Raw genomic sequence first — 57,671 nt, forward strand, 5'->3', positions numbered from 1 at the left:
TGCTGCTGTTCAACGGCATCGGCACGCTGCTGTACCTGTTTATCTGTAAAGGTAAAATCCCGGCTTATCTGGGCTCCAGCTTTGCCTTTATCTCCCCGGTACTGCTGCTGTTACCGCTGGGTTATGAAGTGGCGCTGGGCGGTTTCATTATGTGTGGTGTGCTGTTCTGCCTGGTGGCGCTGATCGTCAAAAAAGCCGGTACAGGCTGGCTGGACGTGATGTTCCCGCCAGCGGCGATGGGCGCGATTGTGGCGGTGATTGGTCTGGAACTGGCGGGCGTGGCGGCGAATATGTCCGGTTTGTTACCAGCCGATGGCAGCATGGCTGACAGCAAAACCATTATTATCTCGATGGTCACGCTGGGCGTAACGGTCTTTGGCTCCGTGCTGTTCCGTGGTTTTCTGGCAATTATCCCGATTCTGATCGGTGTTCTGGTGGGCTACGCACTGTCCTATGGCATGGGCATTGTCGACTGGACGCCGGTGGCGAAAGCCCACTGGTTTGCCCTGCCAACCTTCTACACCCCGCGTTTTGAGTGGTATGCCATTTTCACCATTCTGCCTGCGGCACTGGTGGTGATTGCCGAACATATCGGCCACCTGGTGGTAACGGCGAATATTGTGAAGAAAGACCTGCTGAAAGACCCGGGTCTGCATCGTTCAATGTTTGCCAATGGCATCTCGACCATTTTCTCCGGCTTCTTTGGCTCAACGCCCAATACCACTTATGGCGAAAACATCGGCGTGATGGCGATTACCCGCGTGTACAGCACCTGGGTAATTGGCGGCGCAGCGATTCTGGCCATCATGCTCTCCTGCGTGGGTAAGCTGGCTGCGGCAATCCAGGCCGTGCCAGTCCCGGTGATGGGCGGCGTATCGCTGTTGCTGTACGGTGTGATTGCGGCATCGGGTATTCGCGTACTGATTGAATCGAAAGTGGATTACAACAAAGCGCAGAATCTGATCCTGACCTCCGTGATCCTGATCATCGGCGTCAGTGGGGCGAAAGTACACATTGGTGCCGCTGAGCTGAAAGGCATGGCACTTGCCACCGTGGTGGGTGTGACGCTCAGCCTGATTTTCAAAGCGATCAGTCTGTTGAGTAAGGAAGAAGAGGTGATTGAGGTGCAGGACGAACGTCGCGACGCACAGTAAATCTAAGGGGCAGCTCTGGCTGCCCCTGCCTCATTGCATCTCCCGACCTTAGCGTTTCATGATCCTGAACGACTTGTGGTAGAATTTTCCCGTTTTCTGCCTGCTCAAACCCTGAGGTGAATCTGAACACGCCGGCACAGCTCTCACTGCCACTTTACCTGCCCGACGATGAAACCTTTGCCAGCTTCTGGCCGGGGGAAAATCCGTCGCTGCTGGCTGCGCTTCAGGGCGCACTGCATCAGCAACACGGGAGTTACTTCTACTTCTGGTCCCGCGAGGGCGGAGGACGCAGCCACCTGTTGCATGCCGCCTGTGCCGAACTGTCGGCCAAAGGTGAGGCGGTGGGCTATGTTCCTCTCGATAAACGCACCTGGTTTGTGCCTGAAGTGCTCGATGGCATGGAGCAGCTCGCGCTGATCTGCATCGACAATATCGAGTGCATTGCCGGGGATGAACCCTGGGAAATGGCGATCTTCGATCTGTATAATCGCATTCTGGAAACCGGTAAAACACGACTGCTGATCACGGGCGATCGTCCACCGCGTCAGCTCAACCTGAAGCTGGCGGATCTGGCCTCGCGTCTCGACTGGGGGCAGATCTATAAGCTGCAACCGCTTTCCGATGAAGATAAATTGCAGGCCTTACAGCTACGTGCAAAATTACGCGGTTTTGAACTACCGGAAGATGTGGGCCGCTTCCTGCTGAAACGGCTCGATCGTGAAATGCGTACGCTTTTTGTGACGCTGGATCAGCTCGATCAGGCCTCTATCAGCGCCCAGCGTAAACTGACCATTCCCTTCGTTAAAGAGACACTGGCGCTGTAGTTGCTCTGCGCCAGGCTTTCTTCCTTAAAGAATCTCCAGCACCTGCTCCGGCGGTCTGCCGATGCGCGCTTTGCCTCCATTGGTAACAATCGGGCGTTCAATCAGCTTCGGCTCAGCGACCAGCGCGGCCAGTAACTGCGCTTCCGTTAACGTTAAATCGTCCAGACCCGCCGCTTTATACTGCGCTTCTTTAGTCCGCATCAACTGACGCGCGCTGGTGAATCCCAGCTGCTGCAACAGCGTTTTCAGCGTGGCGACATCGGGTGGGGTCTCCAGATAAAGGATGACCTCAGGCGTTATTCCCTGGCGGGTCAGCAGCGCGAGCGTTTCGCGGCTCTTGGAGCAGCGCGGGTTATGGTAAATCTGTACCTCTGACATAGCTATCCTCAGGATTCGTTATGATTTCTGGTACTGACGGAAACGCTCCTGCAAATGGCGCAGCTGGTCGATGCGTGCGTCATAACGTGCCTGCTTCAGGCTGCCCAGTTTTACGGCTGCACTGGCGCTGCTCAGGCTGCGGATGGCCTGATCGAGCTGGCCGCTTAACGCCAGACCTTCAGCTCGCGCCGCCTGTTCTTCATCTGTCAGCCTCTGATCCGCCGAGGCCTGAGCCAGCAAGTCCCAGCCGTTGGGGTCATCTTTGTTCGCCCATGTGTAGCGGTAGAGCACTTTGCTGGCATTGGCCGGTTGTTTGGCCTCCACATAGGCGTTGGCGAGGTTAATCTGCAATACCGGATTGTTGTTTACCCCTTTAACGGCCAGCAGACGGTTTATCGCCTGTTGAGGCTGCTTCAGCCCGATATCGATGTCGGTCATGATATCGAGATACCACAGATTATCCGGTTGCTTTGCCAGCAGTGGCGCAATAATAGTACGCGCCTCCGTAAACTTACTTTCCCCCAGCAGCAACACTGCTTTCCCGTATAGCGCGGCGGACTGTTCACGGCTGTTACCGTGCGCCAGGGTCGTCAGCAGATCGGTGCCCAACTGGTTCTGTCCGGTTGAGAACATCCCCAGCGCCCTGACTTTGGCCATGTAGTAATCCTGCGAGGACTGCACCACCACTGGCTTCATCTGATTGGCGCGGTTCCGCGCATCGGCCAGACGACTGTCAGGCAGTGGGTGCGTCAGCAGCATTTCCGGTGGTTTTGACGCAAAACGGGAGGCGTCCGCCAGCTTCTGCAAGAAGTTGGGCATCGCTTCCGGGTCAAAACCGGCGCGCTGCAGCACCTGAATGCCGATGCGGTCCGCTTCCTGTTCATTTTGCTGGGTAAAACTGATGATGCCCTGTTGAGCCCCTGCCAGCGTGCCGCTCAATGCCGCCATCCCCGCCTGCGGGCTGGCCATTGCAAGAAGAATGGATCCCAGCGCGCCGACCCAGGTCAGTGGCGCATTACGTTGCTGCTCTTCCATCGCGCGCGCCAGGTGACGCTGGGTCACGTGGGAGATTTCATGCGCCATAACGGAGGCCAGCTGGCTTTCATTATCGCTGTAGCGGAACAGGGCGGAATGCAGGACAACGTTGCCGCCAAAGAAAGCAAAGGCGTTAATTTCATCGTTACGGATCAGGTAAAAATGGAACGGGGTTTTTACCGACCAGGCGTGGGTCACCAGGCGCTGCCCTAACTGATTGATATATTGATTCAGCAGCGGGTCGTTGATGATAGGGGCACTGGCACGCAACTGGCGCACATAAAAATCGCCCATCGCCAGTTCCTGATTAATCGACAGTGTGCCGCCTGCGGTGGTACCGATATCCGGCAGATTATCGCTGATATCGGCATGTGCCGGAAGCAAGCTACCCGTCAGCAGTGTCACCACCAGCGAAGCCAGCAGGCTTTTCTTTAATCGGATGAACATACGTAAACCCTAACAAGGAAGTCCAGTTTTTTGACCGGCAACGTGCCGAAATGTTCTGCATGTACGTAGAAAAAGACGCACTAATTCCACATCTTAAACCACAGCCCGGGGCGAATGAAATGGCTAAAATAGTGACGTCTGCCGGTACTCGTCAATTACGCACACGATGTTGCGGTAAAAAACTGAACAGGGCGGTGTGGGGGCGCTCCCCGACAGAGCAGGTGAATGTCGCTCTCATCGGCGCAATGGTTCGGCTTAAATTTAAAAGTTAGGTAAATTTAATCAGTTTTATTGATAGTGGCATGCTAATTGACCAGGTTTTTTCTTAAAAACGTCCCTGTCGTAGGAGAGGGCAGTGTAAGACGACATAAGCAAAATTATCATTGGCTGGGGGGCGGGTGAACAATGGCGAACCATTAAAAAGTATAAAGATATCCAGTCAGTTACGGTAATAACAATGATCTGACGGCGAGAGGGACCCGCGACTGTAGTTTGGTATGGACCTGCCTGATGACGGCTGTCTACGGGCATTGTTAGCTGATGCTACACAGTGACGTTCCGGCACTGTTTTAGAGGGGGACTATCCAGCCTGTATGATGAAAAACGCCGGTAAGCGTTTGTGATGAGGCTGTGTAATATCGCAGTCACAACGGTGTTTTGCGGAGAGTTCCTTATGCGTTCTGTGGTGTCTTATGTTCTGATTGCGGCTGTCGCGGGTTTTGTCGGGGCCAGTTTTACCAAAGCGCCTGAGCTTATCGACAAGATCAGCAATCGTGTTGCACCGGTCAGCGATCCTGAAGGGTTTTGGTCAACGCCCGCCATTGAAGGTTATGGGAAAATGCACTATGAGTCAGATGTTGCTTACAAACCCAACATCAATGACAGCAATAAAATTGTTTTCCAGATTACCCGCGCCGAAAACGCACCCCAGGACCCGAACCTGGGGCTGGAACGTGTGGCGCGTGTGGTGAATCTGTATGTGGCGTCCGGTGTTCCGACAGAAAAACTGAAGTTTGTGGTGTCAGTAACGGGGGAGGGTACGCCCGCCATGCTGAACAATGAGCAGTATCACCGGATTTATGGCATCGATAATCCTAACCTGAAACTGATTGGCGCCCTGCGTGCCAAAGGGGTGGATGTGTCCGTGTGCGATCAGTCTGTGGCCTTCCATCATTTCCAAAGCAACTGGATTGATCGGTCGGTTACCCATGCACTCTCTAGCCCAACAACCGTATCGACCCTTGAAAATCAAGGATATGCTTTCCTGTCGATGTAGACGGCTGTTCCGTGCGGGCCCTCGGCCCGCCTGGCCTCGATTTTCCTCTCCTTCGCTGCATTGCTGCGCCGCATGATTATCTCGCTTTAACCAAAATATTTATTGGCCCTGCGCGATTCAGAATATTCCCAAATCGGCTGAGAGGTGTACAATTGGCACGTGCTTTACCAGGGCATAACTCGCACTCAAAGACATACTCCGCATTTTTCACACCTGCCGTGTGAAGCCGATGGGGTATTAACGCGCATAATAAAATATAAGGCGCAGATGATGATGTTTCTCACGAAGGTGAGTCCATGTTGAGGCTATCGCGGCCAAAAACGGACTTGCGCACCCTTATTACGCTGCTGGCTGTCGCCAGTATCGTGATCACACTCGCTAATTCTCTGTACGCCAGCTGGCGTGTGCAGCGCGATGTGCTGATCGGTAACACACTGGAATCAAACCGGGTTTATGCCACCAAGCTGGCCTCCACTACCGAAGTGTTTTTCCAGTTGGCTGAGTCACAGCTCTCTTACAGCGCTAAAGTGCTGGGTAATGGCCTGGGTAACGATGCCACTCTGCAGGATGAAGTCGATCGCCTGCGCGAACAAACCAACAGTTTTAACTCCGTGGTGATTGTTGATGCCAACGGCTGGGTGCGCGCGATCTCGCCGGAGTCGTTGATGCTGAAAGGCATGCATCTCAGCTCCAGCGCGGCAAAACAGGCGCTCACAGAACGCAAGCCACTGGTCAGCCCGCCAACGATGTCTGCTGCCAATAATCTGCTGGTGTTTATCTCCTGGCCGATCTGGTCGAAAACCGGCAGCTACCTCGGCTATGTCGGCGGCTCTATTTACCTGAAGAAAAAAAGCATCCTTAACATTCTGCTGGGCGAGCAGTTCTATCGCGACGGTTCGTCATTGTATGTGATCGATGAAAAGAACCAGGTGTTATATCACCAGGATCGTCAGCTGATCGGGAAAACCATCGATCCGTTAATCGGTAACGAACAGCGTAAAAAATCCAGTAATGGCCATCAGCAGGTGACCGCCGAAAACGGTGATGCGATGCTGGCGGGCTATGCCAATGTACCGACGGCAGGCTGGACCATCGTGGCGCTTAAACCCACGGAGGCCACGCTGGCGCCGCTGAACAGCCTGTTGCTGAAAGTGCTGAAGCATTCGGTGCCGTTTGCTCTGCTGACGCTGATTATTGCGCTGATCCTTGCACAACGCATTGCACTGCCGCTATGGCAGCTGGCGCGCAAGGCCAGCCAGATGGATACGCAAAATGTCTCGAAAGAGATCAACAGCATCCGCTCCTGGTATTATGAGGCGTCACAGATCAAACGTGCGTTGCTGGTCGGGATTTCACTGATGCAGGATAAAATTGGCCGCCTGAAAAGTGAAGTACAGACTGACCCGATGACCAGCCTGCTCAACCGCCGTGGCCTGAATGCGGTACTGGACTATTTTCTGGCCACCACCCAGCCTTTTGCCGTGCTGGCACTGGATATCGACTACTTTAAACGGGTGAATGATACGTTCGGCCATGATGCAGGTGACACGGTGATCAAAACCGTGGCGCGTCAGCTGGAGCAAAGTGCCAGGCAGACCGATGTGATCTGCCGTAATGGCGGTGAAGAATTCCTGATGATCCTGCCGGGCGCCGATCGCGATGTGGCCATGATGATTGCTGAACGTGTGCGTAAGCGCATTGAAGCGCTGTCGCTGGATCCTGTCGGCCATATTACAATTTCAGTGGGTGTGGCTTTCTGGTCACCGGAAAGTGGCAATACCATGGATCAGACCTTCAAGCTGGCGGATGATGCGCTATATCAGGCAAAAAATGCCGGACGCAACCGGGTGATTGTCGCGAAAAATATCACTGAACCGCCTGCCGTTGTGCAGGTGCTGCCGCAGTAGTTTTTACGCCCGCTCTTGTTTTCACAAGGGCGGGCCGTATCAGGTACACTCTTCTTTATTCTTTTTCAGGCAAGGACTCCCATGCTGGAACTTCTTACGCAATGGTATCGTCGCCGTTTCAGCGATCCCCAGGCGATTGCGTTGCTGGTGATTTTAATCGCTGCATTTTGCATTTTGTTTTTCTTTAATGGCCTGCTGGCCCCGCTGTTAGTGGCGCTGGTACTGGCTTATCTGCTGGAGTGGCCAACGGTGCGGCTGGAGCGGCTTGGCTGCTCGCGCACCTGGGCGGTAACGCTGGTGCTGATTGTCTTTGCAACGCTGCTGCTGGTTCTGATGCTGGTGGTGGCCCCCGTGGCATGGCAGCAGGGCATTAATCTGACCCATGAGCTGCCCACCATGCTCACCCGCCTCTATCAGTTTGCCCTGCGTCTGCCGGAGCGTTTTCCTACGCTGATGGATGTGGGAATTATCGATATTGTGGTGGAAAACCTGCGCAGTCGCCTGAGTGGATTGGGTGACCAGGTGGTGAAATATTCTCTCGCCTCGCTGGTGGGGTTGATGACACTGGCGATCTATCTGGTGCTGGTACCGCTGATGGTGTTCTTTCTGCTAAAGGACAAAGAACAAATGCTGAGTGCCATTCGGCGTGTGCTGCCACGTAACCGTGGCCTGGCCGGGCAGGTCTGGATTGAGATGAACCAGCAGGTGTCTAACTACATTCGCGGTAAAGTGCTGGAGATGATCGTGGTCGGGGTGGTCAGCTGGCTGGGCTTCCTCGCGATTGGCATGAACTATGCGCTATTACTCGCGGTGCTGGTCGGTGTTTCCGTGCTGATCCCCTATATTGGTGCGATGGTGGTGACCATCCCGGTCGTGGGCGTTGGGCTGGGGCAGTGGGGATTGTCCGGTGACTTCTGGACCATGATGATGGTGTATCTGGTGATCCAGGCGCTGGATGGCAATATTCTGGTGCCTGTGCTGTTCTCAGAAGCCGTGAACCTGCATCCGCTGGTGATCATCCTGTCGGTGGTGATTTTTGGCGGGCTATGGGGATTCTGGGGCGTGTTCTTTGCGATCCCGCTGGCGACGCTGGTCAAAGCGGTCGTACATGCCTGGCCGGATGAGTTGGCCAAATAATCACGGGTTAAATCGTTACGGGTCGACCGGAAAAAGGCCGACCCGCACGTTCAAATCATGCTGACTTGAGGTAATCCATCACGATATCGTGGTGGTTGCTGGTTTTGAAATCATCAAAGACTTTCTCGACTTTACCATCCGCACCGATCAGGAAGCTGGTACGGTGAATCCCATCATAGGTTTTCCCCATAAAGGTTTTCTCGCCCCAGATACCAAACTGTTCAGAAACCTGGTGGTCTTCATCAGAGAGCAGGGTGAAGTTCAGCAGCTCTTTCTCAACGAAGCGCGACAGTTTTTCCGGCTTATCGGTGCTAATGCCTAAGACATCAACGCCAGCATTTTTCAGCTCATCCATGCTGTCACGCAGACCGCATGCCTGTACGGTGCAGCCTGGTGTCATCGCTTTCGGGTAGAAATAAACCAGAACGCGCTGTCCCTGGAAGTCGGCTAAATTTACTTGTTCGCCATCCTGATCGGGCAAGCTAAATTTCGGTGCGGTATCACCGGCTTTCAGTGGATTCATCACAACTCTCCGTTTTTATCATCATGCTATGGGGACATTCTATGGGTAAATGTGCGCACTTTCTCTCTCGCGGTTAGCCAGATTTACGCTCCGTGATGAGAAACCACCTTAATAGTGCCTTGAGCATTGAGTTCTGTACAGAGTCGGTTAAACGCTTGCTCAATAAATGAAGCATCCTGACTGGCCGGACTGTGGGCGGTTATCTGAATATAGAGCAGTGGAGGCTGATTTTCATCTGCTGGCTGCGTCCGTGAGACGAGCTCTGCAATATTCATCTGATGCGAATCAAACAGGTCGGTAAAGCGTTCAATGATATGCGGGGAGTCGGTCACATCCACCTGAACCCACACCGTGACGGGCATCGGAGGACGAGTGCTGGCGCTGGTGCGTTTCATCACGATCAGCAGTTCCAGTTCGGCTCCTTTTAATGGCAGAGTGGATTCAATCAGGGTGATGGCATTCCAGCTACCGGATAACAGCATGATAAAGGTGAATTCGTCGCCCAGCATAGCAAGCCGGCTATCTTCAATGTTACATCCGCAACTGCTGACATGACGGGTGATGGCATTGACGATCCCTGGGCGGTCTACCCCAAGGGCAGTGATAACCAAATGGTGTTGCGATGACTGTGGCAAAATCAAGCTTCCTGTCCAAATACTAATAACTATAAGGTAAACATAAAAAAAACTGCTGACAAGCGCTTGAGCCGCCCTGCGCGCTTGCTTTTACTGCTCGTACAAACGTACCATGAAGCACTTGTTTGTCGAGGGGATGGCTAATGTTCACGGGAAGTATTGTTGCACTCGTTACGCCGATGGATGACAAAGGTAATGTCTGCCGTGCGAGTCTGAAAAAACTGATTGATTACCATATTGCCAGCGGCACCGCGGCAATTGTTTCTGTAGGAACGACAGGCGAATCTGCCACCCTCAGCCATGATGAACATGGTGATGTGGTGATGCTGACGCTGGAGCTGGCAGATGGCCGTATTCCGATTATTGCCGGGACCGGTGCAAATGCCACGGCTGAAGGCGTCTCTCTGACCAAACGTTTCGAAAACTCCGGCGTTGTCGGTTGCCTGACCGTCACCCCTTATTACAACCGTCCTACTCAGGAAGGGTTGTATCAGCATTTCAAAACCATCGCAGAAAGCACCGCTCTTCCGCAGATGTTATATAACGTACCGTCACGTACCGGCACCGATTTGCTGCCGGAAACCGTCGGTCGGCTGGCCAAAATTAAAAATATTATCGGAATCAAAGAGGCCACCGGGAACTTATCGCGGGTAAGTCAGATCCAAGAGCGTGTAAATGAAGATTTTGTGCTGGTGAGCGGCGATGACGCCACCTCGCTGGACTTTATGCACCTGGGCGGGCACGGCGTTATTTCCGTCACGGCAAACATTGCCGCACGTGAAATGGTTGAACTCTGTGCTCTGGCACAGCAGGGCAACTTTGCTGAAGCACGCCTTCTGAACCAGCGCCTGATGCACCTGCATCAGAAACTGTTTGTTGAACCGAATCCTATCCCGGTGAAATGGGCTGCGAAACGATTAGGATTAATAGCAACCGATACGCTGCGTCTGCCTATGACGCCGCTGACCGATGCCGGTCGTCCGGTTGTTGAGCAGGCACTGAAAAACGCTGGCCTGCTTTAAATTTAGGGAGAATTAATGGCTTACTCAGTACAAAAGTCCACGGTAGCGAAAGTGGTGGGACTGTCGTTGGTGATGCTGCTTGCAGCATGTTCTAACGACCAACGTTACAAGCGTCAGGTGAGCGGTGACGAATCCTACCTGCAGGCAGCCGATCTTAGCGATCTGCGCGCACCTGCTGGCATGATCCTGCCGCTGCAAAATGGCGACTTTGACATACCAAACGTCAGCAGCAAAGGGCAGGTGGGTAAGCAGTTGGATATTCGTCCACCAGCCCAGACGCTGGCGCTGATGAACGGTACGCGTAGCCAGTTTGCCGGCAATACCGGTACGCTGCTGGTCGATACCCGTAGTGCACTCTGGCCGCAGGTTGTTGATGTGGTGCAGGCTGCCAAGTTCCCGATCGCTGACCGTCAGGATGCTCGTCAGTCGCTGACCACCGATTGGGTCCAGTGGAACCGTGCTGATGAAGACAACCAGTATCGTGGTCGTTATCAGTTAAGCGTTCAGCAGCAGGGCGGTCAGCAGGCGCTGACAGTGAAACTGCTGGAGTTGCAGCAGGAGGACAAAGTCGTCACGTCCCCGGTGCAGATCCAGCGTTACACTGCGCAGATGTTGAACGAGATCAGCACCGGTCTGGATAAGATTGAAACTGGCCGTGAAGATGCCGCCGCCAGCCGCAGCCCAACGCAGATTGATGTGCAGAGTGGGGCGGATGATACCGGTCTGCCTAACCTGATCCTGCGTGCACCATTCAACGTTGTCTGGCAGCGTCTGCCAGCGACCCTGAACCGCATGGGTATGGAAGTCACGGATAACAACCGTTCACAGGGTAGCCTGAACGTGACGTACAAAGCGCCGGGCAGTAGCACCTTTGATGAACTGGGTGCCAAAGATCCTGAACTGAAAAATGGTGACTACAAACTTCAGGTCGGTGACCTGGATAACCGTAGTAGTCTGCAGTTCCTTGATCCGAAGGGTCATCCGCTCACCCAGTCGCAGAATGATGCGCTGGTGGCGGTGTTCCAGGCCGCATTCAGCAAGTAAGCCAGGAAGGCCAGAGATTCTCTGGCCTTTTTTATTTGGTATTACGTAAACGATTGCTTCGGTTTTTTACCCGCGGAACATATAATTCCGCCAGGCAAAATTTTAACGGGACGGCACCGCCGCCCTGATAGTGTCACTTATATCGTTTGGAGTTAAACAAGATGCAGAAAAAAGCTGAGTTGTATCGCGGCAAAGCGAAAACCGTTTACAGCACCGAAAACCCGGATCTGTTGGTACTCGAATTCCGTAACGATACGTCAGCGCTGGACGGTGAGCGTATCGAACAGTTTGACCGTAAAGGAATGATTAACAACAAGTTCAATTATTTCATTATGACAAAACTGCAGGAAGCCGGGATCCCAACACAGATGGAAGCCCTGCTCTCTGATAACGAAGCGCTGGTGAAGAAGCTGGATATGGTGCCGGTGGAATGCGTAGTGCGTAACCGTGCGGCCGGATCTCTGGTAAAACGTCTGGGCGTGGAAGAGGGCCTGGTGCTCAATCCACCGTTGTTTGACCTGTTCCTGAAAGACGATGCTAAACATGACCCGATGGTCAACGAGTCTTACTGTGAGACCTTCGGCTGGGTCAACAGAGAAAATCTGGCCCGTATGCGTGAGCTGACCTACAAAGCGAACGACGTTCTGACTAAGCTGTTCTCGGATGCCGGTCTGATCCTCGTCGACTTCAAGCTGGAGTTTGGTCTGTTCAAAGGCGAAGTGGTGCTGGGCGATGAGTTCTCCCCGGACGGAGCGCGTCTGTGGGATAAGGAAACCCTGAACAAGATGGACAAAGATCGCTACCGCCAGAGTCTGGGTGGCCTGATCGAAGCATACGAAGAAGTGGCGAATCGTCTGGGTGTGAAGCTGGACTGATTGCCGGGCGCGGTTGATCCGCCCCATCACACTGCATTATGGAAAGGTCAGGCTTGCCTGGCCTTTTTTGTTATATCCTTTCTACCCCCCGCGTTTTCTGGTGTTCCCCGCTGCGTCAGACTAAAATCGACTGATATGTTGTTGTGATGATCACGAGGGAAAATTTATGCGCTGGCAAGGGCGTCGCGAAAGCGACAATGTGGAAGATCGCCGTAACGAATCCGGGACGGTTGGCGGTGGGCGTATACGTATTCCCCGTGGCAAAGGGGGCATTGTTCTGCTGATCCTGGTGGCGATCGCCAGCTACTATGGCTACGATCTGACGCCATTGCTGACCGGGGACACCACCTCGATGTCACAAACGACTCAGCAGCAGCGTCGGGTCACGCCGAAAGAAGATGAAGCGGCACAGTTCACCCGTACCGTTTTTGCCCTGACGGAAGATACCTGGCAGAAGCTGTTCCAGCGAATGAATAAGACCTGGCAGCCGCCCACGCTGGTGATGTACCGCGGCCAGACCTCAACCGCCTGCGGCAGCGGACAGTCGGCAATGGGGCCGTTCTACTGCCCGGCAGACAGTAAAGTGTATATCGACCTCTCCTTCTATGACGAAATGACCAACAAACTGGGTGCGGGTGGAGAATTTGCTCAGGGCTATGTTATCGCTCATGAAGTGGGCCACCATGTGCAGCACCTGTTGGGTATTGATAAAAACGTTCGCCAGTTGCAACAGAACGCCGGACGCGCCGAAGTGAATCAGCTGTCAGTGAAAATGGAATTGCAGGCCGACTGTTTTGCCGGCGTCTGGGGCCACTATATGCAGCAGGAAAATATCCTGGAAACCGGTGACCTTGAGTCGGCGCTCAATGCTGCTCAGGCCATTGGTGATGACCGCCTGCAACAGCGCAGCCAGGGGAGAGTGGTGCCGGACAGCTTTACGCACGGCACTTCGCAGCAGCGTTACACCTGGTTTAAGAAAGGTTTCGACAGCGGCAATCCTGGCCAGTGTAATACCTTTGCGGGTTAACGCGGGTGCATGATCTGATAACGGCAACGGCTCAGATTGAACGACAGGGCTGGCGCCGTCTGCTGGTGATCAGCGGTGAGCCTGCGTGGTGCACACAGCAGGCCGCTGATGTGATGGCACAATTGCCCGGCGACTGGTTGTGGGCGGGGAAACCCGAGGGCACCGGGCTTTTCTGTGAGCCACAGGCCATCCGCACGCTGCTGGGGCGGGAGTTCCACCATGCCGTGTTTGATGCCCGTGACGGCTTTCATGCTGAGGCTTTTGCCGCGCTGGCGGGTACCCTGCGTGCCGGCAGCTGGCTGCTGCTGCTGGTCCCCGAATGGGACGGCTGGGCGCAGTGCCCGGATGTCGACTCACTGCGCTGGAGTGAGGGAGACACGCCCTGTGCCAGCACGCACTTTGTGCATCATGTTCAACAGTCGATACTGGCCGACCCGCGCGTTGTGCTGTGGCGTCAGCCTTTTCCCCAAACGCTTTCCCCTGTTGCTATCCAGCCCGACTGGCAGGTGGATCATCGCGCGCAGCAGAACATTCTCACCGAGCTTCTCAATGCCACCCCCGGGATTTATGCGCTGACCGCTGCCCGCGGGCGTGGAAAATCTGCACTGGCGGGGATGCTGGCGGCTCACTGGCCAGGACGTTGTCGGGTGACCGCGCCTGGCCGGGTGTCGACGGATGTGCTGGCGCAGTTTGCCGGAGAACGCTTCCAGTTTGTGGCACCAGACCGGCTGCTGGCAGAAGCAGAACAGTGTGTACCCGGCGTTGACTGGTTGCTGATTGACGAGGCTGCCGCCATTCCGGCACCGCTGTTGCAGCGGCTGGTGACATTATTCCCCCGGGTGCTGCTGACCACCACCGTGCAGGGCTACGAGGGCACCGGGCGTGGCTTTATGCTGAAGTTCTGCGCCTCACTGCCCGCGGTGACGCACTACCAGCTTGATGAGCCGCTGCGCTGGGCGGCTAACGATCCTCTGGAGCAGATTGTCGCCGGGATGCTGCTGTTCGAGGATGGCAGCGCTGAGCCACAGCAGGGAGCCATTCACTACAGCGCGCTGGAGCAGGATGACTGGTTGCGGCAGCCGGCCCGCATGACGGCGATCTATCAACTGCTGACCAGCGCCCACTATCGCACTTCGCCGCTGGACCTGCGCCGCATGATGGATGCACCGGGTATGCATTTTCTGGTGGCCACGCAGGCAGAGAACGTGCAGGGCGCGCTATGGCTGGTCGATGAAGGCGGATTATCAGCGGAGCTGGCGGCGGCGGTATGGGCAGGCAAACGGCGTCCGCGCGGTAATCTTGTTGCTCAGTCGCTGGCGGCCCACGGGGGGTCACTGGTTGCGCCGCAGCTACGTTCACGGCGTATCAGCCGCATTGCCGTCTCACCGCTGCTGCGCGGACGCGGTATCGGACAGCAGCTGATCGCCCATGCGCTTGAGCATACCCAGGGGCTGGACTATCTCTCGGTCAGCTTTGGCTTTACCGAACCGCTGTGGCGTTTCTGGCAGCGCTGTGGTTTTAAGCTGGTGCGCATCGGTAGCCAGCGTGAAGCCAGCAGCGGGTGTTATGCGGCGATGGCTGTGCTGCCGCTTAGTTCTGCGGGGCAGCGCCTGACCGCTGGTCTGGTTCAGCAGCTGGCGCGGGACGGTTACTGGCTGCGTCAGCAGGTCGATGGGCAGGACCTGCCGCTGGCAGACCACAAGGATCTGATGCTGACGGAAGATGACTGGCAGGCGTTGTGCGGTTTCGCCTGGGCACAGCGGCCCTTTGAGGCCAGTTTTGCTGCGCTGGGGCGTCTGGTCAGCCAGCATGTCGGTACACTGCCGCTTCTGCATGCTGCGCTGCTGGAGGGGCAGTCAGCGGCCGACATTTGCGCGCGATTCACTCTGAGCGGACGTAAAGCATTGCTGGTGGCGTGGCGACAGGAGGTACAGCAGGCACTGATCGGGCTGGATGCCTCCCGGGCGCAACAGTGCGAGCAGTGGATCAACTCGTTGCAATAAATCCAACATCATCGTCAAAAATACGCCATTTTCATTATCGCTGAGGGGCGTATGATCGTCTTATCGCATTAAGGAGATCCTGATGAAATATGACCATGTTGTCGTCCATAACCCCTCGTTACCCCCGAGCCAACTGTTTTTGCTGTATCACGCTGCGGGCGATAATCCGGTCGCCATGAGTGAAATTGGCCGCTGGTTTACCGGCGCATTTCCCCGTGCGTTGGTGGTGAGCATCGGCGGACCGGAGCAGAATGCGGAAGGGGGATTCCAGTGGTTTGATCCCTCTGCGGCCGAACCCCAGCAGGCGGTGGCGGAGGTGATGGACGGGTTTATCGCCAGCGTTCGCCACTGGCAGCAGCAAAGCGGTGTCAAAGCCGATGCAACGGCGCTGATTGGCTTTTCCCAGGGGGCAACGATGGTGCTGGAAGCGGTGAAGGCACAGAGCGGGCTGGCAGGGCGGGTGGTGGCGTTTAGCGGGCGCTATATCACGTTGCCGCATCAGGCAAGCACACGCACCACCATCCATTTGATCCACGGTGATAATGATACTGTGCTGCCATTGACCCATGCGCTGGACGCAGAGGAGCGGTTAACGGCGCTCGGGGGCGATGTCACTCTGGATATCGCCCCCGACCTTCCCCATGCCATTGATGACCACGCGATGCAGTGTGTGCTCGAACGCCTGCAATTTACCGTGCCGCGTCGCTACTTTGATGAAGCGTTTAGCGGCAGTAAACCGGGCGATGAGGATGTTGTGGCGTTGATGTGATGCGGGGGATCGGGGCGGACCGGAAAAGAAAGTCCGCCCCTGCAATGAACGCACAAAGGCCGATCATCTGTTTCGATCGGCCTTTGTGTTTCATGGCGCTATTTCTTTTTCGGCCAGTCGTCTTCGTCATCCCACTTATCGTTGAAATCACGATGCGGAGGCAGTTCGGGTTTGTTATCGAGAAACTTTTTGTGATCGATACGCTTCAGGTCTTTGTAGACGTTCATCAGAATACCAATCATCAGCAGGATCACCAGGATCCACCAGTAATGTTTTATAAATTCCATCATCTCACCTTTATGCGATCAGCTGTTCCATGATCCGCTGGTACATGCGGCTAAGGAGCTGCAGGTCGGCGGCTTTGACGCACTCATTGATTTTATGAATGGTGGCATTCACCGGGCCGAGTTCCACAACCTGTGCGCCCATACGGGCAATAAAGCGTCCGTCAGAGGTGCCGCCAGTGGTTAACAGTTGCGGCTTGATCTCATTATAGTGCTCAACCGCGTTGACCACCGCATCCACCAGTTTCCCGCGTGATGTCAGGAAAGGTTGCCCGGAGAGTGTCCACTCAATGCTGTAACGCAACTGGTGGCGGTCGAGCAGCTCCTGCACTTTCTGCTGAATCAGTACATCGGTCAGCTCGGTACTGAAACGGAAATTGAACTGCACAAAACAGTCGCCGGGAATGACGTTGTTGCTCCCGGTGCCGGCCTGGACGTTGGCAATCTGCATGCTGGTCGGCGGGAAGAATTCATTACCGCGATCCCACTCGGTAGCGACCAGCTCGTTCAGCGCAGGCATCGCCCGATGTATCGGGTTATCAGCCAGGTGCGGATAGGCCACATGGCCCTGAACGCCGTGGATAGTCAGATTGGCGGTAATCGAGCCGCGACGACCGTTTTTGACCACATCGCCCACCACTTCGGTGCTGGAGGGTTCGCCTACCAGGCAGTAGTCCATGCGTTCGTTGCGCGCCATCAGCGCTTCCACCACCTTAACGGTGCCATGAGTCCCGCTGGCCTCTTCATCGGAAGTGATCAGGAAAGCCAGACGCCCTATATGATTCGGGTGTGCTGTGACAAAGCGTTCAGCGGCAACGGTCATCGCGGCCAGCGACCCTTTCATATCAGCCGCGCCACGGCCAAATAGCATGCCGTCGCGGATCGTCGGTTCAAACGGGGGATTGATCCACAGATTTGCATCGCCGGTGGGCACCACGTCAGTGTGGCCGGCAAACGCCAGCGTTTCGCCTTCGCCGCGCCATGCCCAGAAGTTCAGCGTGTCGCCCATATTCATCGGTTCGATAGTGAAACCCAGCGCCTGGAGACGGGAAATCAGAATCGCCTGGCAACCCGCATCGTCAGGGCTGAGGGAAGGGCGACGAATAAGCTGCTGCGTCAGCTCAATGACCGGACAGTGCATAATTATGACTTCTCCTGGATAAACGGCGTATAGGTGGTTTCACTAAAGCCCAGCAGCATAGAGCCGTCTGGCGCACAGAGCAACGGGCGTTTAATGATTGCAGGCTGTGCCAGCATCAACTTCAGCGCAGTTGCTGGATTATCCACCGCATTACGCTCCGACTCTTCCAGTTTCCGCCAGGTAGTGCCCCGGGTATTGAGCAGCGCCTGCCAGCCGAGCGTATCGATAAAGCGCTGGAGCAAAGCGGCATCCAGCCCGTCTGCGCGGTAGTCATGGAACTGATAGTCCACGCCCTGGCTTTCCAGGTATTTACGGGCTTTTTTGATGGTGTCGCAGTTTTTAATGCCGTACATCGTTAAGGTGTTTTTTGCGGTGTTGTCTGTCATGAAAAAAGGGTTCCTGTGCCAGTGAATACGCGCCTGGCATACAGTCTACAGCGGATGGCACCAACAGGCAGCCCTTAGGGTGAGGAAAGACGGTGACATCTGAAGAACGTTTGATGCGCAGTCAGTAAAAGTCAGACTTCTGTACCCTTCTGTTTTTTGTGGGATTCATCTATATTCGGGAGAGCTCAACGTAGCATTATTGCTATGAGCACCGTTTACCAGGGCAGAAGGCCCGCGATCGAGAGGAGGGGAGCGATGAACTACATGAAAGAGTCTGCCGCACATACGGTGGAAGAAACCCAGTCGACCATTGTGCTGAAGCGTAAAAAGAAAACCCGCTGTGAAGAGTTTGCACATGTTGTTGACGCGGTGATGCGTGAACATCCCGATGCCAAAACGCATATCGACAGCGAAAGCGGCGGTTATGACAAAGTGATCATTCTCAAGTAATGATGCATCCGGCCCCGCCAGGGGTCGATGTTTTACCTTTCTGGCAACGATCGTGACAGGTGACATCCTCCGGCAGTGGATTTTTTGGGTCAACAGCGCAAAAGCCTATTCTGTGCTACTGCTAATAATTTCCTGCGAAATCATTACCCGCGAACTGTGCGTTGCCACACAAATTCATCACGCGCCCTTTAAAGGGTTTCCGCCGATAGCAGCAATTGTGATCCCCGTCTTTCTTTTGCTTAGGAATACTCTTAAAATAAACCTACAAAATAAGAGAGGATATTATGATTGATTTAGAACTGGGGAACTGGAAAGACTTTATCGAATCAATGTTACGTAAGTAATGAATTTGAGAAAAGAAAAGCACGGCGACTGCATCAAAATGCTTTACCTTCAGTTACCAAAATTATAAAAGGCAGCCCTTCACCGGCTGCCTTTTTGCTTTAGTTACTGAGGCTTATCTTTCAACGGGAAACGCCGACGGACCAGCACAAAGAACAGCGGGACGAAGAATATCGCCAGCACGGTAGCCGAGATCATCCCGCCCATTACCCCGGTTCCCACCGCATGCTGGCTGCTGGAACCCGCACCATTGCTGATCACCATCGGCAACACACCGAAGATAAAGGCCAGAGAGGTCATCAGAATCGGCCGCAGACGCTGGCGCGAGGCTTCCAGTGTGGCTTCGACCAGGTCGCGCCCGCGCGTATTAATCTCATTGGCAAACTCGACAATCAGAATGGCATTCTTCGCAGACAGGCCAATGACCGTCAGTAAACCGACCTGGAAGTAAACATCGTTTTCCAGCCCGCGCAACCAGGTAGCGACCAGCGCTCCGATCACACCGAGTGGCACCACCAGCATCACCGAGAACGGGATCGACCAGCTCTCGTATAACGCGGCCAGACAAAGGAATACCACCAGTAACGACAGCGCGTACAGGGCAGGTGCCTGAGCACCGGTCATTCGCTCCTGAAGCGATGCCCCGGTCCACTGCAAACCAATCCCGGTGGGCAGTTGGCTGACCAGCTTCTCCATCACATCCATTGCAGCCCCGTTACTGACGCCCGCGGCGGATTCACCCACAATCTCGACCGCAGAATAACCGTTGTAACGTTCCAGACGTGGGGATCCACTCTCCCAGTGTGAGCGGGCAAATGCGGTAAAGGGCACCATCTGGTCGCTGCTGTTGCGCACATACCATTTACTGATGTCGTCTGGCAGCATACGGAATTTTGCATCGGCCTGAACATAGACCTTTTTCACACGCCCACGGTCGAGGAAGTCATTCACATAGGTTGAGCCCCAGCCCGTTTGCAGCGTGGCATTAATATCATCAAGCGATACGCCCAGCGCCTGGGCTTTACGCTGGTCAATATCAATACGCAGCTGCGGGCTGTCATCCAGACCGTTGTGGCGTACCCGGGTCAGCTGCGGGTTTTTCTGTGTCATCTCCAGCAGCGTATTACGCGCGTTCATCAGAGCGTTATGGCCCAGTCCTGCGTGATCCTGCAACTCCATATCAAACCCGGCGGAGTTACCCAGGCCGGTGATCGCTGGCGGGCTGCTGGCGATCACTTTTGCCTCGTTGATTTTTTCGAAGGCTTTGGTGGCGCGTTCGATAATGGCGAAGGCGGTGTTGTGGCTGTCGGTACGATCCTGCCAGTCTTTCAGTCGCACAAACATACGCGCCACGTTTTGCCCGTTACCGCCCGGCCCGGCACCGACGGTGGCAAACACCGACAGCACGTTGTCTTTCTCTTCTGTCAGATAGTATTTTTCCACCTTCTCCACCACTTTCATGGTCTGTTGCAGGGTGGAACCTGGCGGCAGCTGGACCTGAGTGGTGAAGATGCCGCGATCTTCCAGCGGCAGGAATGACGTCGGCAGGCGGAGAAACAGGAAGGCCATAATGCCAATCAGCGCCAGATAGAGCAGCAGCCAGCGGCCGCCTTTGGCGAGAATTTTCCCCACGCCACGCTCGTAGCGATCGGCGCTACGGTTGAACATGCGGTTAAACCAGCCAAAGAAACCGCGCCGCCCGTGATGATGGCCCTTCGCCAGCGGTTTAAGCAGTGTGGCGCAGAGGGCCGGGGTGAGGATCATTGCCACCAGCACCGACAGCACCATGGCGGATACAATGGTCACCGAGAATTGACGATAGATCGCACCGGTGGTGCCGCCAAAGAACGCCATCGGAATAAATACCGCCGACAGTACCAGGGCAATACCGACCAGCGCTCCCTGTATCTGCCCCATCGATTTACGCGTGGCTTCCCGCGGGGATAACCCCTCTTCACTCATTATTCGTTCGACGTTTTCCACCACCACGATGGCATCATCCACCAGCAGGCCGATGGCCAGCACCATCGCAAACATCGTCAGGGTATTAATGCTGTAGCCAAAGGTGTAAAGCACGCCGAAGGTGCCCAGCAGTACCACCGGAACGGCAATCGTCGGGATCAGCGTGGCACGGAAATTTTGCAGGAACAGGTACATGACAAGGAAGACCAGCAGCACCGCTTCAAACAGCGTTTTCACCACATCCTCGATGGAGGCTTTTACAAACGGCGTGGTTTCATAGGCAATTTCGGCTTTGAGTCCGTGCGGGAAGTAGTGTGAGAGTTCGTCAAGACGGGCGCGTACCAGCGTATCCGTTTGCAGTTCGTTGGCACCGGATGCCAGCTTAATCCCCAGCCCTGACGCCGCCATGCCGTTATAGCGGCTGAGGTAGTCATATTTCTCCGCGCCCAGTTCAATCTGTGCCACGTCACCCAGCGTGACAACTGAGCCATCCTGATTGACTTTGAGCGTGATCGCACGGAACTGTTCCGGTGTCTGCAACAGCGACTGGGAGTTAATGGTGGCATTCAGTGCCTGGCGGTCAACCGAGGGTAGCCCACCGAGCTGGCCCACAGCGACCTGACTGTTTTGCGATTCGATGGCGCTGACGACATCGCCCGTGGTCATGGCATAGTTAATCAGCTTGTCAGGATCGAGCCAGATGCGCATCGCATATTGTGAACCGTAAGCATCCACCTGGCCCACACCGTCAATACGGCTGAGAGGATCCTGAATATTACTGGCTACATAGTCAGAAATATCCTGCTTATCCATGCTGCCGTCGGTGGAGACGAAAGCCACCATCAGAATATTGGTGTCGCCGGTTTTATTGACCGTCACCCCCTGAGACTGGACATCCTGCGGCAGTTTACGCAGCGCGGTCTGAAGCTGATTTTGCACCTGCTGGCGTGCTTCGTCAGGGTTGGTCCCGGCTTCGAAGGTCAGCGTGATGGTTGCCTGGCCGGTATTGCTGCTCTGCGACGACATGTACATCAGGTTATCGATGCCCGTCATGTTCTGCTCAATCACCTGGGTCACAGTGTTTTCAAGTGTTTCAGCAGAGGCACCAGGATAGTTCGCGGTGATACGGACGTTGGGGGGAGCCAGGTCAGGATATTGTTCAATCGGCAGGGAAACAATCGCCAGCCCACCCGTCAGGCACATAAGGATCGCCAGTACCCAGGCAAATATCGGGCGGTCGATAAAGAAATTCGCCATCTCAAGCTCCGCAGCATGTTGTCTGAAAAAAGAAGAAAAGAATGCCTGTGTTCCCTGCGGCGTTTGAGAGTTCAGTGCGGAGCAAATTTCTCTAATTATTCAACGCGCTCCGGCAGTGAATCACTTTACTCGCGGTTGCGCGAACAATCGTGGAGAAATTGAGGAGAATATGTAAATTATCGTGCTGATACGACGCGTTTTCGTTACAGACTGGCGTGATGCGACGCCAGCCATAGCACGGTAGCCGCTACCCTGGAGCGTACATTCAGTTTGCGCGTGACGTTGCGCAGATGCACTTTGACCGTTTGATCTGAAATCTCCAGCTTCTCTGCCACCTCTTTATTGGAAAGACCCAAAGCCACCGCTTTCATCACATCCCGTTCACGGATTGTCAGGTTGATGAACGGATCGGCCTTCCCGTTATTGTTGTGACGCAATGCCTCTAAAGGTGCACTGAAGGCGGTGCCACCTTTAGCGGCCAAAATAATGTGATGCAGTAACGTTTCCGGTTCGCTGTCTTTCAGGAGATAACCATTGACGCCCGCCTCCAGCAGGGCGGAAATGTCGCGGCGATGGTCAGAGACGGTCAGCACGACGACGCGGGAAAGAATATTCTCGGCTCTCAGTGCATGCAGTGTTTCCAGCCCGGATAAGCCCTTCATATTCAGGTCTAACAGGATTAACGCCGGGTGCAGTTCCCGCGCGCTGATCAGTGCGTCTTCACCGTTGCTGGCTTCAGCCACGATGTCAAAATGGGGTTCCAGTGCCAGTAGCTGGCGAATGCCCTGGCGCATCAACGGGTGATCGTCGACAATCATCACACTGATTTTTTTGTGCTCTTCCATGATCATAATTCCTTTCCCGGTCCGCTTTCGGTGAGCGGTGTAAAATGCAATGACACGCAGGTGCCCCCGTTTGCACCACGCGTAATCGTTAACTCGCCGTTCAGCAGGGCAGCGCGTTCATGCATAATATTCAGGCCGTAATGCCCCTCCGGCTCTTCGATTGTGGCCATACCCACGCCATTATCGCAGATGGTGAGGGTCACTCCTTCTGTGGGATGATTATCGCCGCTGACACAAATTTCCGTCCCATGAGCATGACGTACCGCATTGAGCAGGGCTTCACGTACGATCTGTAAAACATGAATATGTTGCTGTGCCGGAAGCTGGACATCCAACTGGCACACCAGTGTGATGGCGGCCGTGCTTTGTGGGCGCAGCGGGGCGATCACCTGTTCCAGCGCCCGCGCCAGGCTGGCAGGCTCAATGCTCAGACGGAAAGTGGTTAACAACTCACGTAGCTGACGGTTAGCCGTGGATAGCGCCTGCTCAAACTCTTCCACGATAGCCCGTTCGCTTGCTGCATCAGCGTTGAGTGCGCGCTTTAACCTGACCAGTTGAATCCGTAAAAAGGTCAGGGATTGCGCCAGCGAGTCATGCAGTTCACGGGCAATCGCCGCCCGCTCTTGCAGCAGCAGCAGGCTTTGTACCTGCTGCTGGGCCTGCCACAGCTCCAGCGCATGGACCAGCAACGAAGCCACACTGTTCATTAGCGGCGACTCGTTTTGATCGGCCTGCCAGCGCAGTTCTCCGCAGATGGGCTGCTGCGGGGGCCGGCGTAACGGCAGCATTTGCCACTGTCTGTCGGCCAGAATGTGACCGACAGACAGTGAGCCAAACTCGGGCGTAGACAAGGCAATGAAACTGAGCTTTTCATGGTCAGACACCAGCTGCAGCGTCTGCAAAAAAGCCTCCTGCCCTTTCACGCTATGGCTGAGCTGCTGCGAACAGGCATACAGCAGGCTGAGACGGCGGTTAGCGCGTGTTAAATCAGCGGTTTTTTCCTCAACGTTCAATGACATTGCCCGCCATGACTTTTCCAGCTCGCCTGACATACGGGTAAATGCCCGCGCCAGTACGCCAAGCTCATTGGGCAGGTGGGTACTGAGCGGGGGCAGATGAAAATCGGTCTGTTCGATCGCCTCGCTGGCGCTGACCAATTGCTGCAACGGCCCAACCACGCTCTGCCGTATACGGCGCAGAATGAGATACACCAGCAGCGCAATCGCCACAAATCCCAGCAGACAGGTCAGGGCAGCCAGGCGCACTTTGCGTTCCGCCCAGTGCTGCAACGCCAGCACGAACCGATCGATTTGCGCCACCTGATGGATCACCTGACCCGGGTTCCCGGCCATCTGAGAGGCGGGATGTTGCGCCGCCATCAGCAGTTCCCGATAGCGCTGACGCACGGTGGCAGGCACATAGAAACGATCCAGCGCCGTGAGGGCAGGTGAGTGTAAGGTGCGCTGATAGTCAGCCATATGCTGCGCATAAAGCGGAGAGTGGGCGGTGACGTCCCAGTTCAGTCGCCAGACCTGCATACGCAGCGACCCCGCCAGATTGACCGCTTCCGCATCGCGCAGGCTGCCGGACAGCATTAATAGCGCCAGGCCGCTTGAGATAACGGAGAGCACGACTATCGCAAACAGGGCGCGGGCGAGGCTGGAGGTCAGTGAGCGTGTGAGGGGCAAAGTAATTATCCTTAATTTAATAAGGGTGATTATAACGTTATGCCATCGTTTACAGAAGGGCTACGCCGGGCGTGTCATGGGCGGTTACATCCCCGGGGTTTTGACATACTCCTTTACGTTTCTTGGCGCGTAAACGCTCTACGTCAACAATGTTTTAATGCCTTTACTGAATGCTCACTCTGCTTTTCATTGAATCGGTAATAATCAATCCCGTCACTACATGATTAATTAACGCATTGAGGAGCATCATGATGAACAAGTCTTTCCCCGCTTTGATTGTGGCGACCTTGCTCGCTGCGACCTCATTTTCAACCCTGGCGGCCACGCAGGTCGATGAAAGCCAGGCGACCAACTTACAAAGCATTGGCACCGTTTCCATTTCAGGCGTCAGAGGCTCGCTGGATGATGCCACTCACCAGTTAGCGAAAAAAGCCGATGCGATGGGTGCCAGCAGTTATCGCGTGATTGGTGTTAATACTCCCGGCGATTCCAGCCAGTGGAGCGGTAACGCCGAGATTTATCGTTAAGACCCGTTTTACCCCAGCCCAGTAATCCCTGTGTAGTCCCCTGTATGTCCCTGTGTAGTTCTTAGTGTTTTCACTGACCGACCGCAAATTGTGGTCGGTTTTTTTATGCGCCATCCGACAAAAATTACAAAAGCTCACGATTTCCAGCGTGGATTTTTTGCGTCAATTAATCAGAACGGTTAGGATGCATCGCCGCGATTTTCCTGCTTGTGTCATGAATAAAACTACAGCAGACAGGCGGATCGACCAGCGATGCATCATGCTACGCAATCGTTTGGTTGGCCTATAAGAATACAGGATGCCCGGGACAGGGTGCCGCATCACATTGTGGACAGGACAACAGGATAGAAAATGAACGCTGAAAAGAAATCTGGCGCTGAAAAACGCGCAGCAAAACGACGTTGGTTAAACTCTCATGATTCTGGCTACCATAAAGCGATGGACAATCGCCACGTTCAGATGATTGCCATCGGTGGTGCGATTGGTACCGGGCTGTTCCTGGGCGCCGGTTCCCGTCTGCAAGCCGCCGGGCCTGCACTGGCCATCGTCTATCTGGTCTGTGGTATATTCTCTTTCTTCATTCTGCGCGCGCTGGGGGAACTGGTATTACACCGCCCATCAAGCGGCAGTTTCGTTTCTTACTCCCGTGAATTCCTCGGTGAAAAAGCCTCTTATGTTGCGGGCTGGATGTATTTCGTCAACTGGGCAATGACCGGTATTGTCGATATCACCGCCGTTGCACTGTATATGCACTACTGGGGCGCATTTGGTGATGTGCCACAGTGGGTGTTTGCCCTCGGTGCGTTAGCCATTGTGGGTACTATGAACATGATCGGCGTGAAGTGGTTTGCCGAGATGGAGTTCTGGTTTGCATTGATTAAAGTGCTGGCGATTGTGATCTTCCTGGTCGTCGGTGTGGTGTTCCTCGGCAGCGGTAAGCCGCTGGATGGTAACGCGACCGGTTTCCACCTGATCAGCGATAACGGCGGCTTCTTCCCGAATGGTCTGATGCCGGCACTGGTATTAGTACAGGGCGTGGTCTTTGCTTTCGCCTCCATTGAACTGGTGGGAACGGCGGCCGGGGAATGTAAAGACCCGAAAACCATGCTGCCAAAAGCGATCAACAGCGTGATCTGGCGTATTGGTTTGTTCTACGTCGGTTCCGTGGTGCTGCTGGTACTGTTGCTGCCGTGGAATGCCTACCAGGCAGGGCAGAGCCCGTTTGTTACCTTCTTCTCTAAGCTGGGTGTGCCTTACGTGGGCAGCATCATGAATATCGTGGTGCTGAGTGCGGCACTGTCCAGTCTGAACTCGGGTCTCTATTCAACAGGGCGTATCTTGCGCTCAATGTCGATGGGCGGATCTGCACCGAAGTTCATGTCTAAAATGAGCGGCCAGCAGGTGCCTTATATGGGTATTCTGGTGACCATCGGTGTTTACATCATTGGTGTTTACCTCAACTACGTGGTCCCTTCACGCGTCTTTGAAATCGTGCTGAACGTGGCCGCGCTGGGTATCCTCTCTTCCTGGGCCTTTATCGTGGTGTGTCAGATGCGTCTGCGCAAAGCGATCAAAGAAGGCAAGGCTGAAGATGTCAGCTTCAAGCTGCCGTGGGCGCCATTTACCTCCTGGTTAACGCTGTTGTTCCTGTTCAGCGTGCTGGTGCTGATGGCGTTCGACTACCCGAACGGCACTTACACTATCGCTGCGATCCCACTGATTGCCGTGGTGTTGGTCCTTGGCTGGTTTGGCGCGCGTAAGCGTGTTCATGCTCTGGCTCAGGAAGAACAAAACCACTAATCTTAACGGGCGCGGCATGCCACGCCCCTACAATCTCAACGCACGTCGGGGTCAGGTATACCACGGCCCCACAATCTCAACGCACGTAGGGGTCAGGCATACCACGGCCCCACAATCTCAACGCACGTAGGGGTCAGGCATACCACGGCCCCACAATCTCAACGCACGTAGGGGTCAGGCATACCACGGCCCCACATCTCAACGCACGTAGGGGTCAGGCATGCCACGGCCCCACAATCTCAACGCACTTAGGGGTCAGGCATGCCACGGCCCCACAATCTCAACGCACGTAGGGGTCAGGCATGCCTGACCCGTTTCAGATAGTTTTCCAGGTTATTGCGATCTAAGATAGCAGGCTCCTTAAGCATCACCACGGGGCCTGTATGTCAGCCAAGATCGACGTCATCAAGAATAAAGTTCTGTCCGAGAACTGGTTCGTTCTGCGTAATTTTACCTACGATCTCACCGCCAAAGATGGCACCACCCTGCGTCACAAACGCGAAGTTTACGATCGCGGTAATGGCGCGACCATCCTGTTGTATAACCGCGATAAAAACAGCGTGGTGCTGACGCGTCAGTTTCGTATTGCCACCTGGGTGAATGGCAATCCCAGCGGGATGCTGATTGAGACCTGTGCGGGATTGCTGGACGATGATTCACCAGAAGACTGCATTCGTCGCGAAGCGATTGAAGAAACCGGTTATGTCGTGGGTGACGTGGAAAAGCTGTTCGAGTTGTATATGTCACCGGGCGGCGTCACCGAGATGGTGCATTTCTTTGCCGCTGAGTACAGCGATGCCCGGCGTGAAAACGCGGGTGGCGGGATTGATGACGAAGATATTGATGTGCTGGAAGTCACCTTTCCAGAGGCCTGGGCCATGGTGAAAGATGGCCGCATTAAAGACGGGAAAACCGTTACCCTGTTGCAGCATGCGCTGCTGGTGGGCTGGCTGCATCTTATTTGAATCTGCACGCTCTCCGACAACGGTGACTGTCCGATAAATCCGATTGAGACACTGGCAGGATCTGCGCATGATGAATGCTGTACACGGATTGTCCGTGATGGTGTTTTTTTGCTGGATGACCTAACAGGGACCTCATCGATCAATGTCTTACTGGACGAAATGGTTATGGCTACTCTCGCTCTCTTGTGCGGCTTCTGTGCAGGCGCAGCCGTTACAGAAGACCTTTTCTGACTGGCAGATCACCTGCAATAACCTCAACAGCTGCGAAGTGCGCAGTATTCCGGGAAACAATGGCCTGGCAATGACGCTACAGCGGGATGCGGGCAGCGATGCCCCGGCACAGTTGCGCATGGATTACGGCAACCGTTTCAGCGGCAAGCTGCCCGGCGGCGCATTGCAGGATAACCTGTTACTGGACGGGCAGCGGTTAAAGCTCGACCTCAAACACTGGGAGGTTGAGCCGCACCATCTGCGCACCACCCACAGCATCTCAATTGATGAATTCCTCGCCCAGGTGATGGATGCAGATGCCATTCAACTGCTCTACCGCGCGGATGCGATTATTTCTCTGCATGGCCTGAAAGCCGCGTTATTACTGATGGATGAAGTGCAGGGACGTATTAACAGCACCAGTGCCTGGATCCAGCGCGGTGACCGTGCGGCCAACAACGTCCCTCCTGCCCCGGTATTGCCGCAGGTCAGCGCACCGCCGCATGCACCTCAGGCGTTAACGCAGGAAGAGTCCACCGGGTTGATTGATTTTGCGACCTGGCGGATTAACAACGACAGCTGCTCGCTCAACCCACTGCGGCGCGAAGTCAGCGTTTCACCGCTCAGTGATGAGAAGGCACTGCTGCTGGTCAGTTGTGAAATGGGGGCTTACAACATTATTGACCTGGCGTTTGAAGTCTCGCGCAGTCAGCCTTATGTGTCGAAAAGCATTACCCTGACGCTGCCGTTTTCTCCGCCGGAGCGCACGGATAATCAGCTGGAGCTGGTGAATGCCGATTTTGATGCAGCACGCGGTGAGCTGCTGACCTTCAGTAAAGATCGTGGCCTGGGCGACTGCGGTGTGGCCACGCGCTGGCAGTATAATGGCCGCCAGTTTGTGCTGGCAGAATATGCGCAGGAAAGTACCTGTGATGCCTGGCACAGCAGCGACCAGTGGCCGATGCTGTATGAGAGTCAAAGCGTTCCGCCACAGCAGAACGCCTCGGTGGAGATGCAGCAGGAGTGATGACACAAACGAACTCCCTGTGCGGCCATTACCTGGCACCATATGCTATCAAGTAATAAACGATGAGATGAACGACAACAATGCCCCCCACAATACACGCCACAAAGCGGATATCGTAATCGGTCAGAAAATTTTCAAACCGTGAGGGGCGGCGTTTCGTTCCCTTCATCGTCACTAAAACGTGTAAGTGATAGCAGCCGTCGCGGTGGCTTCATTTCGACGGAACACAATCGGGCTGTCGGCGCCGTGGTCACTGAGCCAGGTATAGCCCGCCACCAGCGTGGTGCCCCACTGCGGGGTAAACTGGTGTCCCCATGTCAGACTGTTTTGTACGCCATACAGCCCGCCGGGTGCAGCGTAGTGGCGGTAACCGCTGCGTGAACTCTGCTGCGCATTGACGCCGTAAAACGTATTCATATAGCGACTGTCGCCAAACAGCGCGGCGGACTGAAAGGCGAGGGTATCGCTTTCATTTTGCAGCGGGATCAGCGTCACGGATGTCTGATACTGCACGCCCTGACTGTCGCTCAACGGCAGCGTTGCTTTGCCTTCCACGGAGAGCCACGGCGCAATCGTCCAGCCGACGGCCAGCGCCGTATTCAGCGCGGCGTCAATATTTCCCATCCCTTTGAGTTTGTCAGACCCGTCGCGCCATGTGGCATTTTTATCCGAACGCCCCAGGCTGTAGCCCAGCGTATGCTCCAGATACAGCCCCGAGTCGGTCTGCAGGTCGTATCCCAACCCTTTTTGCGAGTCGAAAAACACCGCGCCATCGCGGGCCTGAATCACCGGCACAAACTGCCACTGGCGCTGGTCGGAACCGCTGTAACGCGGCGCACTGGTTGCCCCGATACCCAGAGTCAGGCTTTTCGGGTCCGGCTCGGCGGCGCGGGCGATAAGACTGATGTTCATGACGGCAAGACAGCTAATGCACAGGGTAAATTTTCTGGTTATCATCGTCGCTCCTCAGCACCGAATCATCACGGCTCATAAGTGGCCGCACATCTGATACCGAATGATGAACAGGCAGTGTCAATTTACTGCCAGGGTTTTATGAAGAAACAGTCAAGGTGATGTCATGCAGATGAAACGCGTACTGATTATTGAGGATGATGCGGATGCGGCTAACGTGCTGGAAGCCTATTTACGCCGGGAGAATTACCATGTCGCTATCGCCAGCGACGGAGTCACCGGGCTGGATTTGTCGCAGAGCTGGAAGCCGGACCTGATCCTGCTTGATATCATGCTGCCAGGCATGAATGGCACAGAGGTGCTGGCCGCCGTGCGCCGTAAAGGGGATATTCCGGTGATCATGGTCTCCGCGATGGGGGATACGCCGGATAAAATTGGCGCACTGCGCTATGGGGCCGATGACTACGTGGTAAAACCGTATAACCCGGGTGAGGTCGTGGCGCGCGTTCAGGCGGTGCTGCGCCGTACATCAAACCTTACTCCGCGCAAAGAGATCCTGCGCTGGCAGGGGCTGGAGGTTGATGTTGAATCGCTCACCGCCGTTGTCAGAGACGGGGCGGGTAAGGTGACGGGGCTGGAACTCACCCCGACCGAACTCTCATTGCTCACCACACTGATGCAGTCCCAGACCTATCCTTTTTCTCGTCAGCTGCTGCTGGAACGCTGTCTTCCCGAGAGCGAAGCGCTGGAGCGCGTGGTCGATACGCATATGTATAACCTGCGTAAAAAGCTGGAAAATGCGGGTATTGCGGATGTCCTGCATAACGTGCGCGGCGTGGGTTACCGGTTCAGACAGCCATGAGCCAGCAAAAAAAACAGAGCCTGTGGCGCTGGATTTGCACGAGGATCCTGGCGCTGGCGATGGGATCCGTTGTCTTAATCGCCTTCTGCATGTGGCTGCGTTTTGTTATCCAGAAATACTGGGTGCTCAACCATATGACGGCCTCTCAACGCGCGGAGCTGACCGTCCTGTTGAAACATCCGGAACGGGATATTGCCCGGTTTCACCAACTGATCGATGCCGGCTGGGGCATCGGTTATTCGATGCCCGACATCGCCTCATCCGACTGGCTGACGCTGGCGACCTTAATTGTGATTGCGCTGCCGGTCATTATTATCTTCGGGCTGCGCGCCGCGCGGCCGCTGTCCGAACAGTTCAGTCGCCTGGCAGCGGCCGCACGATCGGTGGCACGCGGTGAGTTTGGTACGCGGGCAGGGACGGTGGAAAACGCCCCCGCGGAACTCGCGCAGTTTACCCACGATTTTAATCTTATGTCTCAGCAGCTTGAACGTTACGATCGTGAGCTGCGCACCTCCCATGTCGCGATGGCGCACGAGCTGCGTTCGCCGCTGACGGCTGCGATAGGGCGCCTTCAGGGCATGATAGACGGCGTATTTGAGCCGGACCCGGGCCAGCTGAACATGGTGATGAAACAGCTTCAGCACCTGAACCGTCTGACGGATGAGCTGCATTTGTTATCGCTTGCCGATGCCGGACAACTGTCGTTCACCCTCAGTACCTTTGATTTAACCGAACTGCTGCGCGAGCGCGTGATATGGATGAAACCGCAGGCGGAAGCGGCTGGGATGAATATGCCTGTCAGAGCGGCCGCACCTGCGCCTTTTCGCGGAGATCCGTTTCGTCTGGGGCAGGTCTTTACCATTCTGATGGAAAATGCCCTGCGCTACGCAGGCGAAGGCAAGGTGCTGGATATCGATGTTCAGCGCCAGCCAAAGGGCTATTTGATCACCTTCCGCGATCGCGGGCCGGGCGTGGAGGCGGAATTTCTGCCGCTGATGTTCGAACGATTTGCCCGGGCTGACTCGTCGCGGGCACGACACTCAGGCGGCAGTGGGCTGGGTCTGTCGATAGGCCGGGCAATTTGTGAAGCCTGTGGCGGGCAGCTGGTGGCCTCATTACCAGCGGAAGGCGGGCTGATGATCAGCCTGCATTTGCCCTTTGCCACGCCGGAGGTGGGAATAAAAATCGCCTGAATTGACGATTTCTTGATAATACGTGCAGCAAATCTGGACAGTCGCGCGATTGAATAAGGCGATTACCGTTCAGGAATAGTGCTATGACCGATACCTTCACCGATTACGCCCGTCAGATACTGCATCATCTCAACCTCCCGGGGCGGTTATCCCTCTTCTGGCTGTGGCTCATGGCACTGCCCGTCGTGTTTCTCCTTGTTGCCTGTGGCGACAAGGAGAAAACCGTTGCGCCTCTGGCACGTCCGGTGCGCTATGTGGTGGCACCGGCGTCGCTTTCCGGCAGCGTGCAGTCGCAGACCGGGGAGATCAGGGCTCACGATGAAACGACCCTGGCGTTTCGCCTGGATGGACGCATGCTGTCACGTGCCGTGGATGTGGGGGACAAGGTGAAGGCAGGACAGCTGCTGGCGATGCAGGATAACAGCACTGGCCTGAATCAGCTGGGCAGTGCGCGCGCCGATCTCGCCAGTGCGCAGGCGGCGGAGCGGGTGGCGGCACTGAATGTGCAGCGGATGACCACGCTGACGCGAACCGGAGCCATCGCCCGGGTTCAGCTGGATACGGCGCGTTCCGACTGGCAGGCGGCTTTATCCAAACGACAGAGCAGCGAAGCGGCACTTAAAAATGCCCAGGACAGCCTGAGCTGGACGCGCCTGACGGCGCCCTCGGACGGCATTATCACCGCGGTCAGCGCCCAGCCGGGGCAGGTCGTCAGTGCCGGACAAGCGGTGTTCACCCTCGCTGCGGGCAATGATCGCGATGCGATCTTTGACGTCAGCGATCCGCATGCGCTGACGCCAAACAGCGCACTGCCTGTACAGATCTCACTGCTTGCCGATCCCGCTGTGACAACCCTGGGACATCTGCGTGATGTCAGCCCACAGGCCGACCCGCAAACGCGTACCTGGCGCGTGCGCGTGACGCTGGTGAATCCACCGGAAAGCATGGCGCTGGGGGCCAGTGTGCAGGCAGCGTGGCAGCAGCAGGGGCAACGCAGCATCGCACTGCCAGCGTCAGCATTGACCCGGCTGGGGGATAAGCCCGCCGTTTTCGTGGTGGACAGTACCCACCTCCGCGTGCTGCTACGTCCGGTCACCCTGGGGAACTCTGACGTGAACAGCATTGCGGTAACGGCGGGCATCATGCCGGGAGAACGGGTCGTGACGGCAGGCGTCAGTAAACTGCGTGACGGTGAAAAAGTGACGCTGCTGGAGGAGGGCCAATGATCCCGCACATTCCGACATCGCGTTTCAATCTCTCCACCTGGGCCTTACAGCATCAGCCGCTGATCGTCTTTTTCATGCTGCTGGTAATGGCGGCCGGTATCTTCAGCTATGAACAACTGCCGCGCAATGAAGACCCGGCGTTTACCATCAAAACCGCCGTGGTATCGGCGTCCTGGCCGGGTGCGGATGTGAGAGATACGGTCAATCTGGTTACGGATACGCTGGAGAAGAAACTTCAGGAAATTCCTTATCTCGATTATGTCGAGAGTGAAACCCGTGCCGGGCAGTCCGTGATTTTTGTTAACCTGCGCGATGATACGCCCCCTGCATCAGTGCCTGAGATCTGGTATCAGGTGCGCAAAAAAGTGCAGGATATTACACCTTCACTTCCCCAGGGCGTGCAGACGCCCCAGGTAAACGACGAGTTTGATGACACGTTTGGCACGATTTACGGTTTCACCGCGGAAGGCTTTTCCCTGCGCGAACTGCGCGACTGGGTTGAAGACATTCGTCGTAACCTGATGTCGCTGCCGGATATCGGCAAAATCACGCTGACGGGTGTTCAGGAAGAGCAAATGGTGATTGCCTTCTCGCCGCGTAAAATGGCGGGGCTGGGGATTGACCTTCAGCAGGTCACCGAGGCCATCCGCGCGCAGAATGCCGTGGTACCCGCCGGGGAAATACGCAGCGACAGGGAGAATATCGCGCTGAGCGTGACGGGAGCACTGGGGTCTGCGCAGAGTCTGCAGGCTGTCGTGCTGCATATCGGCGATCGTTATATTCCCCTTAGCGCGATGGCCACCGTCACCCGACAGGTGGCAGAGCCGCCCGCTGCTGCCTTTCGGGTCAATGGACAACCTGCCATTGGTCTGGCGATATCCATGGCGGCTACCGGCAACATGATTCGTTTTGGTGAGGCGGTGAACCAGCGTATGGCGGCGATTCAGGCCGGGCTGCCGCACGGGATTGAGATGGTCAGGGTGGCTGACCAGAGCGCCGTGGTACAGCAGGCCGTCAGTGGATTTACCCGGGTGCTGACGGAAGCCGTGGTTATCGTGATGGCGGTTTCTTTTCTCTCGCTCGGTATGCGTGCCGGCCTGGTGGTGGCCGCCGCGATCCCGCTGGTGCTGGCGATGACCTTTGTGGGCATGATGCTGGCGGGGATCGGGTTACAGCGCATTTCACTGGGGGCGCTGATTATCGCGCTCGGCCTGCTGGTGGATGATGCGATGATCACCGTGGAAAGCATGGTGTCGCGGCTGGAAGCGGGAGACAGCCGCTGGAAGGCCGCCAGCTACGCGTTTCAAACCACCGCCTTCCCGATGTTGACGGGTACGCTGGTGATGATTGCCGGTTTTATCCCGGTCGGGTTTGCCGCCTCCAGCGCGGGAGAATACTGTTTTTCTCTGTTCGTTGTGGTGACGATCGCGCTGCTCTCCTCCTGGGTCGTGGCTATCCTGTTTTCTCCGCTGATCGGCACCTGGCTACTGCCCGCCACGCTTAAACCACATCAGGCCGGGCCGGGTCGGCTGGCGCGCGGGTATCACCGCTTACTGACGCTGGCGCTGGGGCACCGGCTGAAAACCGTGACCGCCGCGCTGACGTTACTGGTGCTGGCTGCCTGGGGAACAACCTTTATGCAGGGAGAGTTTTTTCCGGCGTCCGACCGTCCTGAGCTGCTGGTGAGCCTGACATTACCCGGCAACGCCTCACAGAAAGAAACCGAACGCCAGACCGAGCGGCTTGAGCGTGCGCTGCGCGGCAATCCTCACATCGATCGCCTGTCCAGCTATATCGGCACCGGGGCGATCCGTTTTTATCTGCCGATGGATGTATTACTCGATAATGAAAACACCGCCCAGCTGGTGGTGGTGGCGAAGAGCCTTGAGGATCGTGAAGCGCTGCAACAGCAGTTAGAGAAGATTCTGTCGGAGGGTTTCAGTGATATCGCTACGCGCGTGTCGCCGCTCGAACTGGGGCCGCCAGTCGGCTGGCCGATAAAGTACCGCGTCAGCGGGCCGGACTACCATCAGGTTCAGTCCATTGCCCGGCAGCTGGCGGCGATCCTTGGCGACAGTACGCTCACCCGTGAAGTGAATCTGACCGCCGGGGAGCCGGAGTGCGTCATTACTCTGATTATCAATCAGACGGCGGCACGGGCGGCGGGTGTCTCCTCGGAAAGCGTTGCCACGGCACTGAATACCCTCTGGTCAGGCAGCGTGGTGACGACCGTCCGCGACGGTAACCGGCAGGTGGATGTGATGCTGCGGGCCAATGACCGGGAACGTCAGGACCTGACAACGCTCTCCTCCCTGCAACTGACCACCAGCGGCGGTATGAAGGTGCCCTTAAGTCAGGTGGCAACGCTTCGCTGGGGCATCCAGGATCCGGTGATCTGGCGCCATCAGCGTATGCCGTTCATCACCGTGCAGACTGACCTGGCACCGGGCCTGCGTGCGGAGGGGGTATCGCAACAGTTGGCGGCCTCGGTCACGCAACTGCGAGCGTCGTTACCCCCTGATTACCGGATTGACGAAGGCGGATCGGTGGCTGAATCGGATAAGGGGAACACCTCGGTGTTTGCCGTCTTGCCGGTGACGTTGTTTGTGATGCTGATCCTGCTGATGATTCAGCTACAGCGTTTCTCGCGAATGCTGTTGGCGCTGCTGATGGCACCCTTTGGGCTGATTGGTATTGTGCTGGCGATGTTACCGACCGGCACGCCGATGGGCTTTGTGGCACTGCTCGGCATGATTGCGCTGGCCGGGATGATTATCCGTAATGCGGTGATTCTGATCGGTGAGGTGGACAGTAATCTTGGGCGGGGGATGGAAAAACAGCCGGCGATTATCGCTGCCGCGCAGCATCGATCTCGCCCGATCATGCTGACCGCCTGTGCGGCAATTCTCGGGATGATCCCGATAGCCGAACAGGTATTCTGGGGGCCGATGGCCTATGCCATCATTGGCGGGTTGCTGGTAGCAACGCTGGTGACACTGACGGTACTGCCTGCCTGTCTCAGCCTGGTGATCAAAGACGATGTGGTGCCGAAAGCATAAAAAAAACCGCCTTGCGGCGGTTTTGTCTTTTTGGCTGGAAAGGAATTAATGCGGTTTGAGCAGCGCCTCGGCATGGCTGACGATGTTTTCCACCGTAAAGCCAAATTCCGGGAACAGCTTCTCGGCCGGGGCCGATTCACCGAAGCCGGTCATCCCGACGATGGCACCGTTCAGGCCAACATATTTGTACCAGTAATCAGCGATACCGGCTTCAACAGCGACACGCGCCGTGACGCCGGAAGGCAGCACGGATTCGCGGTAGGCCGCATCCTGGGCATCGAATAGATCGGTAGACGGCAGCGATACCACGCGCACCTTGTGGCCGCTGGCGCTCAGCTTGTCGGCTGCGCCCAGAGTGATTTCCACTTCGGAACCGGTGGCAATCAGGATCACCTCCGGCGTGCCGTCACTGTCTTTCAGCACGTAACCGCCGCGTGAAATATTGGCCAGCTGCTCTTTAGTACGCTCCGGCTGTGCCAGGTTCTGACGCGACAGGATCAGCGCGGTCGGACCATGATGACGCTCGACGGCATGTTTCCACGCCACGGCGGTTTCCACCTGGTCGCACGGACGCCAGACGCTCATGTTCGGCGTCACGCGCAGGCTGGCAATCTGCTCGACAGGCTGGTGCGTTGGGCCATCTTCGCCCAGACCGATGGAGTCATGGGTATAGACCATAATCTGACGCGCCTTCATCAGCGCGGCCATACGCACCGCATTACGCGCATACTCGACGAACATCAGGAAGGTTGCGGTATACGGGATAAAGCCACCGTGATGCGCCAGGCCATTGGCAATCGCCGTCATCCCGAATTCGCGTACGCCGTAGTGAATATAGTTTCCGGCTTCATCCTCTTTAATAGACTTCGAGCCTGACCAGATGGTCAGGTTACTCGGGGCGAGGTCAGCAGAACCGCCAAGGAACTCTTTCAGCAGCGGACCGTAGGCCTCCAGCGCGTTTTGCGAGGCTTTACGGCTGGCGATTTTCTGCGGATTAGCCTGCAACTGTTCAATATACTTCTGGGTTTCCGCCTGCCAGTTCTCCGGCATGCCCCCGGTCATACGACGGGTATATTCTGCGGCCAGCTCAGGGTGGGCCGCTTTGTAGGCAGCAAATTTCTCATCCCAGGCTTTTTCCGCTTTGGCCCCGGCGTCTTTCGCATCCCACTGAGCGTAGATCTCTTTCGGAATTTCAAACGGCGGATAATTCCAGCCCAGCGCTTTACGTGTCAGTGCCACTTCTTCATCGCCCAGCGCAGCACCGTGCGCTTCTTCTTTACCGGCTTTGTTCGGTGAACCGAAACCAATCACGGTTTTACAAATCAGCAGCGACGGTTTGTCGGTGACGCTTTGCGCTTCTTTGATGGCGTTGGCAATCGCATCCGGGTTATGGCCGTCGATATCGCGGATCACATGCCAGTGATAGGCTTCAAAGCGTTGTGCGGTATCGTCGGTGAACCAGCCTTCCACTTCACCATCAATCGAGATGCCGTTGTGATCGTAAAAACCGATCAGTTTACCCAGCCCCAGCGTACCCGCCAGTGAGCAGACTTCATGGGAGATACCTTCCATCAGGCAGCCATCGCCCATAAACACGTAGGTGTGGTGATCGACAATTTTATGGTCAGGGCGGTTAAACTGTGCGCCCAGCGTCCGTTCCGCAATCGCCAGACCGACCGCATTCGCCAGGCCCTGGCCCAGCGGTCCGGTGGTGGTTTCCACCCCTGGCGTGTAGCCCAACTCCGGGTGACCCGGGGTTTTTGAATGCAGCTGGCGGAAGTTTTTCAGCTCGGACATCGGCAGATCGTAGCCGCTGAGGTGCAGCAGGCTGTAAAGCAGCATCGAGGCGTGGCCGTTAGACAAAATAAAGCGGTCGCGGTCAGCCCAGGCTGGGTTGTTCGGGTTGTGATGCAGGAAATCACGCCACAGGACTTCAGCGATATCGGCCATACCCATTGGCGCACCCGGATGGCCAGATTTGGCTTTTTGCACCGCATCCATACTGAGCGCGCGGATGGCATTTGCCAGTTCTTTACGTGAAGACATTGCTTCCTCCTGGTTGCAAGAGGGCGGATCGTCGATCCGCCCGGGGAGTCAGAGATAAGAGGGGGGATTAGAGACGTGCAGCCAGCACGTCTTCCAGTTTCTGCTGGTCAATGGCGAACTGGCGGATACCTTCGGCCAGTTTTTCTACCGCCATCGGGTCCTGATTATGTTCCCAGCGGAATTCCGCTTCAGACAGCGGGGCTGGCTGGTGGAAGCCCTGAGTGGACGGCGTCAGTTTACGTTCGACCGGCGCATTGCTGGCCTGAAGTTCTTCCAGCAGATTCGGTGCGATGGTCAGACGATCGCAGCCCGCCAGGGCCAGGATCTGCTCAACTTTACGGAAGCTGGCACCCATGATCACGGTGTTATAGCGATGCTGCTTATAGTAGTCGTAGATATTGCGTACGGATTTCACACCCGGATCTTCATCCACCACGTACGGGTCGAGCGGTTTACGGCTGTTGTACCAGTCGTAGATGCGGCCAACAAATGGCGAGATCAGGAACACATCGGCTTCGGCGCAGGCACGGGCCTGAGCGAAGGAGAACAGCAGGGTCAGGTTGCACTGAATACCGTTTTTCTCAAGCTCTTCAGCCGCTTTAATACCTTCCCAGGTGGAAGCCAGTTTAATGAGGATGCGTGAACGGTCGATACCGTGTTCTTCATACATTCTCACCAGCTTTTCCGCTTTGGTCACGCACATCCCGCGATCGAAAGAGAGGCGTGCATCCACTTCGGTAGACACGCGGCCAGGAACACTTTTCAGGATCTCCAGACCGAGGTTAACGGCGACCTTATCGCTGGCATTGATAATTTGGGTTTCTTTACTGCCGCCCTGTTTTTTGGCGTACTCGATGGCGTCAGTAATCAGATGTTTGTAGGCGTCGAGGCCGGAGGCTTTCAGGATCAGAGACGGGTTGGTTGTGGCATCTTCCGGATGGTAGTTACGGATGGATTCAATATCGCCACTATCAGCCACCACGGTGGTGAATTGTTTCAGTGCGTCTAGCTGGTTCATCTAAAGCTCCTTGATAAGCAATCTGTGATGCAAGTTTAACCGTGACGCGATTGTTGCGGCTGTTTCTTACAGGCAAGACGCAACAACTGTACCCGACACGGCTGAGTATTCTTAGGCGAAACATTGCATCAGACCCGCGACAATGGGAATGCGTTTTCTCTGATTGTTGCGATGGGTTCGCCCAATGGGCCAGTCTGCTGGCAGCAAAAATAGCACAACGATTAAGTGTAGCAGCTCAGGGAAAACGCGGCGGCGCAGAGGGGGTGCGCCGCACTTAAAGATTACTTTTCGCCGACTTTCTGCTCGTAATAGCTGATTTTCTCGACTTTTTCCGTTGAGCCGCCCCCTTCAAATTCAGCATTTAGCCAGCTATTCACAATACTTCGGGCCAGCTCCGGGCCGATGACGCGTGCACCCAGTGTCATCACCTGTGCATTGTTACTCTTGCGAGCACGCTCGGCAGAGTAAGTATCGTGACACTGTGCAGCACGGATGCCCGGCACTTTGTTCGCCACAATCGCCATGCCGATCCCGGTTCCGCAAATCAAAATTCCCCGCTGGTGTTTGCCTTCTCGAATGGCGTTGGCCACCGTCCAGGCGACATCCGGATAGAGGGGTCTGCTGGACTGTGCATCATTGCTGTAGTCGCTGACGTCGATATTTTTTTCCTGCAAAAGCTGCTTGATCAGGTTTTTTAATTCCAGTGCCGCATCGTCGGCGCCAATTGCGATAGAAGACATAGGGTTACTCCCGCTGAGATAACAGGGCCGCCGGATCCCGGTGAATCATCAGGATCTCCGGCAACGATTCACTTTTACCCTAACGCATTTTTGTTCATATGTTCAATAGATGTTCTTTTGTTTTATTCAGTATGCCTCTTCGCTCTGCTGATTTTTTCCTTATGGCGCTTGGTTTTGCCTATTATTGCCGCTAAATGGCAAAATTAAAGGTTTTGAGATCCGTCACAGTTTTCGTTTTGCATGCTGGGAAATGAACATTAATCCATATAGTGTTCATTTGTTCACGCATTGATGCAATGCACAAGAAGACCCACTGAGGACTCAACCATGCGTCAAATTTGCCATCTGCCTACCCCTGATCTGGTGCGTCATTGCCAGAGTCATTTCACCAGTATTCTGTTCCAGTCTGTCGGAGGTGCCGTATGACTGCCCTTAATCCACAGGCGATTGAAAAATCCGCTATTCGAAAAGTCTCGCTGCGGCTGGTGCCCTTTGTGGCACTGATGTTCTTCATCAACTTCCTTGACCGTACGGCGATCTCTTTTGCCGGACCGAACGGCATGACACAGGATCTCGGGCTGAGTGCGGTGCAGTTTGGCCTGGCGTCCGGCATCTTCTTTATTGGTTACATCCTGCTGGAAGTGCCAAGCAACCTGGCCTTACATCGCTACGGCGCACGCAAATGGCTGGCGCGCATTATGGTCAGCTGGGGCATCGTTTCGCTGCTGTTTACCTGGGTGAGCAGTATTGAAGGGTTGTATACCCTGCGACTGCTGCTGGGGATTGCCGAAGCGGGCTTCTTCCCGGGGGCGATCCTGTTCCTCAGCATGTGGGTTCCGGCTAAACACCGCAGTAAGGTGTTGTCCCTGTTTTACCTCGCACAGCCGCTGACGGTGGTGCTGGGTGCGCCGCTGGCTGCCGCACTGATTGAACAGCACGGTCTGTTTGGCCTCTCCGGCTGGCGGGTGATGTTCCTCGGTGTCTCCATTCCGGCGATTATTATCGGCATCGTGGCCTGGTTCTATCTGGTGGACTCCCCGCGTGATGCAAAATGGCTGAATAAAGAAGAGAAAGAGTGGCTGACTACGGCGCTGGAAAAAGAGCAGCGTGAAAAAGGCTCCACCGCGCATGCCAGCCTGCGTAGCGTGATGACCAACGGCCGCGTCTGGCTGCTGTGCCTGATCTACTTCGGCTTTATCTACGGTCTGTATGCGCTGGCTTTCTTCCTGCCGACCATTATTTCTGGCTTCCAGCAGCAGTTCGGCACCTCGTTTAACGTCATCGAGAAGGGGCTGATTACCGGAGCGCCGTATCTGGTGGCGGCCATCGTGATGTTCTTCTGGTCACGCGATGCAACCCGTCGCGGTTGCAAAACCTGGCATATCGCACTGCCTGCGTTGACCGGGGCTATCAGCGTACCACTGGCGCTCTATATGGAATCTCCGCTGGCCACCATGCTGGTGATTGCAGTGACGGCCAGCTCGATTTTTGCCGCCTTGCCGAATTTCTGGACGCTGCCAACGCAGTTTCTGACCGGCGCGTCTGCGGCGGCAGCCATCGCGCTGATTAACACCCTCGGTAACGTTGCGGGCTTCTCGGCGGGCTACCTCACCGGAATGCTGCATGACGCCACCGGAGCCTACACCGTTCCCATGATGGTCGTGGGGGGCTTCATGCTGCTCTCTGCACTGCTGATGTTGTTACTTAACGCCAAACGTTCTGGATTTCAGTCTGCCCCCATTACACAGGAGCCTTCCCAATGACCTATCTGTTTAATCAACCCTCTGCTTTCGCCAGTGAGCTGATTGAGGGTTTCGTCGCGGCCAATGCCGATAAAGTCCGTCAGGTTCCGGGGGGCGTGGTGCGCAGCACCCGCAGCCCTGCGGGATGTGTGGCGGTGGTGATTGGCGGCGGGTCCGGCCACTATCCGGCGTTTTCCGGCCTGGTCGGGCAGGGTATGGCGCACGGGGCGGCGATGGGTAACCTGTTTGCTTCTCCGTCAGCCCAGCAGATCTACAACGTGGCGCGTGCGGCGGACAATGGCGGGGGCGTTCTGCTGGCCTTTGGTAACTATGCCGGGGACGTGCTGCATTTTGGTCAGGCCAGCGAACGTCTGAAAGCCGAAGGCATTGATTGCGAACTGCTGGCAGTGACAGACGATATTTCCAGTGCGGCGCTGTCCGAGCGTGAAAAGCGTCGTGGTGTGGCGGGCGATCTGGCGGTGTTTAAGGCCGCAGCCGCGGCGGCTGAGGCAGGATACTCGCTTGCCGAGGTCACGCGTCTGGCACGCCATGCGAATCATCGCACGCGCTCTCTGGGTGTGGCGTTCTCCGGTTGTACCCTGCCGGGGGCCACACAGCCACTGTTCAGCGTGGCGCACGGCACCATGGCGCTGGGAATGGGGATACACGGTGAGCCGGGCATCCGCGAATGCGATATTCCTGCGGCAGATACGCTGGCAGAACTGTTTGTCAGCAGTCTGCTGAAGGAGTGCCCGGAAGAAATTACGCAGCGTAAAGGGCAGCGGGTAGCGGCGATCCTCAACGGTCTCGGCTCGGTAAAATATGAAGAGCTGTTTGTCGTTTATCGCCGCGTGGCACAACTGCTGGCGGCGGAAGGGTTGCAGGTGGTGGAGCCGGAAGTGGGTGAGTTTGTGACCAGCTTTAATATGGCCGGTGCCTCGCTGACGCTGATGTGGCTGGACGATGAACTGGAAACCTTGTGGCGTGCCCCGGCCAATGCTCCGGCCTTCCGTAAAGGCAGTGTGCTGATGGCGGAACCACTGGATGCTGCTGAGCAGATCCTCGCCGAGGTAGATGTGGTGCCCACTGCCAGCGCGGCCTCGCAGCAGGCGGCCACCTGTGTCCTGTCGGTGGTCACTGCGATAGCTGAAGTGATTGAAGAACATGCCACTGAGCTGGGGCGTATTGATGCGGTTGCCGGAGACGGTGACCACGGGATCGGTATGGAGCGCGGATCGCTGGGGGCGCTGGAAAAAGCCCGTGAGATGCTGCAGCGCCAGGCGGGTGCCGGAACGCTGCTGTGCCGCGCCGCCGATGCTTGGGCGGACAAAGCCGGAGGCACTTCAGGTGCGCTCTGGGGCGTGCTGCTGACGGCGATTGGCACGGCGCTGGGGGATGTTAAAACCCCGAATGCCCGGCGCGTTGCGTTGGGGGTGCAGCATGCCAAAGAGGGGATTATGCACTTCGGTAAAGCGAAGCCGGGCGATAAAACCATGGTCGATGTGCTGGTGCCTTTCAGCGAGTGCCTGAGTGCCCGCGTGGCCGCAGGTGACACGCTGATTGATGCCTGGGCGGCGGCAGCACAGCAGGCGACCAAAAGCGCCAAAGAGACGGCGCAGCTGTTGCCGAAAATGGGCCGCGCCCGTCCACTGGCTGAGAAGAGCCTGGGCACGCCAGATGCCGGGGCCGTTTCGCTGGCGCTGATCGTCAATAAAGTGCTGGTGCAGCTACAGGCCAGTGCCCCTGCGACACTCTCCCTTCAGGAGGTCAGTCAGTGAGCGCGCGCATCACACTGGGCGTCAGCCTGAAAATGTATTTCAGCTATCAACAAACCCTGACCTGGAGCCAGCAGGTGGCAGAGCTGGCTCGTCAGCATCCGGCGATCGTCAGCGGTGAGGTGGGGCTGTTCGTTCTGCCTGCGTTCCCCGCTATTCCGGCGGTGAAGCAGATTTTTGCTGATACGGCAGTCAGCGTGGGGGCACAGGATCTGGCCTGGGAGGACAGCGGGGCCTGGACCGGTGAGGTCAGTGGCCCGATGCTGGCTGAAATCGGCTGTCGCTATGTGGAGGTCGGCCATGCGGAACGTCGTCGCCATTTTGCCGAAGATGACCGTCAGGTGGCGGGGAAACTGGCGGCAGCGCTGCGTAACGGGTTAACCCCGGTACTGTGCCTGGGGGAAGAACAACGTCTGAGCAGTGAGCAGGCGATAGCGATCTGCCGTCATCAGTTAAGCGCGGCACTGAGTCAGGCGCGTCAGCAACAGCTGAGCGGTGATGTGGTGCTGGCCTGGGAACCGCAGTGGGCGATTGGTGCGCCTGCGCCTGCACCGGATGCCTTTATCGGTGAGGTGTGTACCGGGTTGCGCCAGCTTGATCTGGCGGGCGATATCAACATTCGCGTGATTTACGGTGGCAGCGCCGGGCCGGGGCTGTTGAGTCGTCTTGGCCATCAGGTCAGCGGGCTGTTTCTCGGGCGCTTCGCCCACAAACCCGATGCGCTGGCACAGATTATTGATGAAGCCGCCGCACTGGCCCACAGCGCTCAGCGGCAGGAGGCATAAATGGCGATTGGTCTGAGTACCTATGCCTTTTTCTGGCGTGCCTCGGCGCGTGTATCCGTTCCGATGACGCTGGCGCAGATGCTGGAAAAGACCGCCGATATGGGCGTGACGCTGTTTCAAATCTGTGATTATCCGCAGATCGAAAGCTGGAGCGATGCCGAGCTGGTCACACTGCGTCAGCAGGCCGATACGCTGGGCATCCAGCTGGAGCTGGGAACGCGCGGTCTGCAAACCGCCCACTTACAGCGTTATCTGCACCTGGCACAGGTGTTACAGGTGACGGTGATCCGTTCGATGTTTAACAGTGCCAGCCATCGTCCAACGCTGCCGGAAGCCGCCGCGCTGATTGAAAGCATTCTGCCCGCGTTTGAACGCCAGCAGGTTCGGCTGTGTCTGGAGACTTACGAGCAGGTCAACAGCGCGCAGATGATGTCGGTGATCGATCGTTTCCCTTCCGATTACCTGGGCGTGTGCCTGGACCCGGCAAACTGCGTCGCCGCTCTCGAACTCCCCCAGCAAGTGGTGGCAAACACCGCGCACCGGGTGCTCAATCTGCATATTAAAGATTTTGCTTTCAGCCGGCAGGAGGGCTGGGTCGGTTTTACGCTGACCGGCTGCCCGCTGGGCGAAGGGTTGCTTGATTACGATCTGCTGATAGACCAGGTGCGTCCGGCAGATCGTGGCATTAATCAGATCGTCGAACACTGGCTGCCGTGGCAGCAGGATGCCGAAAGCACCTGCCAGCGGGAAGCCGAGTGGACGCAACAGAGCGTTGATTTTTTACGTCACAAACAACTTCAGGAGTCAGTATGAGCACACAATTAACCACCATCACCGTGATTGGCGCGGGCGGCAAAATGGGCATGCGCATTTCGGCGAATTTGCAGCGCAGCGACTATCAGGTGTTTTACTGTGAGAGTGCGCCGAAGGCCCAGGAGCAGGTCACCGGGCAGGGGCGTGAGCTGTCCAGCACGGAATCCGTGGTGCCGCACAGTGATGTGGTGATCCTCGCGGTGCCGGATATTGTGCTGGGCAAAGTCTCTGAAGGTGTGGTGCCGTTGATGAAAAACGGTGCCACGCTGTTAACGCTGGACCCGGCAGCGGCTTATGCCAATCTGATTGCGCTGCGCGAGGGCATTCACTACGCCGTGGCCCATCCGTGCCATCCTTCCGTATTCCTTGACCGTTATACCAAAGAAGAACACGCCGATGCCTTCGGTGGCGTGGCTGCCATTCAGCATGTGGCGGCGTCGTTTGAAAGCGGCAGCGATGCGCAGAAGAGTGAACTGAGCAAGGTGATCAGCGTGATGTATGGCCCGGTTGAGCAGGTGCACTGGGTGACGGTTAAACAGCTGGCGTATCTTGAGCCCACGCTGGTGGAAACCGTAGCCTGTATGGTCGGTGCTTTTATGAAAGAGGCGCTGGATGAGACGGTTAAACACTCCGGCGTGCCGGAAGAGGCGGCAAAAGCAATGCTGTACGGCCATATTCAGATCGCGCTGGCAGTGGCATTCCGCGCCACTAACCCGTTCTCTGATGCCTGCATGATTGCGATGGAGTATGGCCGCGAGAAGATCGTTAAGCCCGACTGGAAACAGATTTTCGAGGAGAAAGAACTGGATATCGTGATTGCGCGCATGCTCAAAATTGACGCGATCCGTCGTTAATCCTCTGTCGGATAGCGTAAAATGGTATAAATTGTTGCCTGAGGCGCGGCACAGGCTGCCGCGCTCGCTACCGAAACCGACGAGAAGAGACGACTGCCCGGATGGAAAAAAACACGCTATCTCAGGACACTGAACTGCTGACGGAAATTGCCGTTGCATACTATCAGGACGAAATTACCCAGGAAGAGATTGCGCGTAAATTTGGTATCTCCCGCATTAAAGTGGGGCGCTTGTTAAAGCGAGCCAAAGAAGAGGGCATCGTTGAAATCAACGTGCGCTATCACCCGGTCTTCAGTACCCGGCTGGAGCAGCAGTTACTGGAACGTTTCCCATTACAACGTGCGCTGATTGCCCTCGATCATCATGACGAGGATGAGCAGCGCCGTCAGGTGGCGGCGCTGGTCGCGATGCACCTGTCACAGTCATTGAAAGATAATGCGGTGGTGGCGGTCGGGCAGGGGCGTAACGTGGCAGCGGTCGCTGACCATCCAGGCAGTGTCCCCACGCGTAACTGCCACTTTATTAGCGGTATTGGCGGGACGCACCGCCCCGGTGATGCCATCAATGCTGACCACATCAGTCGCCGTCTGGCGAAAAAGTTCGGCGGTATCAGTGAAACGCTCTATGCCCCGGCCTATGTTGAAGACCGTGCGCTGAAAGAGGCATTCATGCAGAACGGCACCATCAAAGAGACGCTGGATCGCGCGCGTAAAGCCGATGTAGCGCTGGTGGGGATCGGTGACATGAATGAAAACAGTTATATGGTCAAACTCGGCTGGTTTACCCCCCATGAGATTATCGATGCCAGCCTGAATCAGGGCGTGATTGGTGATGTGGCGGGTTATGATTTCTTTAACGCTCAGGGGCAGCATGTGGATACGGTGATGAATGACCGGGTTATCGGCCTGAGCATCGACGAGCTGCGTAAAATCCCCTGTGTGATAGCTATCGCCTCGGAGAACACCAAAGCGATGGCGTTGCTGGGTGCGCTGCGCACCGGGGCGATTGATATTATCGCCACCACGGCACAGAACATTCGTACGCTGTTGAATATGACGAAGTAGTTTTCCACGGGTCAGGCATGCCTGACCCCTACGACCGGCTGGAATATTTGACCATTGCGGCGGGTTGGAATACCTGACCCCTGCGCCGGGCATCGTAGGGGCGAGGCATGCCTCGCCCGGTCCTGCACATGCCTCGCCCGATCGTTGAATGCCAATTCTATGCACTCCCTCAAGTTTTTCTCCCGTCCGGCACTCCTATACTGAGCAGTTGTACCCCACCATAAAAAAGGATCCTGCTAATGGACGATCAGTTAAAACAGAGTGCGCTCGATTTTCACCAATTCCCGGTTCCCGGAAAAATTCAGGTTTCCCCGACCAAGCCCCTTGCCACACAGCGCGATCTGGCGCTGGCCTACTCGCCTGGTGTGGCCGCGCCATGCCTGGCGATCGCCGCCGATCCTGAAGCGGCAGACAAGTACACCGCCCGCGCTAACCTGGTGGCGGTGATCTCTAACGGTACGGCGGTGCTGGGCTTAGGGAATATCGGCGCGCTGGCCAGCAAGCCGGTGATGGAAGGTAAAGGCGTACTGTTCAAGAAATTTGCCGGTATCGATGTTTTTGATATCGAAGTGGACGAGCTGGACCCGGACAGACTGATTGATGTGATCGCCGCGCTGGAACCCACCTTTGGTGGCATCAACCTTGAAGACATTAAAGCACCCGAGTGCTTCTACATTGAAAAGAAACTGCGCGAGCGTATGAACATCCCGGTGTTCCACGACGATCAGCACGGGACGGCGATCATCTGTACGGCAGCGGTGCTGAACGGCCTGCGGGTAGTGAAAAAGAACATTTCGGACGTGCGGCTGGTGGTCTCCGGGGCGGGGGCATCTGCCATTGCCTGCCTTAACCTGCTGGTGGCACTGGGGATGCAGAAACACAATATTGTGGTCTGCGACTCGAAAGGGGTGATCTACCAGGGGCGCGAAACCCCGATGGCGGAAACCAAAGCGGCTTATGCCGTGGCCGATAGCGGCAAACGAACGCTGTCTGAGGTGATCGAAGGCGCAGATATCTTCCTTGGCTGCTCGGGTCCGAAAGTGATGACCCAGGAAATGGTCAAAGGGATGGCGCGTGACCCGCTGATCCTTGCGCTGGCCAACCCGGAGCCGGAAATCCTGCCACCACTGGCGAAAGCCGTGCGCCCGGACGCTATCATCTGTACGGGCCGCTCGGACTTCCCTAACCAGGTGAACAACGTGCTGTGCTTCCCGTTTATCTTCCGCGGTGCGCTGGATGTGGGGGCAACGGCGATCAACGAAGAGATGAAGCTGGCGGCGGTGCATGCCATTGCCGAACTGGCGCTGGCAGAGCAGAGTGACGTAGTGGCCTCTGCCTACGGCGACCAGGAGCTGTCGTTTGGCCCGGAGTATCTGATCCCGAAACCCTTCGACCCGCGCCTGATTGTGCAGATCGCCCCGGCGGTGGCAAAAGCGGCGATGGATTCCGGTGTGGCACGGCGGCCTATTGCTGACTTTGACGCCTACCGCGAAAAGCTGATGGAGTTTGTCTACAAAACCAATCTGTTTATGAAACCGGTGTTCTCGCAGGCGCGTAAAGATCCGAAACGCGTGGTGCTGGCCGAAGGGGAAGAGGCGCGTGTGCTGCATGCCACCCAGGAGCTGGTGACGCTGGGGCTGGCGAAGCCGATCCTGATTGGCCGCCCGAGTGTGATTGAGATGCGTCTGCAAAAGCTGGGACTGAAAATCGAAGCGGGCAAAGATTTCGACGTGGTGAACAACGAATCCGATCCGCGTTTTAAGGAGTACTGGAACGAGTATTACCAGATCATGAAGCGCCGTGGCGTGTCGCCGCAGCAGGCGCAACGTGATGTGATCGGCAATCCGACGTTGATCGGTGCCATTATGGTTCACCGTGGGGAAGCCGATGCGCTGATCTGCGGCACCGTGGGGGATTACAGGCAGCATTACGATATCGTCGAGAAGCTGTTTGGCTTCCGTCCGGACGTGAAAGTGGCCGGGGCGATGAACGCGCTGGAGCTGCCGAGCGGTAACACCTTTATTGCCGATACCTACGTCAATGAAGACCCGACGCCGGAACAGCTGGCTGAGCTGACGCTGATGGCGGCGGAAACGGTGCGTCGCTTTGGTATCGAACCGAAGGTGGCGCTGCTTTCACACTCCAGCTTTGGGGCCTCGGATGCACCTGCCGCGCGTAAGATGCGTGACACGCTGGCGCTGGTAAAAGCCCGTGCGCCTGAGCTGGAAATTGATGGCGAAATGCACGGCGATGCGGCACTGGTAGAGAGCATTCGTCAGGATCTGATGCCGGACAGCCCGCTAAAAGGCTCGGCGAATATTCTGATTATGCCTAACGTCGAAGCGGCGCGTATCAGCTATAACCTGCTGCGTGTTTCCTGCTCTGACGGTGTAACGGTGGGGCCGGTGCTGATGGGGATGGCGAAACCGGTCCATGTGTTGACGCCGATTTCATCAGTGCGGCGCATTGTGAATATGGTGGCACTGGCGGTGGTGGAGGCGCAGACCGCGCCGCTATAAGGCGCAGGCCTGCCTGGGGGCCAGGTCAACGTCTCAAGGTCAAGGTCAAGGCCAGGTCAAGGGCGTTTCGCTTTCCCGCTGCGCGGGCTGAGCGACCCAGGGCGGCCAGTCGCCACCACCCTGGGGACCCGGGCTTGCGGCAGGCGCATCGCCCGCTAAAGCGGGTTCCCTCAGTCGGTCGGCTTTCCCGCCGGACCGGGCGTGACGGGACATCCCTGTCCCGGCACACCCTCTCGCCGACGTCCTGTCGGCTCGTCCTGGAAATCCGCTCTCCTTCGGCGAGGCTTAATTGCCGCTCAAAAGGTCAAAATCAAAAGAACAATCAAAGACAGGTCAGACAGACCAGATACAAAAAGTCTTTCTGGGCTTTTGGTCATTTTGGTTTTTTAATATTTGGGGTTTGACCTGGGTTTTGATGTTAAGGCGGCAATTAAGCTGCGCTGAGTAAGTGATGTGAACCAGGATGAACCGCCAGGACGGCGGTGAAAGCTCGGGCCGGCACAGGGAAGTGCCGTCACGAGTGGTCCGTCGGTGAGCAACGCTTGCGAAGGTACCCGCTGAAAGCGGGCGCGGCGCCTGCCGCAAGCCCGGGGTCAAGGGGCGGCGGCGACTGGCCGCCCCTTGTCGCTTCGCCCGCGCAGCGGGAAAGCGAAACGCCCTTGACCTTAAGACGTTGACGTTGACCTTGGCCTTAAGACGTTGACCTTACCCCTGCAACAGCATGAAAAAAATCAAATCCACGCCTTAACCGGCAGAAAATCACTGTACAACGCCGCCTCCGGGCTGCCTGCTTCCGGCTGATAATCATATTCCCAGCGCACCAGCGGCGGCATCGACATCAGAATCGATTCCGTGCGCCCGCCGGTTTGCAGGCCAAACAGCGTGCCGCGATCCCACACCAGATTAAACTCCACGTAGCGCCCACGGCGGTAGAGTTGGAAATCGCGCTCGCGCTCGCCCCACGGCAGCGTTTTACGGCGTTCAACAATCGGCAAATAGGCATCGGTAAAGCCGTTACCCACCGCCTGCATAAAGCGGAAGCTCTGATCGAAATCCGGGGTGTTCAGATCGTCAAAGAACAGCCCGCCAATACCGCGCTGCTCGTTACGGTGCTTCAGGTGGAAGTAGTCATCGCACCACTTTTTATAGCGCGGGTAGACCTCATCACCAAACGGCTGACACAGGTCGGCAGCGGTCTGATGCCAGTGCACGGCATCGTCCTCGAAGCCGTAGAAGGGCGTCATATCGAAGCCACCGCCAAACCACCAGACCGGATCGGCACCCGGTTTTTCGGCGATAAAGAAACGCACGTTGGCATGACTGGTCGGCACATAGGGATTCTCCGGGTGGATCACCAGTGACACGCCCAGCGCCTCGAAGCTGCGTCCGGCCAGTTCAGGACGGTGCGCGGTGGCAGAGGCGGGCATCGCATCACCGTGGACATGGGAGAAGTTGACGCCCGCCTGTTCGAACACCCGGCCCTGACGCAGAACGCGGCTGCGCCCGCCACCGCCTCCGGGACGCTGCCAGCTGTCTTCGGCAAACCGGGCTTCGCCATCTGCCTGTGCCAGCTTGCGACAAATTTCATCCTGAAGGTTGAGCAAAAACTGTTTTACCTGGGCAATATCCGGAGTGTTCATAACAAATCCTGTGCAAAAAAAGACGCGTGGATTATACGTCAGCCTGTGCGCCTGGTCGCCTCATACTCGTCAAAAAAGCTGACGATGCCGTTAGCGATGGCCCCGGCAATTTTCTGACGAAATGCGGTGGTGCCCAGTAATTTCTCCTCGTCAGGGTTGGTGATAAAGGAGGTTTCGACCAGCACGGATGGAATAGACGGCGACTTGAGCACGGCAAACGCCGCCTGCTCGGTATGCTGGCTGTGCAGGTGATGGACCGGGCGTATTTGCCCGAGGACATGTTTGCCGAGGATCAGGCTGTTCTTGATGGTATCCGTCTGCACCAGATCAAACAGCACCTGCTGGAGGTAGTGATCTTTATCCGCTGCTTTCACGCCGCCGACGTCATCAGCCGCATTCTCCCGCTGAGAAAGATAGCGTGCCATGGTGCTGCTGGCACCGCGATTCGACAGGGCGAAGACCGACGCGCCATTTGCGGATGGGCTGGTGAAACCGTCGGCGTGGACGGACATAAACAGATCGGCACCGTGCTGATGGGCGATTTCAACCCGCTCACCGAGTGGAATAAAGTGGTCGCTTTCGCGCGTCAGGCGCACTTCGATATGAGGATGTTCACTCAGCAGATGGCGGATATGCTGGGCAATCTCCAGTACCACATGCTTCTCTTCAGAACCTTCATGCCCCACCGCACCAGAATCGATGCCGCCGTGGCCCGGATCAATCATCACAATGCGTTTGCTGTTGGCCGGGCGTGCAGGGGGCGGTGAGCTGACCACGTTGTGCGGGCGTGGACTGACCACGTTGTGCGGGCGTGGACTGACGCGCAGAGTAGCCTCTTCCTGTGCAGCACGAACGGGGCGGCGGGCCAGCAGAGCCAATGCCAGGCCGGAGAGCAGCAACTGGCGGCGGGTGGTGAGCGGCGTCAACAGGTTTATCTTTTTCATGGTACATCCTGGGGCAAAAAGTGCTTATTGTTATATCGTAACAATGAGGTCGCGGCGAGAAGGGAACTATTTCAGGCTTTTGCTATGTATTTCAAACACTGAGTTCGCCGGTGGGGCTTTTTTTTACTTGTGTCGGACCAACACACTTGCACCGACAGAAGAATACGTGATAATCAGCAAATTATGCTTAACCACAGGCCAAATCTCATGGAAATCCGCGCATTCCGGCAAGATGATTTTGAAGAAGTAATTACCCTCTGGGAGCGTTGCGATCTGTTACGTCCCTGGAATGATCCTGAGATGGATATTGAGCGTAAGCTGAACCACGACCCGGATCTGTTTATGGTCGCGGTGGTGGGCGGTGAAATTGTCGGCACGCTAATGGGCGGCTACGACGGGCATCGCGGCTCTGCTTATTATCTTGGCGTTCATCCTGATTATCAGGGACGCGGCTTTGCCAACGCGCTGATTAATCGCCTGGAGAAAAAGCTGATTGCCCGTGGCTGCCCGAAAATCCATGTGATGGTCCGTGAAGAGAACGATGCCGTGACCGGGTTTTATGAAAAGCTGGATTACGAAACGGTGGACAGCCTGCTGTTGGGCAAACGTCTGATTGAAGATCGCGAGTATTGATATACCCGTCATACTTCAAGCTGCATTTTTGTTGGCTGCGTTCACTCACCCGAATCACTTACCTGTGTAAGCTCATCGGGACTCATTCTCTTGCCGCCTCAATGCACCTCGAATTATTTTGGGTATTCACTATTTTGAAATATTTACCTGACGATTACGACACCAAAGGCCAGCTCCATCTGCCCCTCTCTTTCTGGGCGATTTTATTGTTGCAGGCACGCACATGGGTGCTGTTTGTGGCGGCCGGTGCGTCACGCCAGCAGGGCGAGAGCCTGCTTGAGCTGTTTTATCCGGATAACCACGTCTTCTGGCTGGGGCTGGCATCAGGTGTTCCTGCCGCCCTCGGGCTGCTGCTGACCGGTTATCGCCAGCGTCTGCCGCGCCTGTGGCAGGCATGGCGTTGGGTGCTGGTGCTGACGCTGGTTTTAACGCTCGCTGTTCAGCTGGTGGCGCTGTGGCAGAACGATGAAGCCGCATCCTCTCTGGTGCTGATGGTCACGCTGCTGGATGGCCTCGCCATTCTGGCACTGCTGGGATATCGGCGGTTACGTGACTGCTTTGATCCGGCTGAAAATCACTGAGTTAAACTTTTAGGTCAATTCACACTCCAAGCAGTACGGAAGCCCCTGACAATGAATACTGGAGTTGCAATGAAAACTTTTCGCCCGGCGATACTGCTGGCTGCCCTGATACTGGCGGGCTGTGCAGGCTCATCTTCTCAGCCCGATAGCGCGTCTTCGTCCACCTGGTGGAATCCCGTCTCCTGGTCGTGGTCCAGCCTGTCACCGATGCACTGGTTCGGTTCATCGTTAATGGTGACCGAACACGGGCTGGGTGAGGTGAACAGCAGCACGCTGATGCAGCGTGAGGTGCTGAATGATGCCCTGAACGGCAACTATCACCTGCGCCAGGGGATGCGTACTACCGATGGGAATATCGTCCACTTCTGGCAGGGCGTCGACAGCGATAAGCAGGTGAAAGTGGAGCTGGTCGGTGATACCACGATCAACCGCATCGATATCATGGACCACGACGTGACAACCGAAAGCGGTGTGAAGTTTGGCACGGCATTTAGCGATCTCTACAGCAAAGCCTATGGTGCCTGCCAGAAAGCCAGCGGCGCGGACAGTGCCAGCGTCGAGTGTAAAGCCCCTGGCAGCCAGCATATCAGCTATGTTTTCAGCGGCGACTGGCATGGCCCGGAAGGCCTGATGCCTTCTGACGATACGCTGAAAAACTGGACCTTAAGCAAAATTATCTGGCGCCGCTAATGCGGTTAGCATAAAGACCCCATAAATATTGCGTTTGAACACTCTCCTGGCATGCACTTGGGTTATCATATTCTGAAAAACTGACCAGAATTAACCTGAGAGCCAGGAGAGCAACATGTCCCATTTTCAGAGCGGCATCTTATTAGAGCATCGCCGTTTTGCTATTTATCTTGAAGCCATGGTGGAAGGCGATGTTGACGCTGTTCGCCGTGGCAGCCAGCAATTTCTTCAGCAGCTATCCCAGTTGCAACAACGCTATCCCGATGCCGGGCTGGGGGCAGTCATCGCCTTTGGCAACGGTCTGTGGAGCGACCTCTGCGCGGGTAACAGCAGCGCCGAACTCAAAGACTTCCAGCCGCTGGGGAAAGGTATGGCACCGGCCACCCAGCGCGATATGTTGATCCATATTCAGTCCCTGCGTCACGATGTGAATTTCAGTCTGGCACAAGCCGCACTGGCAGCATTTGGCAGTGCTATTCGCATCGCTGAAGAAACACACGGGTTCCGCTGGACGGAAGATCGCGATCTCAGCGGGTTTGTCGACGGTACCGAAAACCCACAGGGTGAACAGCGCGAAGCGGTAGCGATTATTCACCAGGGGGACAATGCGGGCGGGAGCTACGTCTTCAGCCAGCGCTGGCAGCATAATTTGCCGATGTTTAATCGCCTGGCGGTGAATAAGCAGGAGCAGATTATGGGTCGCACCAAAGAGAGTAACGAAGAGCTGGAGGGCGATGCGCGCCCGGCCACGTCTCATGTGGCGCGTGTGGACCTGAAAGAAAACGGCAAAGGACTGAAAATCTTACGTCAAAGCCTGCCTTACGGCACGGCCAGCGGGACCCATGGCCTGTTCTTCCTGGCCTACTGCGCTACGCTGTATAACATTGAGCAGCAGCTGTTAAGCATGTTTGGTGAAACCGATGGCAAGTTCGATGCGATGCTACGTTTCACCAAACCGGTCAGTGGCAGCTATTTCTATGCGCCGTCTCTTGAGCAGTTGGCAGCATTGTAGGGTCCAGGCATGCCAGGACAGGGCGGGTCATGACCCGCCCCTACGTTTATCCACCAACGTCGTTTTCATTCCCACTCGCTGCATAATCAATTCCACACGCTTATAGCGTTTTCTGCTTGCAAAGCACTAAACGGTATATAAAACCGTTACAGCTTTTACCCTGGTTATAAATAAACTGAACGCACTTCAGGTCAGTCGACCGGTGAATCTCACAGGGTGCATAATGACGTTACCAACGGTAAAAAAATACGTAACAGCCTCCGCGCTGGCGTTATTGCTGAGTACGGGCGCACAGGCAACCGAGCTGCTCAACAGCTCTTATGATGTCTCGCGTGAGCTGTTCAGCGCCCTGAACGCACCGTTTGAAAAACAGTGGGCGCAGCAGCATCCTGGCGACACGCTGACCATCAAACAATCTCATGCGGGTTCCTCCAAGCAGGCGCTGGCGATTTTGCAGGGCCTGAAAGCCGATGTGGTGACCTACAATCAGGTCACCGATGTGCAGATCCTGCACGACAAAGGCAAACTGATCCCCGCCGACTGGCAGCAGCGTTTACCGAATGCCAGCTCGCCGTTCTATTCCACCATGGCGTTTCTGGTCCGCAAGGGTAACCCGAAGCATATCCGCGACTGGAACGACCTGGTGCGTAACGATGTAAAACTGATTTTCCCGAATCCCAAAACCTCCGGCAACGCCCGCTATACCTATCTGGCTGCATGGGGTGCTTTTGATCGTACCGACGGTAAAGATAAAGCGAAGACGGAAGCGTTAATGACGCAGTTCCTGAAAAACGTCGAAGTGTTTGATACCGGCGGGCGTGGTGCCACCACTACCTTTGTGGAGCGCGGTCTGGGCGATGTGCTGATCAGTTTCGAATCGGAGGTGAACACCATCCGCAATCAGTACGCCAAAGATGGCTATGAAGTCATCGTGCCGAAAACCAATATTCTGGCTGAGTTCCCGGTCGCGTGGGTTGATAAAAATGTCGAACATAACCACACAGAAGCGGCAGCCAAAGCCTATCTAAACTATCTGTATACCCCGGCTGCCCAGCAAATTATCACGCAGTTTTATTATCGTGTGAATAATCCCCAGTTGATGGCGCAACAAAAAGATCGTTTCCCACAGACGGATTTATTCCGCGTGGCCGATGATTTTGGCAGCTGGGATCAGGTGATGAAAACCCATTTCGTCAGTGGTGGCGAACTGGATAAGTTGTTAGCGGCGGGGCGGTAGTCAATGTTTTCAGCAAGCAGTAAACGCGTTCTGCCTGGGTTTGGTATCAGCCTGGGCAGTAGCCTTTTTTTCACCTGTCTGATTCTGCTGCTGCCGATCAGTGCGCTGCTGATGCAGTTGTCGCAGATGACGCTGGCGCAGTATTGGGAGGTGATTACCAACCCGCAGGTTATGGCAGCCTATGAAGTGACGCTGCTGGCCGCCGGGGTTGCCTCTATTTTTAACGCGGTCTTTGGCATGCTGATGGCGTGGATCCTGACCCGTTACCGTTTTCCCGGGCGTGCGCTGCTGGATGGCCTGATGGACCTGCCGTTTGCCCTACCGACGGCGGTCGCGGGGCTGACGCTGGCCGGGCTGTTCTCCGTCAATGGCTGGTACGGCGAGTGGCTGGCGCAGTTTGGTATCAAAGTGTCTTATACCTGGCTCGGCATCGCCGTGGCGATGGCTTTTACCAGCATCCCGTTTGTGGTGCGTACCGTTCAGCCTGTTCTGGAAGAGCTGGGGCCGGAATATGAAGAGGCGGCGGAAACACTCGGCGCGACGCCGTGGCAAAGTTTTCGCCGTGTGGTGCTGCCGGAAGTGGGCCCGGCGCTGCTGGCCGGTACGGCACTGTCATTCACCCGCAGCCTGGGCGAATTTGGCGCGGTGATTTTTATCGCCGGGAACATTGCGTGGAAAACCGAAGTGACCTCGCTGATGATCTTTGTGCGCTTGCAGGAGTTTGACTATCCGGCCGCCAGCGCCATCGCCTCGGTGATTCTGGCCGCTTCTCTCCTGTTACTGTTTGCGATTAACACCTTACAGAGCCGCTTTGGCCGTCGTATTGGAGGTCACTAATGGCTGACGTTACCGATTTTAAGGGCGTGGGACGCGCACGTATTCAGTGGGGGAAATGGGTTCTGATTGGCCTCGGCATGCTGATCTCGCTGATGCTGTTGGTGATCCCGCTGGTGGCGATTTTTACCGCCGCGTTGTCAGAGGGCCTGATGGCCTCTCTGGACAACCTTAGTGATTCCGACATGCTGCACTCCATCTGGCTGACGGTGCTGATTGCGCTGATTACCGTCCCGGTGAATCTGGTGTTTGGCACGCTGCTGGCCTGGCTGGTAACGCGCTTTACCTTCCCGGGCCGCCAGCTGTTGCTGACATTGTTTGATATTCCGTTTGCCGTATCACCGGTGGTGGCGGGGCTGATGTACCTGCTGTTCTGGGGCGTCAATGGTTCGGCGGGCGGCTGGCTGGATGCGCATAATATCCAACTGATGTTCTCCTGGCAGGGGATGGCGATGGTGACCATTTTCGTTACCTGTCCGTTTGTGGTGCGTGAGCTGGTGCCGGTGATGTTGAGCCAGGGCAGTCATGAAGATGAAGCCGCGGTATTACTGG

51 protein-coding genes (2 of these 51 only partly in view) are annotated in these 57,671 nt (G+C 56.2%); 35 read left to right on the forward strand and 16 right to left on the reverse strand.

Annotated elements, in window-relative coordinates:
* Together uraA and hda are read left to right on the forward strand one after the other, a co-directional pair.
* Nucleotides 1–1,154 carry the 3' portion of a uracil permease gene (gene uraA, locus FVB43_RS21305; protein ID WP_133845901.1) on the forward strand. Its footprint begins 136 nt before the window's first position, so 1,154 of the gene's 1,290 nt are visible here — the last part of the coding sequence; its start codon lies beyond the left edge, outside the window; the stop codon is at nt 1,152–1,154.
* A 116-nt stretch (nt 1,155–1,270) separates the two neighbouring features.
* Nucleotides 1,271–1,978, forward strand: a complete 708-nt coding sequence (hda, locus tag FVB43_RS21310; protein WP_133845903.1) for a DnaA inactivator Hda — start codon at nt 1,271–1,273, stop codon at nt 1,976–1,978.
* A gap of 24 nt (nt 1,979–2,002) precedes the next feature.
* Here the strand turns inward: hda and arsC are convergent, their stop codons facing one another.
* Together arsC and bepA are read right to left on the reverse strand one after the other, a co-directional pair.
* Complete coding sequence (gene arsC, locus FVB43_RS21315) at nt 2,003–2,356, reverse strand: arsenate reductase (glutaredoxin) (protein WP_133845904.1); 354 nt, start codon at nt 2,354–2,356, stop codon at nt 2,003–2,005.
* 18 nt (nt 2,357–2,374) lie between these two features.
* Complete coding sequence (gene bepA / locus FVB43_RS21320; protein ID WP_133845905.1) at nt 2,375–3,838, reverse strand: beta-barrel assembly-enhancing protease; 1,464 nt, start codon at nt 3,836–3,838, stop codon at nt 2,375–2,377.
* Between the two features lie 673 nt (nt 3,839–4,511).
* Here bepA and FVB43_RS21325 point away from each other — a divergent pair.
* The 3 genes from FVB43_RS21325 (at nt 4,512) to FVB43_RS21335 (ending at nt 8,158) form a co-directional block, all read left to right on the forward strand.
* A complete protein-coding gene (locus FVB43_RS21325; RefSeq protein ID WP_133845906.1) occupies nt 4,512–5,114 on the forward strand; it encodes a DsrE family protein in 603 nt (200 codons plus the stop codon).
* Nucleotides 5,115–5,410: 296 nt separating this feature from the next.
* Nucleotides 5,411–7,021, forward strand: coding sequence for a sensor domain-containing diguanylate cyclase (locus FVB43_RS21330; protein ID WP_133845907.1), 1,611 nt, complete (start codon nt 5,411–5,413; stop codon nt 7,019–7,021).
* Nucleotides 7,022–7,102: 81 nt separating this feature from the next.
* Entirely contained in the window at nt 7,103–8,158 is a 1,056-nt protein-coding gene (locus FVB43_RS21335; RefSeq protein WP_167864721.1) for an AI-2E family transporter, read from the forward strand.
* Between the two features lie 55 nt (nt 8,159–8,213).
* Here the strand turns inward: FVB43_RS21335 and bcp are convergent, their stop codons facing one another.
* Both bcp and FVB43_RS21345 read right to left on the reverse strand, forming a co-directional pair.
* Complete coding sequence (gene bcp, locus FVB43_RS21340; RefSeq protein ID WP_133845909.1) at nt 8,214–8,681, reverse strand: thioredoxin-dependent thiol peroxidase; 468 nt, start codon at nt 8,679–8,681, stop codon at nt 8,214–8,216.
* Nucleotides 8,682–8,764: 83 nt separating this feature from the next.
* Nucleotides 8,765–9,316 (reverse strand): glycine cleavage system transcriptional repressor, encoded by a 552-nt coding sequence (locus tag FVB43_RS21345; protein ID WP_133845910.1) that lies wholly within the window; start codon nt 9,314–9,316, stop codon nt 8,765–8,767.
* A 143-nt stretch (nt 9,317–9,459) separates the two neighbouring features.
* Between FVB43_RS21345 and dapA the strand changes: the two genes are divergently transcribed.
* The 6 genes from dapA (at nt 9,460) to ypfH (ending at nt 16,056) form a co-directional block, all read left to right on the forward strand.
* On the forward strand, nt 9,460–10,338 hold the full coding sequence (dapA, locus tag FVB43_RS21350; RefSeq protein WP_133845911.1) for a 4-hydroxy-tetrahydrodipicolinate synthase: 879 nt from the start codon (nt 9,460–9,462) through the stop codon (nt 10,336–10,338).
* A gap of 15 nt (nt 10,339–10,353) precedes the next feature.
* Complete coding sequence (bamC, locus tag FVB43_RS21355) at nt 10,354–11,382, forward strand: outer membrane protein assembly factor BamC (RefSeq protein WP_133845912.1); 1,029 nt, start codon at nt 10,354–10,356, stop codon at nt 11,380–11,382.
* 161 nt (nt 11,383–11,543) lie between these two features.
* Nucleotides 11,544–12,257 carry a phosphoribosylaminoimidazolesuccinocarboxamide synthase gene (purC, locus tag FVB43_RS21360; RefSeq protein WP_133845913.1) on the forward strand — a complete coding sequence of 238 codons (714 nt, stop codon included), beginning with the start codon at nt 11,544–11,546 and terminating at the stop codon, nt 12,255–12,257.
* A gap of 166 nt (nt 12,258–12,423) precedes the next feature.
* Complete coding sequence (ypfJ, locus tag FVB43_RS21365; RefSeq protein WP_133845914.1) at nt 12,424–13,284, forward strand: KPN_02809 family neutral zinc metallopeptidase; 861 nt, start codon at nt 12,424–12,426, stop codon at nt 13,282–13,284.
* A 5-nt stretch (nt 13,285–13,289) separates the two neighbouring features.
* Entirely contained in the window at nt 13,290–15,287 is a 1,998-nt protein-coding gene (locus FVB43_RS21370) for a tRNA(Met) cytidine acetyltransferase TmcA (RefSeq protein WP_167864722.1), read from the forward strand.
* 82 nt (nt 15,288–15,369) lie between these two features.
* On the forward strand, nt 15,370–16,056 hold the full coding sequence (gene ypfH, locus FVB43_RS21375; protein ID WP_167864723.1) for an esterase: 687 nt from the start codon (nt 15,370–15,372) through the stop codon (nt 16,054–16,056).
* Between the two features lie 98 nt (nt 16,057–16,154).
* Here ypfH and FVB43_RS21380 read toward each other — a convergent pair whose 3' ends face one another.
* The 3 genes from FVB43_RS21380 to FVB43_RS21390 are packed head-to-tail and all read right to left on the reverse strand — an operon-like array spanning nt 16,155 to nt 17,867.
* The gene (locus tag FVB43_RS21380) at nt 16,155–16,343 is read right to left on the reverse strand and encodes a YpfN family protein (RefSeq protein ID WP_062744795.1); all 189 of its coding nucleotides are present in this window, start codon (nt 16,341–16,343) and stop codon (nt 16,155–16,157) included.
* Between the two features lie 10 nt (nt 16,344–16,353).
* A complete protein-coding gene (gene dapE / locus FVB43_RS21385) occupies nt 16,354–17,481 on the reverse strand; it encodes a succinyl-diaminopimelate desuccinylase (protein ID WP_167864724.1) in 1,128 nt (375 codons plus the stop codon).
* Nucleotides 17,482–17,483: 2 nt separating this feature from the next.
* Nucleotides 17,484–17,867, reverse strand: coding sequence for an ArsC family reductase (locus FVB43_RS21390; RefSeq protein WP_133845917.1), 384 nt, complete (start codon nt 17,865–17,867; stop codon nt 17,484–17,486).
* Between the two features lie 255 nt (nt 17,868–18,122).
* Between FVB43_RS21390 and FVB43_RS21395 the strand changes: the two genes are divergently transcribed.
* Together FVB43_RS21395 and ypfM are read left to right on the forward strand one after the other, a co-directional pair.
* The gene (locus tag FVB43_RS21395; RefSeq protein WP_133845918.1) at nt 18,123–18,317 is read left to right on the forward strand and encodes a hypothetical protein; all 195 of its coding nucleotides are present in this window, start codon (nt 18,123–18,125) and stop codon (nt 18,315–18,317) included.
* Nucleotides 18,318–18,601: 284 nt separating this feature from the next.
* A complete protein-coding gene (gene ypfM, locus FVB43_RS21400) occupies nt 18,602–18,661 on the forward strand; it encodes a protein YpfM (protein ID WP_133845966.1) in 60 nt (19 codons plus the stop codon).
* 103 nt (nt 18,662–18,764) lie between these two features.
* Here the strand turns inward: ypfM and acrD are convergent, their stop codons facing one another.
* From acrD to narQ, 3 genes are all read right to left on the reverse strand, one after another.
* Nucleotides 18,765–21,878 (reverse strand): multidrug efflux RND transporter permease AcrD, encoded by a 3,114-nt coding sequence (acrD, locus tag FVB43_RS21405; protein WP_167864725.1) that lies wholly within the window; start codon nt 21,876–21,878, stop codon nt 18,765–18,767.
* A 203-nt stretch (nt 21,879–22,081) separates the two neighbouring features.
* Nucleotides 22,082–22,723, reverse strand: coding sequence for a response regulator (locus FVB43_RS21410; protein ID WP_167864726.1), 642 nt, complete (start codon nt 22,721–22,723; stop codon nt 22,082–22,084).
* A gap of 2 nt (nt 22,724–22,725) precedes the next feature.
* Nucleotides 22,726–24,411, reverse strand: a complete 1,686-nt coding sequence (gene narQ, locus FVB43_RS21415; RefSeq protein WP_167864727.1) for a nitrate/nitrite two-component system sensor histidine kinase NarQ — start codon at nt 24,409–24,411, stop codon at nt 22,726–22,728.
* A gap of 251 nt (nt 24,412–24,662) precedes the next feature.
* On the opposite strand from narQ, the gene FVB43_RS21420 reads away from it, so the two are divergent.
* From FVB43_RS21420 to FVB43_RS21435, 4 genes are all read left to right on the forward strand, one after another.
* Nucleotides 24,663–24,938, forward strand: coding sequence for a YdgH/BhsA/McbA-like domain containing protein (locus FVB43_RS21420; protein ID WP_133845967.1), 276 nt, complete (start codon nt 24,663–24,665; stop codon nt 24,936–24,938).
* A 351-nt stretch (nt 24,939–25,289) separates the two neighbouring features.
* Nucleotides 25,290–26,738, forward strand: coding sequence for an L-asparagine permease (gene ansP, locus FVB43_RS21425; RefSeq protein WP_133845922.1), 1,449 nt, complete (start codon nt 25,290–25,292; stop codon nt 26,736–26,738).
* 383 nt (nt 26,739–27,121) lie between these two features.
* Entirely contained in the window at nt 27,122–27,703 is a 582-nt protein-coding gene (nudK, locus tag FVB43_RS21430; protein WP_159336142.1) for a GDP-mannose pyrophosphatase NudK, read from the forward strand.
* Nucleotides 27,704–27,845: 142 nt separating this feature from the next.
* The gene (locus FVB43_RS21435; RefSeq protein WP_167864728.1) at nt 27,846–28,940 is read left to right on the forward strand and encodes a DUF1176 domain-containing protein; all 1,095 of its coding nucleotides are present in this window, start codon (nt 27,846–27,848) and stop codon (nt 28,938–28,940) included.
* Nucleotides 28,941–29,114: 174 nt separating this feature from the next.
* On the opposite strand, the gene FVB43_RS21440 is transcribed toward FVB43_RS21435, so the two are convergent.
* A complete protein-coding gene (locus tag FVB43_RS21440; protein ID WP_167864729.1) occupies nt 29,115–29,897 on the reverse strand; it encodes a MipA/OmpV family protein in 783 nt (260 codons plus the stop codon).
* Between the two features lie 121 nt (nt 29,898–30,018).
* Between FVB43_RS21440 and FVB43_RS21445 the strand changes: the two genes are divergently transcribed.
* From FVB43_RS21445 to FVB43_RS21460, 4 genes are all read left to right on the forward strand, one after another.
* Nucleotides 30,019–30,714, forward strand: coding sequence for a response regulator (locus FVB43_RS21445; protein ID WP_133845926.1), 696 nt, complete (start codon nt 30,019–30,021; stop codon nt 30,712–30,714).
* Nucleotides 30,711–31,907 (forward strand): ATP-binding protein, encoded by a 1,197-nt coding sequence (locus FVB43_RS21450; RefSeq protein ID WP_167864730.1) that lies wholly within the window; start codon nt 30,711–30,713, stop codon nt 31,905–31,907. The genes FVB43_RS21445 and FVB43_RS21450 overlap by 4 nt, the downstream gene beginning before the upstream one ends.
* Nucleotides 31,908–31,990: 83 nt before the next feature.
* The gene (locus tag FVB43_RS21455) at nt 31,991–33,133 is read left to right on the forward strand and encodes an efflux RND transporter periplasmic adaptor subunit (protein WP_167864731.1); all 1,143 of its coding nucleotides are present in this window, start codon (nt 31,991–31,993) and stop codon (nt 33,131–33,133) included.
* Nucleotides 33,130–36,192, forward strand: a complete 3,063-nt coding sequence (locus FVB43_RS21460; protein ID WP_167864732.1) for an efflux RND transporter permease subunit — start codon at nt 33,130–33,132, stop codon at nt 36,190–36,192. The genes FVB43_RS21455 and FVB43_RS21460 overlap by 4 nt, the downstream gene beginning before the upstream one ends.
* 45 nt (nt 36,193–36,237) lie before the next feature.
* On the opposite strand, the gene tkt is transcribed toward FVB43_RS21460, so the two are convergent.
* From tkt to rpiB, 3 genes are all read right to left on the reverse strand, one after another.
* Nucleotides 36,238–38,238 (reverse strand): transketolase, encoded by a 2,001-nt coding sequence (gene tkt / locus FVB43_RS21465; protein WP_133845930.1) that lies wholly within the window; start codon nt 38,236–38,238, stop codon nt 36,238–36,240.
* Nucleotides 38,239–38,305: 67 nt separating this feature from the next.
* A complete protein-coding gene (gene tal / locus FVB43_RS21470) occupies nt 38,306–39,256 on the reverse strand; it encodes a transaldolase (protein WP_159336148.1) in 951 nt (316 codons plus the stop codon).
* Between the two features lie 281 nt (nt 39,257–39,537).
* The gene (gene rpiB / locus FVB43_RS21475) at nt 39,538–39,996 is read right to left on the reverse strand and encodes a ribose 5-phosphate isomerase B (RefSeq protein ID WP_133845932.1); all 459 of its coding nucleotides are present in this window, start codon (nt 39,994–39,996) and stop codon (nt 39,538–39,540) included.
* A gap of 422 nt (nt 39,997–40,418) precedes the next feature.
* Here rpiB and FVB43_RS21480 point away from each other — a divergent pair, with 422 nt between their 5' ends.
* The 7 genes from FVB43_RS21480 to maeB all read left to right on the forward strand — a co-directional run bounded on the left by FVB43_RS21480 (nt 40,419) and on the right by maeB (nt 49,548).
* The gene (locus tag FVB43_RS21480) at nt 40,419–41,759 is read left to right on the forward strand and encodes an MFS transporter (protein ID WP_133845933.1); all 1,341 of its coding nucleotides are present in this window, start codon (nt 40,419–40,421) and stop codon (nt 41,757–41,759) included.
* A complete protein-coding gene (locus tag FVB43_RS21485; protein ID WP_167864733.1) occupies nt 41,756–43,516 on the forward strand; it encodes a dihydroxyacetone kinase family protein in 1,761 nt (586 codons plus the stop codon). The genes FVB43_RS21480 and FVB43_RS21485 overlap by 4 nt, the downstream gene beginning before the upstream one ends.
* A complete protein-coding gene (locus FVB43_RS21490) occupies nt 43,513–44,298 on the forward strand; it encodes a triose-phosphate isomerase family protein (protein ID WP_277950375.1) in 786 nt (261 codons plus the stop codon). Before FVB43_RS21485 ends, FVB43_RS21490 begins: the two co-directional genes overlap by 4 nt.
* Nucleotides 44,299–45,111, forward strand: coding sequence for a sugar phosphate isomerase/epimerase family protein (locus FVB43_RS21495; protein WP_167864734.1), 813 nt, complete (start codon nt 44,299–44,301; stop codon nt 45,109–45,111). It begins immediately after the preceding gene.
* Nucleotides 45,108–45,965 carry a phosphogluconate dehydrogenase C-terminal domain-containing protein gene (locus tag FVB43_RS21500; protein WP_159336151.1) on the forward strand — a complete coding sequence of 286 codons (858 nt, stop codon included), beginning with the start codon at nt 45,108–45,110 and terminating at the stop codon, nt 45,963–45,965. The genes FVB43_RS21495 and FVB43_RS21500 overlap by 4 nt, the downstream gene beginning before the upstream one ends.
* Nucleotides 45,966–46,066: 101 nt before the next feature.
* Nucleotides 46,067–47,029 carry a sugar-binding transcriptional regulator gene (locus FVB43_RS21505; protein WP_167864735.1) on the forward strand — a complete coding sequence of 321 codons (963 nt, stop codon included), beginning with the start codon at nt 46,067–46,069 and terminating at the stop codon, nt 47,027–47,029.
* A 239-nt stretch (nt 47,030–47,268) separates the two neighbouring features.
* Nucleotides 47,269–49,548 (forward strand): NADP-dependent oxaloacetate-decarboxylating malate dehydrogenase, encoded by a 2,280-nt coding sequence (gene maeB / locus FVB43_RS21510; protein ID WP_167864736.1) that lies wholly within the window; start codon nt 47,269–47,271, stop codon nt 49,546–49,548.
* 731 nt (nt 49,549–50,279) lie between these two features.
* Here the strand turns inward: maeB and hemF are convergent.
* Together hemF and amiA are read right to left on the reverse strand one after the other, a co-directional pair.
* Entirely contained in the window at nt 50,280–51,188 is a 909-nt protein-coding gene (hemF, locus tag FVB43_RS21515) for an oxygen-dependent coproporphyrinogen oxidase (protein ID WP_133845939.1), read from the reverse strand.
* Nucleotides 51,189–51,226: 38 nt separating this feature from the next.
* Entirely contained in the window at nt 51,227–52,132 is a 906-nt protein-coding gene (gene amiA / locus FVB43_RS21520; protein WP_167864737.1) for an N-acetylmuramoyl-L-alanine amidase AmiA, read from the reverse strand.
* A 207-nt stretch (nt 52,133–52,339) separates the two neighbouring features.
* Between amiA and FVB43_RS21525 the strand changes: the two genes are divergently transcribed.
* The 7 genes from FVB43_RS21525 to cysW all read left to right on the forward strand — a co-directional run.
* On the forward strand, nt 52,340–52,765 hold the full coding sequence (locus FVB43_RS21525) for a GNAT family acetyltransferase (protein ID WP_133845941.1): 426 nt from the start codon (nt 52,340–52,342) through the stop codon (nt 52,763–52,765).
* 101 nt (nt 52,766–52,866) lie between these two features.
* A complete protein-coding gene (locus FVB43_RS21530; RefSeq protein WP_159336153.1) occupies nt 52,867–53,346 on the forward strand; it encodes a DUF2919 domain-containing protein in 480 nt (159 codons plus the stop codon).
* Nucleotides 53,347–53,415: 69 nt separating this feature from the next.
* Nucleotides 53,416–54,036 carry an RpoE-regulated lipoprotein gene (locus FVB43_RS21535; RefSeq protein WP_167864738.1) on the forward strand — a complete coding sequence of 207 codons (621 nt, stop codon included), beginning with the start codon at nt 53,416–53,418 and terminating at the stop codon, nt 54,034–54,036.
* 115 nt (nt 54,037–54,151) lie between these two features.
* On the forward strand, nt 54,152–55,048 hold the full coding sequence (locus FVB43_RS21540) for a Dyp-type peroxidase (RefSeq protein ID WP_167864739.1): 897 nt from the start codon (nt 54,152–54,154) through the stop codon (nt 55,046–55,048).
* A 223-nt stretch (nt 55,049–55,271) separates the two neighbouring features.
* Nucleotides 55,272–56,285, forward strand: coding sequence for a sulfate ABC transporter substrate-binding protein (locus FVB43_RS21545; RefSeq protein WP_133845945.1), 1,014 nt, complete (start codon nt 55,272–55,274; stop codon nt 56,283–56,285).
* A gap of 3 nt (nt 56,286–56,288) precedes the next feature.
* Nucleotides 56,289–57,122 (forward strand): sulfate/thiosulfate ABC transporter permease CysT, encoded by an 834-nt coding sequence (gene cysT, locus FVB43_RS21550; protein ID WP_133845946.1) that lies wholly within the window; start codon nt 56,289–56,291, stop codon nt 57,120–57,122.
* Nucleotides 57,122–57,671: the 5' portion of a sulfate/thiosulfate ABC transporter permease CysW gene (cysW, locus tag FVB43_RS21555; protein ID WP_133845947.1), read on the forward strand. 326 nt of this gene lie beyond the right edge of the window; 550 of the gene's 876 nt are visible here — the first part of the coding sequence; its start codon is at nt 57,122–57,124; the stop codon falls past the right edge of the window. The genes cysT and cysW overlap by 1 nt, the downstream gene beginning before the upstream one ends.

Source organism: Erwinia rhapontici (genome assembly GCF_012271765.1).
GTDB lineage: Bacteria > Pseudomonadota > Gammaproteobacteria > Enterobacterales > Enterobacteriaceae > Erwinia > Erwinia rhapontici.

Excerpts from the sequence above, each read along its gene's own strand:
- FVB43_RS21535 (WP_167864738.1), top strand. The coding sequence starts at position 53,416 with ATGAAAACTTTTCGCCCGGCGATACTGCTGGCTGCCCTGATACTGGCG.
- dapE (WP_167864724.1), bottom strand. The coding sequence starts at position 17,481 with ATGCACTGTCCGGTCATTGAGCTGACGCAGCAGCTTATTCGTCGCCCT.
- FVB43_RS21335 (WP_167864721.1), top strand. The coding sequence starts at position 7,103 with ATGCTGGAACTTCTTACGCAATGGTATCGTCGCCGTTTCAGCGATCCC.
- FVB43_RS21435 (WP_167864728.1), top strand. The coding sequence starts at position 27,846 with ATGTCTTACTGGACGAAATGGTTATGGCTACTCTCGCTCTCTTGTGCG.
- FVB43_RS21395 (WP_133845918.1), top strand. The coding sequence starts at position 18,123 with ATGAACTACATGAAAGAGTCTGCCGCACATACGGTGGAAGAAACCCAG.
- amiA (WP_167864737.1), bottom strand. The coding sequence starts at position 52,132 with ATGAAAAAGATAAACCTGTTGACGCCGCTCACCACCCGCCGCCAGTTG.
- maeB (WP_167864736.1), top strand. The coding sequence starts at position 47,269 with ATGGACGATCAGTTAAAACAGAGTGCGCTCGATTTTCACCAATTCCCG.
- bcp (WP_133845909.1), bottom strand. The coding sequence starts at position 8,681 with ATGAATCCACTGAAAGCCGGTGATACCGCACCGAAATTTAGCTTGCCC.
- FVB43_RS21545 (WP_133845945.1), top strand. The coding sequence starts at position 55,272 with ATGACGTTACCAACGGTAAAAAAATACGTAACAGCCTCCGCGCTGGCG.
- arsC (WP_133845904.1), bottom strand. The coding sequence starts at position 2,356 with ATGTCAGAGGTACAGATTTACCATAACCCGCGCTGCTCCAAGAGCCGC.
- FVB43_RS21440 (WP_167864729.1), bottom strand. The coding sequence starts at position 29,897 with ATGATAACCAGAAAATTTACCCTGTGCATTAGCTGTCTTGCCGTCATG.
- FVB43_RS21420 (WP_133845967.1), top strand. The coding sequence starts at position 24,663 with ATGAACAAGTCTTTCCCCGCTTTGATTGTGGCGACCTTGCTCGCTGCG.
- FVB43_RS21530 (WP_159336153.1), top strand. The coding sequence starts at position 52,867 with ATGCACCTCGAATTATTTTGGGTATTCACTATTTTGAAATATTTACCT.
- ypfH (WP_167864723.1), top strand. The coding sequence starts at position 15,370 with ATGAAATATGACCATGTTGTCGTCCATAACCCCTCGTTACCCCCGAGC.
- tal (WP_159336148.1), bottom strand. The coding sequence starts at position 39,256 with ATGAACCAGCTAGACGCACTGAAACAATTCACCACCGTGGTGGCTGAT.
- nudK (WP_159336142.1), top strand. The coding sequence starts at position 27,122 with ATGTCAGCCAAGATCGACGTCATCAAGAATAAAGTTCTGTCCGAGAAC.
- FVB43_RS21380 (WP_062744795.1), bottom strand. The coding sequence starts at position 16,343 with ATGGAATTTATAAAACATTACTGGTGGATCCTGGTGATCCTGCTGATG.
- FVB43_RS21495 (WP_167864734.1), top strand. The coding sequence starts at position 44,299 with ATGGCGATTGGTCTGAGTACCTATGCCTTTTTCTGGCGTGCCTCGGCG.
- ypfJ (WP_133845914.1), top strand. The coding sequence starts at position 12,424 with ATGCGCTGGCAAGGGCGTCGCGAAAGCGACAATGTGGAAGATCGCCGT.
- FVB43_RS21460 (WP_167864732.1), top strand. The coding sequence starts at position 33,130 with ATGATCCCGCACATTCCGACATCGCGTTTCAATCTCTCCACCTGGGCC.
- FVB43_RS21390 (WP_133845917.1), bottom strand. The coding sequence starts at position 17,867 with ATGACAGACAACACCGCAAAAAACACCTTAACGATGTACGGCATTAAA.
- FVB43_RS21540 (WP_167864739.1), top strand. The coding sequence starts at position 54,152 with ATGTCCCATTTTCAGAGCGGCATCTTATTAGAGCATCGCCGTTTTGCT.
- ansP (WP_133845922.1), top strand. The coding sequence starts at position 25,290 with ATGAACGCTGAAAAGAAATCTGGCGCTGAAAAACGCGCAGCAAAACGA.
- hemF (WP_133845939.1), bottom strand. The coding sequence starts at position 51,188 with ATGAACACTCCGGATATTGCCCAGGTAAAACAGTTTTTGCTCAACCTT.
- bamC (WP_133845912.1), top strand. The coding sequence starts at position 10,354 with ATGGCTTACTCAGTACAAAAGTCCACGGTAGCGAAAGTGGTGGGACTG.
- FVB43_RS21485 (WP_167864733.1), top strand. The coding sequence starts at position 41,756 with ATGACCTATCTGTTTAATCAACCCTCTGCTTTCGCCAGTGAGCTGATT.
- purC (WP_133845913.1), top strand. The coding sequence starts at position 11,544 with ATGCAGAAAAAAGCTGAGTTGTATCGCGGCAAAGCGAAAACCGTTTAC.
- FVB43_RS21480 (WP_133845933.1), top strand. The coding sequence starts at position 40,419 with ATGACTGCCCTTAATCCACAGGCGATTGAAAAATCCGCTATTCGAAAA.
- FVB43_RS21325 (WP_133845906.1), top strand. The coding sequence starts at position 4,512 with ATGCGTTCTGTGGTGTCTTATGTTCTGATTGCGGCTGTCGCGGGTTTT.
- FVB43_RS21500 (WP_159336151.1), top strand. The coding sequence starts at position 45,108 with ATGAGCACACAATTAACCACCATCACCGTGATTGGCGCGGGCGGCAAA.
- FVB43_RS21445 (WP_133845926.1), top strand. The coding sequence starts at position 30,019 with ATGCAGATGAAACGCGTACTGATTATTGAGGATGATGCGGATGCGGCT.
- FVB43_RS21455 (WP_167864731.1), top strand. The coding sequence starts at position 31,991 with ATGACCGATACCTTCACCGATTACGCCCGTCAGATACTGCATCATCTC.
- FVB43_RS21410 (WP_167864726.1), bottom strand. The coding sequence starts at position 22,723 with ATGGAAGAGCACAAAAAAATCAGTGTGATGATTGTCGACGATCACCCG.
- cysT (WP_133845946.1), top strand. The coding sequence starts at position 56,289 with ATGTTTTCAGCAAGCAGTAAACGCGTTCTGCCTGGGTTTGGTATCAGC.
- rpiB (WP_133845932.1), bottom strand. The coding sequence starts at position 39,996 with ATGTCTTCTATCGCAATTGGCGCCGACGATGCGGCACTGGAATTAAAA.
- FVB43_RS21505 (WP_167864735.1), top strand. The coding sequence starts at position 46,067 with ATGGAAAAAAACACGCTATCTCAGGACACTGAACTGCTGACGGAAATT.
- bepA (WP_133845905.1), bottom strand. The coding sequence starts at position 3,838 with ATGTTCATCCGATTAAAGAAAAGCCTGCTGGCTTCGCTGGTGGTGACA.
- acrD (WP_167864725.1), bottom strand. The coding sequence starts at position 21,878 with ATGGCGAATTTCTTTATCGACCGCCCGATATTTGCCTGGGTACTGGCG.
- FVB43_RS21330 (WP_133845907.1), top strand. The coding sequence starts at position 5,411 with ATGTTGAGGCTATCGCGGCCAAAAACGGACTTGCGCACCCTTATTACG.
- FVB43_RS21525 (WP_133845941.1), top strand. The coding sequence starts at position 52,340 with ATGGAAATCCGCGCATTCCGGCAAGATGATTTTGAAGAAGTAATTACC.
- tkt (WP_133845930.1), bottom strand. The coding sequence starts at position 38,238 with ATGTCTTCACGTAAAGAACTGGCAAATGCCATCCGCGCGCTCAGTATG.
- FVB43_RS21450 (WP_167864730.1), top strand. The coding sequence starts at position 30,711 with ATGAGCCAGCAAAAAAAACAGAGCCTGTGGCGCTGGATTTGCACGAGG.
- dapA (WP_133845911.1), top strand. The coding sequence starts at position 9,460 with ATGTTCACGGGAAGTATTGTTGCACTCGTTACGCCGATGGATGACAAA.